Source organism: Streptomyces sp. NBC_00878, from assembly GCF_026341515.1.
Classification (GTDB): Bacteria; Actinomycetota; Actinomycetes; order Streptomycetales; family Streptomycetaceae; genus Streptomyces.
Genome location: NZ_JAPEOK010000001.1, coordinates 9,973,972 through 10,031,078 on the forward strand (window position 1 = coordinate 9,973,972; position 57,107 = coordinate 10,031,078).

General features: G+C 70.7%; 50 protein-coding genes and 2 pseudogenes (2 of these 52 only partly in view). 27 read left to right on the top strand and 25 right to left on the bottom strand.

The window, feature by feature from the left end; translation table 11 throughout:
- The 3 genes from OHA11_RS43485 to OHA11_RS43495 form a co-directional block, all read left to right on the top strand.
- Positions 1-1,586 carry the 3' portion of an NADP-dependent isocitrate dehydrogenase gene (locus OHA11_RS43485; RefSeq protein ID WP_266506456.1) on the top strand. The gene continues 634 nt to the left of window position 1, outside the view, so 1,586 of the gene's 2,220 nt are visible here — the last part of the coding sequence; the start codon falls outside the window, past its left edge; the stop codon is at positions 1,584-1,586.
- A 143-nt stretch (positions 1,587-1,729) separates the two neighbouring features.
- Positions 1,730-3,226: a cytosine permease gene (locus tag OHA11_RS43490; protein WP_266506458.1), complete on the top strand. Its 1,497-nt coding sequence runs from the start codon at positions 1,730-1,732 to the stop codon at positions 3,224-3,226.
- Positions 3,223-3,795: a cysteine hydrolase family protein gene (locus OHA11_RS43495; RefSeq protein WP_266506460.1), complete on the top strand. Its 573-nt coding sequence runs from the start codon at positions 3,223-3,225 to the stop codon at positions 3,793-3,795. The genes OHA11_RS43490 and OHA11_RS43495 overlap by 4 nt, the downstream gene beginning before the upstream one ends.
- A 98-nt stretch (positions 3,796-3,893) precedes the next feature.
- Here the strand turns inward: OHA11_RS43495 and OHA11_RS43500 are convergent, their stop codons facing one another.
- A complete protein-coding gene (locus OHA11_RS43500; RefSeq protein WP_266506461.1) occupies positions 3,894-5,159 on the bottom strand; it encodes an alpha-L-fucosidase in 1,266 nt (421 codons plus the stop codon).
- Between the two features lie 327 nt (positions 5,160-5,486).
- Between OHA11_RS43500 and OHA11_RS43505 the strand changes: the two genes are divergently transcribed.
- A complete protein-coding gene (locus OHA11_RS43505) occupies positions 5,487-6,728 on the top strand; it encodes an acyl-CoA dehydrogenase family protein (protein WP_266506462.1) in 1,242 nt (413 codons plus the stop codon).
- 120 nt (positions 6,729-6,848) lie between these two features.
- A complete protein-coding gene (locus OHA11_RS43510) occupies positions 6,849-7,256 on the top strand; it encodes an SseB family protein (protein WP_266506463.1) in 408 nt (135 codons plus the stop codon).
- Between the two features lie 115 nt (positions 7,257-7,371).
- Here the strand turns inward: OHA11_RS43510 and OHA11_RS43515 are convergent, their stop codons facing one another.
- The 9 genes from OHA11_RS43515 to OHA11_RS43555 form a co-directional block, all read right to left on the bottom strand.
- On the bottom strand, positions 7,372-8,760 hold the full coding sequence (locus OHA11_RS43515; RefSeq protein WP_266506464.1) for an FAD-binding oxidoreductase: 1,389 nt from the start codon (positions 8,758-8,760) through the stop codon (positions 7,372-7,374).
- Positions 8,757-9,917, bottom strand: coding sequence for an acyl-CoA dehydrogenase family protein (locus tag OHA11_RS43520; protein WP_266506466.1), 1,161 nt, complete (start codon positions 9,915-9,917; stop codon positions 8,757-8,759). Before OHA11_RS43520 ends, OHA11_RS43515 begins: the two co-directional genes overlap by 4 nt.
- On the bottom strand, positions 9,914-10,924 hold the full coding sequence (locus OHA11_RS43525; RefSeq protein WP_266506468.1) for an ABC transporter substrate-binding protein: 1,011 nt from the start codon (positions 10,922-10,924) through the stop codon (positions 9,914-9,916). The genes OHA11_RS43520 and OHA11_RS43525 overlap by 4 nt, the downstream gene beginning before the upstream one ends.
- Before the next feature lie 106 nt (positions 10,925-11,030).
- Entirely contained in the window at positions 11,031-12,131 is a 1,101-nt protein-coding gene (locus OHA11_RS43530; protein WP_266506470.1) for an LLM class flavin-dependent oxidoreductase, read from the bottom strand.
- A 64-nt stretch (positions 12,132-12,195) separates the two neighbouring features.
- Positions 12,196-13,176: an ABC transporter substrate-binding protein gene (locus OHA11_RS43535; RefSeq protein WP_266506472.1), complete on the bottom strand. Its 981-nt coding sequence runs from the start codon at positions 13,174-13,176 to the stop codon at positions 12,196-12,198.
- Positions 13,173-13,934 carry an ABC transporter ATP-binding protein gene (locus tag OHA11_RS43540; RefSeq protein ID WP_266507849.1) on the bottom strand — a complete coding sequence of 254 codons (762 nt, stop codon included), beginning with the start codon at positions 13,932-13,934 and terminating at the stop codon, positions 13,173-13,175. The genes OHA11_RS43535 and OHA11_RS43540 overlap by 4 nt, the downstream gene beginning before the upstream one ends.
- A gap of 62 nt (positions 13,935-13,996) precedes the next feature.
- Positions 13,997-14,881: an ABC transporter permease gene (locus OHA11_RS43545; RefSeq protein ID WP_266506474.1), complete on the bottom strand. Its 885-nt coding sequence runs from the start codon at positions 14,879-14,881 to the stop codon at positions 13,997-13,999.
- Positions 14,882-14,934: 53 nt separating this feature from the next.
- The gene (locus OHA11_RS43550; protein ID WP_266506476.1) at positions 14,935-15,780 is read right to left on the bottom strand and encodes a sulfurtransferase; all 846 of its coding nucleotides are present in this window, start codon (positions 15,778-15,780) and stop codon (positions 14,935-14,937) included.
- Positions 15,777-16,499, bottom strand: a complete 723-nt coding sequence (locus OHA11_RS43555) for a lysophospholipase (protein ID WP_266506477.1) — start codon at positions 16,497-16,499, stop codon at positions 15,777-15,779. The genes OHA11_RS43550 and OHA11_RS43555 overlap by 4 nt, the downstream gene beginning before the upstream one ends.
- A gap of 341 nt (positions 16,500-16,840) precedes the next feature.
- Between OHA11_RS43555 and OHA11_RS43560 the strand changes: the two genes are divergently transcribed.
- Positions 16,841-17,698: a LysR family transcriptional regulator gene (locus tag OHA11_RS43560; protein WP_266506478.1), complete on the top strand. Its 858-nt coding sequence runs from the start codon at positions 16,841-16,843 to the stop codon at positions 17,696-17,698.
- 36 nt (positions 17,699-17,734) lie between these two features.
- Here the strand turns inward: OHA11_RS43560 and OHA11_RS43565 are convergent, their stop codons facing one another.
- The 3 genes from OHA11_RS43565 to OHA11_RS43575 form a co-directional block, all read right to left on the bottom strand.
- Positions 17,735-18,181, bottom strand: a complete 447-nt coding sequence (locus OHA11_RS43565) for a MarR family winged helix-turn-helix transcriptional regulator (RefSeq protein WP_266506480.1) — start codon at positions 18,179-18,181, stop codon at positions 17,735-17,737.
- A 75-nt stretch (positions 18,182-18,256) separates the two neighbouring features.
- Positions 18,257-18,607, bottom strand: coding sequence for a VOC family protein (locus OHA11_RS43570; RefSeq protein WP_266506482.1), 351 nt, complete (start codon positions 18,605-18,607; stop codon positions 18,257-18,259).
- 154 nt (positions 18,608-18,761) lie between these two features.
- Positions 18,762-19,346, bottom strand: a complete 585-nt coding sequence (locus OHA11_RS43575) for a TMEM165/GDT1 family protein (protein ID WP_266506484.1) — start codon at positions 19,344-19,346, stop codon at positions 18,762-18,764.
- A gap of 358 nt (positions 19,347-19,704) precedes the next feature.
- On the opposite strand from OHA11_RS43575, the gene OHA11_RS43580 reads away from it, so the two are divergent.
- Positions 19,705-20,097 carry an SseB family protein gene (locus OHA11_RS43580; protein WP_266506486.1) on the top strand — a complete coding sequence of 131 codons (393 nt, stop codon included), beginning with the start codon at positions 19,705-19,707 and terminating at the stop codon, positions 20,095-20,097.
- A 219-nt stretch (positions 20,098-20,316) separates the two neighbouring features.
- Here the strand turns inward: OHA11_RS43580 and OHA11_RS43585 are convergent, their stop codons facing one another.
- Genes OHA11_RS43585 through OHA11_RS43600 form a run of 4 tightly spaced genes read right to left on the bottom strand, consistent with a single transcriptional unit; the run spans position 20,317 to position 24,540 of the window.
- On the bottom strand, positions 20,317-21,348 hold the full coding sequence (locus OHA11_RS43585; protein ID WP_266506488.1) for a LacI family DNA-binding transcriptional regulator: 1,032 nt from the start codon (positions 21,346-21,348) through the stop codon (positions 20,317-20,319).
- Positions 21,345-22,250, bottom strand: a complete 906-nt coding sequence (locus OHA11_RS43590; protein ID WP_266506493.1) for a carbohydrate ABC transporter permease — start codon at positions 22,248-22,250, stop codon at positions 21,345-21,347. Before OHA11_RS43590 ends, OHA11_RS43585 begins: the two co-directional genes overlap by 4 nt.
- Positions 22,247-23,221 (bottom strand): carbohydrate ABC transporter permease, encoded by a 975-nt coding sequence (locus OHA11_RS43595; RefSeq protein WP_266506495.1) that lies wholly within the window; start codon positions 23,219-23,221, stop codon positions 22,247-22,249. Before OHA11_RS43595 ends, OHA11_RS43590 begins: the two co-directional genes overlap by 4 nt.
- Positions 23,218-24,540: an ABC transporter substrate-binding protein gene (locus tag OHA11_RS43600; protein ID WP_266506496.1), complete on the bottom strand. Its 1,323-nt coding sequence runs from the start codon at positions 24,538-24,540 to the stop codon at positions 23,218-23,220. The genes OHA11_RS43595 and OHA11_RS43600 overlap by 4 nt, the downstream gene beginning before the upstream one ends.
- Before the next feature lie 310 nt (positions 24,541-24,850).
- Here OHA11_RS43600 and OHA11_RS43605 point away from each other — a divergent pair, with 310 nt between their 5' ends.
- Both OHA11_RS43605 and OHA11_RS43610 read left to right on the top strand, forming a co-directional pair.
- Positions 24,851-26,872, top strand: a complete 2,022-nt coding sequence (locus OHA11_RS43605) for a beta-galactosidase (protein ID WP_266506497.1) — start codon at positions 24,851-24,853, stop codon at positions 26,870-26,872.
- A gap of 77 nt (positions 26,873-26,949) precedes the next feature.
- The gene (locus tag OHA11_RS43610) at positions 26,950-28,518 is read left to right on the top strand and encodes an arabinogalactan endo-1,4-beta-galactosidase (protein ID WP_266506498.1); all 1,569 of its coding nucleotides are present in this window, start codon (positions 26,950-26,952) and stop codon (positions 28,516-28,518) included.
- A gap of 71 nt (positions 28,519-28,589) precedes the next feature.
- Here the strand turns inward: OHA11_RS43610 and OHA11_RS43615 are convergent, their stop codons facing one another.
- The gene (locus OHA11_RS43615) at positions 28,590-30,101 is read right to left on the bottom strand and encodes an AMP-binding protein (RefSeq protein ID WP_266506499.1); all 1,512 of its coding nucleotides are present in this window, start codon (positions 30,099-30,101) and stop codon (positions 28,590-28,592) included.
- 153 nt (positions 30,102-30,254) lie between these two features.
- Between OHA11_RS43615 and OHA11_RS43620 the strand changes: the two genes are divergently transcribed.
- The 11 genes from OHA11_RS43620 (at position 30,255) to OHA11_RS43670 (ending at position 41,174) form a co-directional block, all read left to right on the top strand.
- Positions 30,255-30,650, top strand: coding sequence for a nuclear transport factor 2 family protein (locus OHA11_RS43620; RefSeq protein ID WP_266506501.1), 396 nt, complete (start codon positions 30,255-30,257; stop codon positions 30,648-30,650).
- A 49-nt stretch (positions 30,651-30,699) separates the two neighbouring features.
- Complete coding sequence (gene crcB, locus OHA11_RS43625) at positions 30,700-31,176, top strand: fluoride efflux transporter CrcB (RefSeq protein WP_266506503.1); 477 nt, start codon at positions 30,700-30,702, stop codon at positions 31,174-31,176.
- A 22-nt stretch (positions 31,177-31,198) separates the two neighbouring features.
- The gene (locus tag OHA11_RS43630) at positions 31,199-31,588 is read left to right on the top strand and encodes a DUF190 domain-containing protein (RefSeq protein WP_266506504.1); all 390 of its coding nucleotides are present in this window, start codon (positions 31,199-31,201) and stop codon (positions 31,586-31,588) included.
- On the top strand, positions 31,585-31,959 hold the full coding sequence (crcB, locus tag OHA11_RS43635) for a fluoride efflux transporter CrcB (RefSeq protein ID WP_266506505.1): 375 nt from the start codon (positions 31,585-31,587) through the stop codon (positions 31,957-31,959). Before OHA11_RS43630 ends, crcB (OHA11_RS43635) begins: the two co-directional genes overlap by 4 nt.
- Before the next feature lie 129 nt (positions 31,960-32,088).
- Positions 32,089-32,832 (top strand): FadR/GntR family transcriptional regulator, encoded by a 744-nt coding sequence (locus OHA11_RS43640; RefSeq protein ID WP_266506507.1) that lies wholly within the window; start codon positions 32,089-32,091, stop codon positions 32,830-32,832.
- Positions 32,829-34,280 carry an amino acid permease gene (locus OHA11_RS43645; protein WP_266506509.1) on the top strand — a complete coding sequence of 484 codons (1,452 nt, stop codon included), beginning with the start codon at positions 32,829-32,831 and terminating at the stop codon, positions 34,278-34,280. The genes OHA11_RS43640 and OHA11_RS43645 overlap by 4 nt, the downstream gene beginning before the upstream one ends.
- The gene (locus tag OHA11_RS43650) at positions 34,280-35,314 is read left to right on the top strand and encodes an asparaginase (RefSeq protein WP_266507851.1); all 1,035 of its coding nucleotides are present in this window, start codon (positions 34,280-34,282) and stop codon (positions 35,312-35,314) included. Before OHA11_RS43645 ends, OHA11_RS43650 begins: the two co-directional genes overlap by 1 nt.
- A 96-nt stretch (positions 35,315-35,410) precedes the next feature.
- Positions 35,411-36,808: an aspartate ammonia-lyase gene (gene aspA / locus OHA11_RS43655; protein WP_266506511.1), complete on the top strand. Its 1,398-nt coding sequence runs from the start codon at positions 35,411-35,413 to the stop codon at positions 36,806-36,808.
- 494 nt (positions 36,809-37,302) lie between these two features.
- Positions 37,303-38,235 (top strand): glutaminase, encoded by a 933-nt coding sequence (locus OHA11_RS43660; RefSeq protein ID WP_266506513.1) that lies wholly within the window; start codon positions 37,303-37,305, stop codon positions 38,233-38,235.
- A 132-nt stretch (positions 38,236-38,367) separates the two neighbouring features.
- Positions 38,368-39,774 carry a polyprenol phosphomannose-dependent alpha 1,6 mannosyltransferase MptB gene (mptB, locus tag OHA11_RS43665; RefSeq protein ID WP_266506514.1) on the top strand — a complete coding sequence of 469 codons (1,407 nt, stop codon included), beginning with the start codon at positions 38,368-38,370 and terminating at the stop codon, positions 39,772-39,774.
- Positions 39,771-41,174, top strand: a complete 1,404-nt coding sequence (locus OHA11_RS43670) for a glycosyltransferase 87 family protein (RefSeq protein ID WP_266506516.1) — start codon at positions 39,771-39,773, stop codon at positions 41,172-41,174. The genes mptB and OHA11_RS43670 overlap by 4 nt, the downstream gene beginning before the upstream one ends.
- Positions 41,175-41,185: 11 nt before the next feature.
- Here the strand turns inward: OHA11_RS43670 and OHA11_RS43675 are convergent.
- Positions 41,186-42,076: pseudogene (locus OHA11_RS43675) on the bottom strand (D-alanyl-D-alanine carboxypeptidase family protein); the annotation flags it as partial.
- 125 nt (positions 42,077-42,201) lie between these two features.
- Entirely contained in the window at positions 42,202-43,344 is a 1,143-nt protein-coding gene (gene rho / locus OHA11_RS43680; RefSeq protein WP_266506518.1) for a transcription termination factor Rho, read from the bottom strand.
- Positions 43,345-43,719: 375 nt separating this feature from the next.
- Here rho and OHA11_RS43685 point away from each other — a divergent pair, with 375 nt between their 5' ends.
- Positions 43,720-44,907, top strand: a complete 1,188-nt coding sequence (locus OHA11_RS43685) for a flavin-dependent monooxygenase (protein WP_266506520.1) — start codon at positions 43,720-43,722, stop codon at positions 44,905-44,907.
- 32 nt (positions 44,908-44,939) lie between these two features.
- Here the strand turns inward: OHA11_RS43685 and OHA11_RS43690 are convergent, their stop codons facing one another.
- Positions 44,940-46,544, bottom strand: coding sequence for an alpha-amylase family glycosyl hydrolase (locus OHA11_RS43690; RefSeq protein WP_266506522.1), 1,605 nt, complete (start codon positions 46,542-46,544; stop codon positions 44,940-44,942).
- 219 nt (positions 46,545-46,763) lie between these two features.
- On the opposite strand from OHA11_RS43690, the gene OHA11_RS43695 reads away from it, so the two are divergent.
- Positions 46,764-47,507 (top strand): class I SAM-dependent methyltransferase, encoded by a 744-nt coding sequence (locus OHA11_RS43695; protein ID WP_266506524.1) that lies wholly within the window; start codon positions 46,764-46,766, stop codon positions 47,505-47,507.
- A gap of 104 nt (positions 47,508-47,611) precedes the next feature.
- On the opposite strand, the gene OHA11_RS43700 is transcribed toward OHA11_RS43695, so the two are convergent.
- Together OHA11_RS43700 and OHA11_RS43705 are read right to left on the bottom strand one after the other, a co-directional pair.
- Positions 47,612-48,175 (bottom strand): hypothetical protein, encoded by a 564-nt coding sequence (locus OHA11_RS43700; protein ID WP_266506526.1) that lies wholly within the window; start codon positions 48,173-48,175, stop codon positions 47,612-47,614.
- Between the two features lie 164 nt (positions 48,176-48,339).
- Complete coding sequence (locus tag OHA11_RS43705) at positions 48,340-50,382, bottom strand: amino acid permease (protein WP_266506528.1); 2,043 nt, start codon at positions 50,380-50,382, stop codon at positions 48,340-48,342.
- Between the two features lie 258 nt (positions 50,383-50,640).
- Between OHA11_RS43705 and OHA11_RS43710 the strand changes: the two genes are divergently transcribed.
- Positions 50,641-51,054 (top strand): VOC family protein, encoded by a 414-nt coding sequence (locus tag OHA11_RS43710; protein WP_266506532.1) that lies wholly within the window; start codon positions 50,641-50,643, stop codon positions 51,052-51,054.
- Between the two features lie 175 nt (positions 51,055-51,229).
- Here OHA11_RS43710 and OHA11_RS43715 read toward each other — a convergent pair whose 3' ends face one another.
- Entirely contained in the window at positions 51,230-51,490 is a 261-nt protein-coding gene (locus tag OHA11_RS43715) for a hypothetical protein (RefSeq protein ID WP_266507909.1), read from the bottom strand.
- Here OHA11_RS43715 and OHA11_RS43720 point away from each other — a divergent pair.
- The 3 genes and pseudogenes from OHA11_RS43720 to OHA11_RS43730 all read left to right on the top strand — a co-directional run.
- Positions 51,465-51,807, top strand: a pseudogene (locus OHA11_RS43720) (diaminopimelate decarboxylase); the annotation flags it as partial. The gene OHA11_RS43715 and the pseudogene OHA11_RS43720 sit on opposite strands and share 26 nt — an antisense overlap.
- Positions 51,808-51,952: 145 nt before the next feature.
- The gene (gene corA, locus OHA11_RS43725) at positions 51,953-53,035 is read left to right on the top strand and encodes a magnesium/cobalt transporter CorA (RefSeq protein ID WP_266506534.1); all 1,083 of its coding nucleotides are present in this window, start codon (positions 51,953-51,955) and stop codon (positions 53,033-53,035) included.
- A 102-nt stretch (positions 53,036-53,137) separates the two neighbouring features.
- Positions 53,138-53,977, top strand: a complete 840-nt coding sequence (locus OHA11_RS43730) for a thioesterase family protein (RefSeq protein WP_266506536.1) — start codon at positions 53,138-53,140, stop codon at positions 53,975-53,977.
- A 231-nt stretch (positions 53,978-54,208) separates the two neighbouring features.
- Here OHA11_RS43730 and OHA11_RS43735 read toward each other — a convergent pair whose 3' ends face one another.
- Positions 54,209-56,281 carry an AAA family ATPase gene (locus OHA11_RS43735; protein WP_266506541.1) on the bottom strand — a complete coding sequence of 691 codons (2,073 nt, stop codon included), beginning with the start codon at positions 56,279-56,281 and terminating at the stop codon, positions 54,209-54,211.
- A gap of 202 nt (positions 56,282-56,483) precedes the next feature.
- Between OHA11_RS43735 and OHA11_RS43740 the strand changes: the two genes are divergently transcribed.
- On the top strand, positions 56,484-57,107 hold the 5' portion of the coding sequence (locus tag OHA11_RS43740; protein ID WP_266506542.1) for an MEDS domain-containing protein. The gene runs 252 nt beyond the window's last position; only the first 624 of its 876 coding nucleotides appear in the window; the start codon lies at positions 56,484-56,486; the stop codon falls past the right edge of the window.

The following is a 57,107-nucleotide window of genomic DNA, read 5'->3' on the forward strand; positions in this document are numbered from 1 at the left end:
AGGCCGTACCCGTCCTCGCGGGCGAGGTCGTCGACGCGTCCGTTATGCACGTCGCCGCCCTGCGCGAGTTCCTCACGGCGCAGATCGCCCGCGCCAAGGCCGAGGACGTGCTGTTCTCCGTGCACCTCAAGGCCACGATGATGAAGGTCTCCGACCCGATCGTCTTCGGCCACGTCGTGCGCGCCTTCTTCCCGAAGACGTTCGCGAAGTACGGCGAGACGCTGGCCGCCGCCGGTCTGACCCCGAACGACGGCCTGGGCGGCATCCACAAGGGCCTGGAGTCCCTGCCCGAGGGCGCCGAGATCAAGGCGTCCTTCGACGCCGAGCTCGCCGACGGCCCCGCGCTCGCCATGGTCGACTCCGACAAGGGCATCACCAACCTGCACGTCCCGTCCGACGTCATCGTCGACGCCTCCATGCCGGCCATGATCCGCACCTCCGGCCACATGTGGGGCCCGGACGGCCAGGAGGCCGACACCCTCGCGGTCCTCCCGGACAGCAGCTACTCCGGCGTCTACCAGGTCGTCCTCGACGACTGCCGCGCCAACGGCGCCTTCGACCCGTCGACGATGGGCTCGGTCCCGAACGTCGGTCTGATGGCGCAGAAGGCCGAGGAGTACGGCAGCCACGACAAGACCTTCGAGGTCCCGGCCACCGGCACGGTCCGCCTCGTCGACCAGGCCGGCAACGTCGTCCTCCAGCAGGCGGTCTCCGCCGGCGACATCTTCCGCGCCTGCCAGACCAAGGACGACCCGATCAAGGACTGGGTCAAGCTCGCCGTCACCCGCGCCCGCGCGACCGGCGACCCGGCCGTGTTCTGGCTGGACGAGGACCGCGCCCACGACGCCGTGCTCATCGAGAAGGTCCAGCGGTACCTGCCGGAGCACGACACCGAGGGCCTGGACATCCGCATCCTGGCCCCGGTCGAGGCGACCAAGCTCTCCGTGGAGCGCATCCGCCGCGGCGAGGACACCATCTCGGTCACCGGCAACGTCCTGCGCGACTACCTGACCGACCTGTTCCCGATCCTGGAGCTGGGCACCAGCGCCAAGATGCTCTCGGTCGTCCCGCTGATGAACGGCGGCGGCCTCTTCGAGACGGGCGCCGGCGGCTCCGCGCCGAAGCACGTGCAGCAGCTGGTCAAGGAGAACTACCTGCGCTGGGACAGCCTGGGCGAGTTCCTCGCGCTGGCCTCCAGCTTCGAGCACCTCGCGCAGACCACGGACAACGCGCGCGCCCAGGTCCTCGCGGACACCCTCGACCGCGCGACCGCCACGTTCCTGGAGAACGACAAGTCGCCGAGCCGTCGCCTCGGTGGCATCGACAACCGCGGCAGCCACTTCTACCTCGCCCTCTACTGGGCGCAGGAGCTGGCCAAGCAGACCGACGACGCGGCGCTCGCCAAGGCGTTCGCCCCGCTCGCCGAGACGCTGACCGCGCAGGAGCAGACGATCGTCGACGAGCTGATCGCGGTGCAGGGTTCGCCGACCGACATCGGTGGCTACTACCAGCCCGACCCGGTCAAGGCGGCGGCCGTGATGCGGCCGTCCGCGACGCTGAACGCGGCGCTGGCCACGCTCGGCTGAGTCCGAGCGGTCCACTGGGTTCGCGGTGTCGTCTGCGGGTCCGTCGTGGCTGGTCGCGCCCACGCTGCGGAGCCGCATATCGACACTGCCCCGCGCCCCTTTGGGGCGCGGGTGTCCAGCCCCTCCAGACAGGCAGGTCGACGATGACGGACTCTCCCGACAGAGGAGCAGGCAGTCGGCAGCTCCAGGTGGAGGTGCACGGGCTCGATGTGATCGGTGATGCCGAGCGCAAGGGGACACCCCGCACGCTCTTCTGGCCCTGGTTCGGCGCCAACGTGTCGATCCTCGGCCTGAGTTACGGGTCCTTCGCGCTCGGGTTCGGGATCTCGTTCTGGCAGGCGCTGGCCGCCGGGGTGATCGGGATCGTCTTCTCCTTCCTGCTCTGCGGGTTCGTCGCGGTGGCGGGAAAGCGCGGCTCCGCGCCGACGATGGTGCTCAGCCGGGCGGCCTACGGCGTCCGGGGCAACCGGCTGCCGTCGGTCGTCTCCTGGATGCTCACCGTCGGCTGGGAGACCGTGCTCACGGCCCTGGCGACCATGGCCACCGCGACCGTTCTCGACCGGCTCGGCTGGGGCGGCGGCACCGCGACCAAGGCCGTCGCCCTGATCGTCGTCGGGGCGCTCGTCGTGGTCGGCGGCGTGATGGGCTTCGACCTCATCATGCGGCTGCAGACGGTGATCACCGTCGTCACCGGTGTCCTGACCGTCGTCTACATCGGGCTCGTCGCCGACCACATCCACTGGTCGGCCGTCAGCGCCCTACCGGCCGGCTCCGCCCAGGAGTTCATCGGCGCCCTCGTCTTCATGATGACCGGCTTCGGACTCGGCTGGGTCAACGCCGCCGCGGACTACTCGCGTTACCTGCCACGCGACACCTCCGGCCGGGGAGTGATCGGCTGGACCACCTTCGGTGCCTCGGCGGCGCCCCTGCTCCTGCTGGTCTTCGGCCTGCTGTTGGCCGGATCGTCCACCACGCTCAACACGGCCATCGCGGCCGACCCGATCGGTGCGCTGACCACGATCCTGCCCACCTGGTTCCTGATCCCCTTCGCCGCCGTGGCCGTACTCGGCCTGGTCGGCGGCGCGGTCCTCGACATCTACTCCTCCGGCCTCGCCCTGCTCGCGGCGGGCCTGCGGGTGCCGCGCTATCTGGCCGCCCTGATGGACGGCGTCCTGATGATCGCGGGCTCGATCTACATCGTCTTCCTCACGGACGACTTCCTGGGCCAGTTCATCGGCTTCCTCACCACACTCGGCGTGCCCGTCGCCGCCTGGTGCGGCGTGCTGCTCGCCGACCTGGCGCTGCGCCACCGCGACTACGACGAGGCGGACCTGTTCCGCGTCCGCGGCCGCTACGGCGACGTCGAATCGCTCCCGCTGCTGCTCACCCTCGCCGCCACTGCGATCGGCTGGGGCCTCGTCACCAACACGGCCGCCGACTGGCTGGAGTGGCAGGGCTATCTGCTCGGCCCGCTGGGCCTCGGCGGCAAGGACGGCTCCTGGGCCTACGCCAACCTCGGCGTCCTCGCCGCGCTCGCCCTCGGCTTCCTCGGCACCCTCGCACTCGGCCGCGGCCGGGTCCGTACGCAGGAGGCGCGGCCCCCGAGCCGACCGCTGGACGAGGAGGTGTTGGGCGCATGAGCCGGCCAGGACCACACGGCCTGCTGGCCGTCATCGACATGCAGCGCGTCTTCGCCGAGCCGGACAGCCCCTGGGCCGCGCCCCGCTTCACCGAGGCCGCGGACGGGGTACGCCGCCTGCTGCCGGCCTTCGCGGAACACGTCACCTTCACCCGGTTCCTGGCACCCGAGAAGCCCGTCGGCGCCTGGCGGGCCTACTACGAGCAGTGGCCCTTCGCGCTCCGGCCGCCGCACGACCGGCTCTGGGAACTGGTGGACGAACTCGCCCCCCACGCCCGGCACTTGGTGGACGCCCCGACCTTCGGCAAGTGGACTCCGGAGCTGGCCGAGCGCGTGGGTCCCGAGGGCCGTCTCGTGCTCGCCGGAGTCAGTACGGACTGCTGTGTGCTGTCCACCGCACTGGCCGCCGCCGACGCCGGAGCCGAGGTACGGGTGGTGGCCGACGCCTGCGCGGGCGCGGACGAGGCCTCGCACGCCAAGGCCCTGCAGGTCATGGACCTGTACCGGCCCCTGATCCGGGTCGTCACCGTGGCCGAGGTGCTGGCCGGGGTGTCGGCCGGGAACGCGTGAACAGCCTTCGTGGCCAGAGGCGACTCGCCCCCGAGTAGTCGTCATAGGCGTCCCGCCCCCGAGTTGTCGTCAGAGGCGCCTCGGCCCCCGAGCAGTCGTCAGAGGCGCCCCACCCCCGTGTAGAGGTCCAGCTCCCCTTCGAGTTCGACGGCGATCACCGTCGCCCGGTCGTCCAGGTCGGCCGCCGTGGGCGCGTCGATCCACGTCACGCCGGGAACGGCGTCGAGGCCGCCGGTGACGTGGTGGCCCAGTTCGGCGCCCGAGCCGAGGACCGAGGCCCGCCGGACCGGGTTGCGCAGGCCGCGGATCGAGACGGAGTCGCGCGGGGTGTCGAAGCACACCAGGTAGAGGGTGCGCCGGTCGGCGGAGAGCGTGCTGGGGCCGTAGTGGTGCCCCGGGGGCAGCCCGGCGACCGTGCCGTACACGGCGTCGGAGTGCCGCGCGATCCACGCGCCGAGGCCCTCCAGGCGTTCGACCTGCTCCTCTGGGATCGTGCCGTCCTCACGAGGCCCGGCGGCCAGCAGCAGATTGCCGCCCATGCCGATCGTCTCGGTGAAGTACCGCACCAGCTGGCGCACCGACTTGAAGCCGCGGTCCCGCGGTCGGAAGCTCCACGAGTCGTTGATCGTGAGGCACAGCTCCCACGGGCCGTCCGGGGCCCGCAGCGGGGCGCCCTGCTCCGGCGTGGCGTAGTCGCCGTAACTGAGCATGCGGCCGTTGAGGATGGTGTCCGGCTTGCCGGAGAGGATCAGCTCGGCGAGCTCGCCCATCCGCCACTGGTCCTCGGTGCGCTCCCACTCCCCGTCGAACCAGAGGATGTCGGGCCGGAAACGCTCGACGAGCTCGCGGACCTGGCCGTCGCGGTACGTGAGATAACGCGCCCAGGTCTGCGGGTCCTCCTCGCCGGGCTCGGCGTGCGAGTAGCCGTTGGGCGGCACGATGTACGGCCCGGGGTGCCGCTCACTCGCGTAGTCCGGGTGGTTCCAGTCGGAGTGCGAGTAGTAGAGGCCGACCTTGAGATCCCGTGCGCGCAGCGCGTCGACGAAGCCGGTGACGAGGTCACGGCCCGCCGGGGTGTCCCGTACCACGTCGAGGTTCCGGTGGTCGGTGTCCCAGAGGGCGACGCCGTCGTGGTGCCGGGCGGTGAGCACCGCGTACCGTGCGCCCACGCGGGCGAACAACTCGGCCCAGGCATCCGGGTCGTAGTGCGACGCGGTGAAGCCGTCGAGCTGTTTCGTGTACTGCTCGTGCGTCATCTCGCCCGTGTAGAAGGACCAGGACTCGGCGGCGCCGCCCACGGCGTAGATGCCGTAGTGGATGAAGATGCCCAGCTTGGCATCGGGAAACCAGGGTTGCATCGGCATGGCTCCACGCTAGGCGCGCGCCCGGTTCGACGCGTGGGCGACGGTCACCACTACTGGTCCGTTTTCACCATGGTCTTCGTACGCGCAAGTCGGTCACCGTGAATCGGACACTGCGATTCGGTTACTGCGCATCGCACGCGGTGGGTTGCTCGCGGTGGGTGGGGGCGTACGGCAGCGCGTCACGAGAAGGAGCGCCTCTTCGGCGCTTCCGGATCACCCTCGTACGGGCCTGTTTGGCGCTTTCCGGTGGGTACAGGTGGAGTCGGTCGCGTGTTCAATCGCGTGTACCGCGTCACGTACGGATGGCCCCACACGTCAGGAGGCACCGTGATCGCCGCTCCCGAACCCGGACTGACCGAACGCGAACTGATCGGCCGAGCCGTCGCCCTGCGGCCCGCGCTGCTCGAACGCCAACCGGAGACCGAGCGGTTGACGCGCTACCCGAAGGACACGCACGACGACTTTCTGCGCGCCGGTTTCTACCGGATCCTGCAGCCGCGCCGCTACGGCGGATACGAGTTCGGCCTGCCGACCTTCTACCGCGTGGTCACCGAGATCGCCCGCGGCTGTCCCTCCACGGGCTGGGCGCTCTCCCTGACCGCCGCCCATGTGCTCCAGGTCGCGGCACAGTTCGAGGAGCGGGCGCAGGACGAGATCTTCGGCGACGACGGCGAGTTCCGCGCCTCGTCCACCCTCAGCCCGGTCGGCGTGGCCAAGCCGGACGGCGACGGACATGTGGTCCTCGACGGAACCTGGCCGTACGCCTCCGGCTCGCCGTACTCCACGCACTGCGTCGGCCAGACCCTGCGCGCCCCTCAGAAGCCGGGCGACCCGCCCGGACCGCGGGTGTTGTTCGTCGCGCCGCGCTCCGTGTGGACCCTGCTCGACGACTGGCACGGCGTCCTCGGGCTGCGCGGCAGCGGCTCCAACAGCATCCGCATGGATCAGGCCCGCATCCCCGTGTACCTCACCCGGGAGGTGAGCCTGCTCGACCTGCCGGTGGAGGGCGGCACACCCGGGTCGAAGCTGCACGGCAACGCGCTGTACGCGGGCCGCGCCCCGAGCTTCTACCACGGCGAACTCGCCGCCATCATGATCGGCACCGCCTACGCGGCCACCGACGAGTACGCCCGGATCGTCGCCCAGCGGCCGCTGACCCTGGAACCCGACCGCACGCGGGCCGAACTGCACGACTACCAGCGCCACTTGGGCGAGGCACTCGGCGCGATCCACACCGCCGAGGCGGCCCTCCAGCGCAACGCCGAGGACTACATGGAGACCTGCCGTCGCAATGTCTCGGGCGAGGCGTCCTTCACCATGGCCGACGACAACCGCCTCGCGCTCGTCTTCCTCACCGCCGGCCGCATGGCCTGGGACGTCACGCAGAGCATCCTGTTCCGCACGGCGGGTACCCGCCACGCCCGCGACGGCGAGCGGATGCAGCGGTACTTCCGGGACGCCGCCACGTACTGGACGCACATCGGGCCGAGCATGGCCGAGCCGTTCGCGCGGCGCGTCGGCTGCGACCGGCTCGGGCTGCCCTCGCATGACATTCCGCTCATTCCGTGAGCGTTCCGTGACATCCGTGTGAGGCATGCATGGCACATCCCAGGACGGGTACGCGATCAGCCGCGCCCGGATCGGAACCCGGCCCGGGCGATTGTTTTCGTTACTACGTCGGGATGTGCCATGGATATTTCCTCGAACGACAACGCCACGGCGGCGGCCGAGCGTGCGCTGAGCGCGCTGGCCGAGAACGCCGAGGACGGCGCCGCCCTGGACACCCTGGCCGGCAGTGACGTGCTGGTCCCGGTGCCGGACGACGCCGACGACGAGGCCGCAGGTGATCCCACCGTTGTGGCGCTGCCCGTGATCGAGCAGCCGGACGGGGAGCCGCTGGTGCCCGTGTTCACCTCGGAGCTGCGGATGGCGGAACTGCTGCCTTCCGTGTCGCGCTACCGCCTCGTGCCCCTGGGCATGCTCGCCGCGCAGTGGCCGAGCAGTGACGTCTCGCTGAGCATCGACGCGAGTGCGCCGCATGGGCTGACGCTCAGCTCCCAGGGCGTACGCACCCTGCTGGTGCGGCCGCACGCCTGAGGCTGACGAGGGTCGGGTGCGGGTGATTGGGGGCGGCTGGTCGCGCAGTTCCCCGCGCCCCTGACGGGGCGCACCCTCGCCCAGCGACACAGGGAAACCGCGCGATCTCCGACAGTCAGAGGCTCTTGCCGGGGTTGAGGATCCCCCTCGGATCGAACGCCTCCTTGAGCCTGCGCTGCAGCGCGTGCGCCTCGGGTCCCAGTTCCTCCGCGACCCACTGCCGCTTCAGGACGCCCACCCCGTGCTCTCCCGTGAGCGTGCCGCCCAGGCGCAGCGCCAGAGCGAAGATCTCGCCCGCCGCCTCCCACGCGGCGTCCGGGAGCCGGTCCAGGGCCGGGTCCACGACGATGATCGGATGCAGATTCCCGTCGGCCGCGTGCGCGAGGGTGAAGATCGGCACATCATGGCGTGCGGAGATGGCACGGACCTCGCGAGCCGCCTCCGCGAGCCGCGAGCGCGGTACCGCGATGTCCTCGATCAGCGGCCGGCCCACCCGTTCGAGGGCGGGCAGGACCAGCCGCCGCGCTGCCAGCAGCGACTCGGCCTCGGCGGGATCGTCGGTCACCTCGACCGTCGTCGCCAGCGGGGTGAGCAGCCGCGCGACCGTCTCCGCCTCCACGGCCGCGCCCGCGCCGTCGCACTGCACGACCAGCAACGCCGCGCCCCGCTCACGCAGTTCGGGGTCGACGGCATGCAGCACAGGCCCGTCGACCAGCTCCGCGAGCGCCGGTTCGACCCCGGCCCGGCTGATTGCGTACGACGCCTCGGCGGCGGCCTCGAAGGACGGGAAGTACGCGGCGAGCGTGGCCGTCGCCACCGGGACGGGCCGCAGCCGCAGCGTCGCCGAGGTGATCACCGCGAGGGTGCCCTCGGAGCCGGTGAGCAGGGCGGTGAGGTCGTAGCCGGTGACGCCCTTCACCGTACGGCGGCCGGTCCTGATCACCGTGCCGTCCGCGAGCACCGCCTCCAGACCGAGCACGCTGTCCCGCGTCACGCCGTACTTGGCGCAGCGCAGGCCGCCCGCGTTGGTCGCGATGTTCCCGCCGATCGTGGACAGCGCGGCGCTCGCCGGATCGGGCGCGTACCGCAGCCCGTGGGCGTCGGCCGCGCGGTCCACCTCCGCGGTGATCACGCCCGGTTCGACCACCGCGAGCTGGTCGTCCGCCGACAGTTCCAGGATGCGGTTCATCCCGGACAGGTCGAGGACCAGCACACCCTCGCCCGCGGTCGCGCCGCCCGACAGACCGGTGCCCGCGCCCCGCGGTACGACCGGCACTCCCAGGGCATGCGCGTGCCGAAGGGTGACCGTCACGTCCTCGGTGCGCCGGGCGTGGACGACCGCCAGGGGACTGCCGTCGGAGCGGGCACCGGAACGGTCGGTGGCGTGCGCGGCCAGCGTGCGCGGATCGGTGGCCAGCCGGTCGGGGGCCAGGTCACGGGCCAGCAGCCCGAGCAGTTCGGCGGCCTTCGTGGATTCGAGAGCGGTCGTCGCGGGAGCGGTCACAGGTCGAGTGCCTTCGTTCCGATGGCGAACAGGGAGACGTCCTCCTGGGGCGCGTGCACGGGCGCGCACTGGATGTCACGGAAGTGCCGCTCCAGAGGATTGCCGCGGGCCAGTCCAGGATTGCCGAGCAGCCGCACGGCGAGTTCCACGGCCCGGACCGCGTGCCGGTCGGCCAGCACGCGCGCGCCGAGGGCCTGCTCCGGCGGGTAGGCGGAGTCGCCGGCGTCGACCCGCGCCGCTCCGTCGAAGAGCAGCTGTTCGGCGGTGGCGAGGAGCACCTCGATCTCCCCGGCCGTCCGGCGGAAGCGGTCGGTACGGGCCACCGGGTGACCGAGATTGGCGGGCACGCGCGCGTGCGCGAAGGTGTGGAAGAACGCCTGCGCCGCACGCGCGACCCCCACGTACAGGGCGGCGAGCGGGAGATGGAGCGAGGCTCCGGCCCGGTTGTCCTGCTCGCTCGCGGGACCGTACGGGCCGAGCCCGATGACGTGCTCGCATGGGACCTCCACGTCCCGGAACGTCACGTCGTGGCTGCCGCTCGCCCGTAGCCCCAGCTGGTCCCACCGGTCGGTGATCTCGATGCCCGGGGAGCCGCCGGGCACCAGGAACGTGCCCACGCGCGGCTCCGCCTCATCCGTGGTCGCCCACACCAGGAACCAGGCCAGCCCCTCCGCCCCCGTCACGAACCGCTTGCGTCCGCTGACCGACCAGCCGTCCGCCGTGCGCCGGGCGACCGTCGCGGGCAGTCCGCCCCGCGCGGGAGAACCCAGATCGGGCTCCACGCGCGCGTGGTTGACGAGAACCGGCCGCTCCTCGGACTCCTTGAGCACGCGCGCGTACAGCTCCTCGGGCCACGTCGGTCGTACGGCCTCGCGGGCGTGGGTGTTGAGGGTCATCGCCGTGATCAGGGCGACGGACGGATCGCCCCGGCCGAGGGTGTGCAGGATGCGCGCGGTCTCCTCGACCCGGGCGCCCCGGCCGCCGTACCGCTCCCCGACGGTCGCGGTGAGCAGCCCGGCCTCGTGCACCACCTGGACGGACTCGGCGGGAAAGGCACCCGACCGGTCGTATCCCACGGCGAGTTCGGCGAGGCGCGCGATCATGTCCGGGTTCGCGTCCGGGCTCATGTCCGGGTTCGCGCGGGAGTTCACGGTCACAGGGCCTTCTCCAGATCGGTGTCGAGTGCGCGGCTCCAGAAGGACTTCACGTCCAGCTTCTCCTTCAGGGCGCCCAGTTCGGTGAACGCGTCGGCGACCTTCTGCTGCGAGGCGATGGTGTCGTCGCCGACCGTCCTGGCCTGGGTCGGGCGCTGCGCCTGCGCGTCACGGAAGTCCTTCTCCGCCTGGGCCACGGGCTGGTGCGTCGCCTTGGCGACGACCTTCGCGAACTCCTGCTCGCGGCCGTCACGGATGTACGCGTACGCCTCGGTGATCCGGGCGATCAGATCGGCCGCGGCGGCCCGCCGGGCAGGGCTCTTCAGCACGCTGTCGCGGGCCGACCAGAGGAAGTTGCCGGACAGGACGTCCTTGCCCGAGCCGACCGTGACGGCGCCCTGCTGGTGCGCGGTGATGACGGACGTGCCGTAGGACGCGAAGGCGTCGATGCCGCCGCCGTTCAGGGCGGCGAGCCCGTCGTTGGGCAGGAGAGGCTTGGCGTCGATGTCCGTCCACTTCAGACCCGCCCGCTTGAGCAGCTCGTACAGGAAGTAGTGGGCGGTGGTGTTCTGCACGTAGCCGACCTTCTTGCCCTTCAGACCCGCGATGTCCTTCACCTCCGAGCCCTTCGGGACGACGACTTCCTGATTGAGGGTGCTGCCGCGCTGTACGGCGACGACCTTGAAGTTGGGCTTGCCGTCGGCGGCCGCGAAGATCGGCGGGATCTCGCTGGAGGAGGCCAGGTCGAGGGCTCCGGCGCGGACGGCCTGGAGCTGCTGGTCACCGCCCTGGAACAGACTCCACTTCACCTTGTAAGGAGTGTCGTCGAGGCGGGCGAACTTGAGTACGGCCTCCTCGTTCTTCCAGCCGGTGGCGCCGACGGCCAGCGTCACCGAGGAGAGGTCGGAGGAGGACGAGGACTCGGCCCCCGCGTCGCCTCCGCAGGCCGTGGCGAACGGCAGCAGCAGGGCGAGCGCGGCGGTGGACGTGAGCAGGGTGCGACGGAACACGGAGTCTCCATGAGAGGAATCGATTCAGACGGCGATGTACGGAGGACGGGGGACGGCGGAGGGGGAGGACGAGAGGGGGGCAAGAAGGGGACGTCGGGCCGCGAAGTCAGGCGGCCCGGTCCGCCGCGGCGCGGTGGGCGAGCTCCTGCCGGACCAGCGGCAGGATGTGACGGCCGTAGTCGATGGCGTCGTTGAGCGGGTCGTAGCCACGGATCGACAGCAGGTCGCAGCCGATGTCCACGTAGTCGAGCAGCGCCTTCGCGACCGTCTCCGGGGAGCCGACCAGCGCGGTCGAGGCCCCCGCCGCGTTGGTGGCGACCGCCGGGGCCGTCCACAGGCAGCGGTCGTGCACCTCGCCCCGCTCGGCGATGTCCAGCAGCCGCTGCGAACCGACGTTGGCGGGGCGGCCGCTCGTCTTGTAGTGGCGCAGCAGCTCGGTGTTCTTCGCCTGGTCCTTCAGCACGCCCAGGGTCTGGTGCGCCTTCTCCCAGGCCAGCTCGTCGGTGGGCGCGATGATCGGGCGGAACGACACCCAGATACGGGGACGGGGGCGCCCGGCGGCGTCCGCGACCGCGTTGACGGCGGCGATCTGCTCGGCCGTCTCCTTCAGCGGCTCGCCCCACAGCCCGAAGATGTCACCCTGCTGCCCGCCGACGCGGTACGCGTCCTGGGAGGATCCGCCGACCGAGATCGGGACCAGGCCGTTCACCGGCTTCACATCCGAGTAGTAGCCCTCGAACGTGAAGTACGTGCCCTCGTGGGACACAGGCCCGTCGGCCTGCCACACCTTCCGCAGGATCTGGATGTACTCGTCGGAGCGCTCGTACCGCTCCTTCTTGTCGAGGTAGTCGCCCTCGCGGTGCTGCTCCTCGTCGCTGCCCCCGGAGATGATGTGCAGCGTCAGCCGGCCGTCGCTGATCCGGTCGAGGGTCGCGAGCGCACGGGCCGCGTGCGTCGGGAAGATGACGCCCGGCCGGTGCGCGAGGATCGGGCGGATGCGCTCGGTGTGGGTGGCGACGAACTGGGCCACCTGGAAGGCGTCCGGTGAAGCCGAGTGATAGGCGACCAGCGTGTGGTCGAAGCCTCCGTCGTCCAACGCCCGGGCGTACCTGCGCAGATGGTCGACATCGAGACCGGTACGGCTCGCGGCGGCAGGACCGGACGCCCCGGCGTCGGTGTGCACGGCGCTGATGAACTCGACAGGCATGGCGAACTCCTTTGCTCGGAAAGCCGCTTGAGGGCTCTCGGCGGCTATTCAGTGCTCTCGGCGGCTACTTGAGGACGGAGGCGTCGGCGGACTTCGCTACGTCGACGTTCGGGTCGAGGACACCGATCCCGTGCATCAGGTCGGCGACGTCCTGGACGGTCCCGTTCACCTCGGGCGTGACGGGCAGCACCTTGCTGTACGCGGCCGAGGCCAGGGTCTTCGCGATCGCGGGGTCGGCGCCGTTGCGCTCGACGATGGCGTCGGCGTACGCGTCCTGGTGGGTGCTGGTCCACTTCAGGGCCGTACCGAGCCGCTTCAGGAAGTCGCCGAGCGCGGCCTTCTTCGCCTTGTCCGCGAGGGCCTTCTCGGAGGCGCCGATGAATCCGTAGCCGCTGATCCGACCGTCGGCGCCGTCCACGAGGAGCCTGCCGCCCTGCTGGAGGCCGACCGCCTGGTAGACCCCGAAGGTCGCCCAGACCTCGATCTTCCCGGAGGAGAAGGCGGCCTGCGCGTCGGTCGGCAGCAGGTACTGCACCTTCACGTCGGAGTACTTGAGGCCGTTCTGCTGAAGCACGTTGGCGAGCAGGTACTCGGCGATGCTGCCCTTCGCGGAGGACACCACGACCTTCTTGCCCTTGAGGTCCTTCACGCTCTTCACGTCCGAGTCCTCGCGGACCACGATCCCGGTGTGGTGCCCGTCGTTCTTGAGGGCGGCGACGTTCTTGAACTTCACTCCGCCGCTGAGCGCCTGGAGCGCGGGCAGGTCCGCGGAGTACGTGGTGTCGGCGGCGCCCGCCTGCACGGCCTGGTAGAGCGGGGCCGCGCCCTCGAACTCCGCCCACTTCACCTTGTAGCCGGCCCCCTTGAGAGCACCGGATCCCGCGAAGATCGTCTGGAGGGTCTTGGCCTGGTCGCCGATGGTGAGCGTGACGTCCGAGGAGCCGCCGGCCGTGTCCGCGGCGGAATCCCCTCCGCATCCCGTCACCGTCAGCAGGGCGCTCAGACCGAGAGCGGCGGCGAGCGTACGGAAGGTGGTGCGCTTCACGAGGTGTTCCCTTCGGGGGTACGGGAGTTGGGGGTACGGGAGTTGGGGACGTCGGAGGTGCCGGTGTGGGTGACGCCGAGCCAGCCGAGCAGGCGGGCGCGGAGCGTGACGAACTCGGGGGCGGTCAGATCGCGGGGGCGGGGCAGCTCGACGGTGACCTCGTGGGCGATGCGCCCCTCGTCCATCACCAGGACGCGGTCGGCGAGCAGCAGTGCCTCCTCCACGTCATGCGTGACCAGGAGGATCGCGCAGCCGTGCCGCTCCCACAGCTCGGCGACGAGCTGCTGCACCTTGCCGCGGGTCAGCGCGTCGAGGGCGCCGAACGGCTCGTCCAGGAGCAGGAGTTCGGGCTCGCGGACGAGGGCACGGGCCAGCGAGACGCGCTGGGCCTGACCACCGGAGAGCGTCTTGGGCCAGACGGTGGCCCGCTCGGCGATCCCGACCTCGTCCAGCGCCTTGTCGGCCAGCGCCCGGTCGGGCCGGCCGGGCAGCCCGAGGACGACATTGCGCCACACCTTCAGCCAGGGCAGCAGCCGCGGCGACTGGAACGCGGCGCTGCGCCGGGCGGGCACGGTCACCTCGCCGCCGATCTCGTCGTCGAGCCCGGCCAGGATGCGCAACAGGGTCGACTTGCCACAGCCGCTGTGGCCGAGCAGGGCCACGAACTCGCCCTCACGGATGTCGAGATCGAGCTCGTGCAGCACGGTGTTGCCGTCGAACGCGCGGGACAGCCCCCGGATCTCGACGCTGTTCCCCACGGTCGTAGCGGTCGCCGGCGCGGGCTCGGACTTCACGGTGTTCACGGTGTTCGCGGTCATGGTCACGCCTCGCCGTCGAAGGAGGCACGCCAGCCCAACAGGCGGCGCGAGAGGACCCGTACGGCGAAGTCGCAGGCGAGGCCGAGCAGCGCGTACACGGCGAGGCACAGCACGATGACGTCCGTACGGAAGTACTGCTGGGCGTTGCTCATCAGATAGCCGAGCCCGGCGTCGGCGTTGATCTGCTCGGCGAAGACGAGGGCCAGCCAGGCGGTGGAGAGGGCGTACCGGAGTCCCACGAGGGCCCCGGGCAGCGCGCTCGGCAGGATGACGTACCGGATCAGACCGAGCCTGCCGAGCCCCATCATCCGTGCGGCCTCGACGAGCCCGGCGTCGGTGGAACGGATGCCGCCGTAGATGTTGAAGTACAGCGGGTAGGTCACGCCGAGGGCCACCAGCGCGATCTTCGGCGTCTCCTCGATGCCGAACCAGACGATGAACAGCGGGATCAGACCGACCCACGGAATCGCCCGGAACATGCCCATGGAGGAGTCGATGACGTCCTCCCCGAGCCGGAACAGCCCGGCGAGCAGGGACAGCGACAGCGCGACCGTGCCTCCGATGAGGAAGCCCGTCGCCGCGCGGCGCCCCGACGCGGCGATGGCGCTGGGCAGTTCGCCGTTCTTGGTCAGCTCGACGGCCTGGTCCACGACGTCCACGGGCGAGGCGAGCACGGACTCCGGGAGCACACCGGTGACGGAGCCCAGGAGCCACAGGAGCACCAGCCCGACCGGTCCGGCGGCCCGGCGTACGGAACGGGGGACGGACAGGCGGCGGCGGGGGAGGTGCGCCGTACCGCGGATGGTGACGCGGGCCGGTGAGGGCTCGGCGGGCGGTTCGGGCTTCTTCAGTACCGGGGCTGTCACCCCGATCTGTTGCGTCGGCATGGCGGTTTTCCTCTCGGGACGGCAGAAGGCGGTTCGGGACTGCTCGGTGCGCATCAGGACGGCAGGGAACCGGTCGCCGCGGGGCGGTCGGGATCGGCGGACCAGGCCGACCAGGAGCCGGGGAAGAGCGTCGCGTCGAAACCGGCGATCGCGAGGGCCGCGATCTGATGGGCCGCGGTGACACCGGACCCGCAGTACACGCCGATCTCCGCCGCGTCTCCGGCACCCCGGTCCTCGAACCGCTTGCGCAGCACCTCCGGCGGCAGGAACGTCCCGTCGGCCGCGAGGTTCTCGCCGGTCGGGGCGGAGACCGCGCCCGGGATGTGGCCCGCGCGAGGGTCGACCGGCTCCTGCTCACCGCGATAGCGCTCTCCGGCGCGGGCGTCCAACAGCAGCCCCGCGACGGCCAGTCGGGCCGCCCCGTCCGCGTCCGTCGCCGGCAGCCCGCCCGGCCGGAGGACGACGTCCCCCGGCTCCGGTGCGCCCGGACCCGACTCCAGAGGCAGCCCCGCCGCCCGCCACGCGCCCAACGCCCCGTCCAGCAGGGTCACTTCCGGCACTCCGGCCCAGCGCAGCAGCCACCAGGCACGCGCCGCCGCCGTGTTGCCCAGGTCGTCGTGGACGACGACCGGACGCCCGCCCCCGAGACCCCAACTCCGCGCCGCGGCCTGCAGATCCACGAGGTCCGGCAGCGGATGACGGCCGCCCTCCGGGCTCGGCGGACCGGCCAGCTCGCGGTCCAGGTCGACGTACACGGCCCCCGGGATGTGGCCGGCCGTGTAGTGGTCCCGGCCGTGCGGGTCACCCAGCGCCCAGCGCACGTCGAGCACGACGGGCGGCTGCCCGGAGGCGAGCAGCTCGCGCAGTTCCGCGACCGTCGTCGTCACCCGGGCGCTCATGCGAGACCCTCCGCGATCGCGGGGAGCTCGGGGGAGAGGCGCAGCCGTTCGAGGAAGAGGACGACCGTGGCGGCGGCGGTGCGGTGCAGCGCGTCGTTGAGCACGTCGTGCCGGCCGCCCTTGAAGGTCACGGTCCGCACGTCGGCGTGCCCCTCGTACGCGCTGAGCGCATCGGCGAGTGGGCTCACCGTGTCGTCGGCGCCGTGCAGGGCCAGCACCGGGACCCGCACGAGATCCAGGCGCGGCTCCGGCAGGTCCGGGGTCGTGTCCAGTGCCCCGCGCCGGAAGCCCGGGTCGTTGGTGAGGCGTGCCTGGTGCGTGGGGCAGGCGGTGCGTGCCTCGACCTCGGCTTCCCAACTCCCGGACGCCCAGGGGGCGGTGGGCAGACCGGCCAGGATCAGCGCGTCGATCCCCGGGGTCTGCTCGGCGGCGAGCCGAGCGGCGTACAGGGCACCCGTGTCCGAGCCGACCAGCACCTTCGGGCCGGGCAGTGACTCGTCGGCGAGGAGCTTGGCCGCGGCGTCGAGCACGGACGGATCGGCGACCGGGTCACCGAGGGCGCGTACGCGGTAGGCGTCGAAGGCGAGCCGGCGGCCGAACCGCTCGTACACGCCCCCGTGCTCGCCCCGGCCGGCCAGCACGATCAGCGTGCCGCGGGCGGCGAGACCTTCGGGCTCGTCCCAGGAGGTGGACGGCGGGGTGGACAGCGAGGAGGGCATGAGGAAGCAACTCCCTTGTTCAGGGCAGGGGAAAGGAAGAGCGGGGCAGCGGAGGAGCGCGGGGGAGGAGCGGCGGCCCGTCCACACGCGTCAGGACAGCCGAGACACGATCAGTGGAGGGCGAGCGGGAACGCCGGTGACCGGCGGGGAATCAACGACAGCGCGCGCTGCACGCCACGCCGAAGTCGATGACTCGGCGCTGCGTCAGAAGGGCAGCGGAAGCGGTCGTGGGAACCATGCGTTCATCATGACCGGCCAGGACGGATTCCGTCCAACGACGATTCCGCATCGAAATCGATCAGCGATCGCGATCGGTGCGGGAAACGGGCTACGGTCGCCGTATGCCCCAACCTGTCCTGGACATCGTGGCGCTGCGCAGCCTGACCGCGATAGCCGACTGCGGCGGTTTTCACCGCGCGGCCCACTCCCTCGCCCTCAGCCAGTCCGCGGTCAGCCAGCATGTGCGCAGGCTGGAGAAGACGCTGGGGCGTCCGGTCGTTGAACGCGAGGGCCGGGGCACCCGCTTCACCCCGGAGGGCCGTCTCCTCGTGGAGCAGGCCCGCCGCATACTCGCCGTCCACGACGAAGCCGTACGGGTACTGCTCGACACCGAGGGCGACACCGTCACCATCGGGTCCACCGAGCACGCCGCCGACCAGTTCCTGCCCCGGCTGACCGCGGCCGTCCAGGAGGTGCGGCCCGGCTGCCGGGTGCGCTTCCGGATCGACCGCTCGGCACGGCTCGTCGAGGCCGTGGAGCGAGGCAGCGTGGATGTCGCGGTGTACGTGACGGAGGCGGCCGCCACCGAGGGGACCCCGGTCGGCGGCCTTCCGCTGACCTGGCACGCCACTCCCGGCTGGGCGCCGCCGCCCGCGCCCGCTCCGGTCCCGCTGGTCGCCATCGAGGACCCGTGCGCGATCCGCCGCCGGGCCATCGCGACCCTCGCCGCACACGGAGTAGCGGCCACGGTGGTGGGCGACGCCGGCTATCTCGCGGGGGTTCTCGACGTGGCGCGCACGGGTGTGGGCGTGGCTCTGCTCGCCGCGGTCGGGCCCGCTCCGGACGGGCTGAGCCCGTATGACGGACTGCCGTCGGTCACACCGATACCGATGAGCGCGCTGGCCCGGCCGGGCGCCGACCCGGCGACGGCCGCGGCGGCGTTCGAGGCCGTACGGAATCTGCTGCGCCCGGCGGAGTGAGCCCCCGCAGGGGGAATCAGCTCCTGGCGGAGTGACTCAGCCCTCGGCCAGCATGCGGGCCAGGACGGCGCGCTGCAGCGGACGTACCTCGGTGTGCAGGTCGCGGCCCTTGCGGGTGAGGGCGACCCAGACCCCGCGGCGATCCTCCTGGCAGACGCTCCGCTCCACCAGGCCCTCCTTCTCCAGACGGCCGATGAGACGGGAGAGGGCGCTCTGGCTCAGATGGACCCGGTCGGCGATGTTCTGCACCCGGCACGACTCGACCGAGCCGGAGCCCGTGCTCGCCTTCGCGTCCGCGCCCGCATTCGAGTTCCGGCTCGCGGCCGCCGTGCTCGACACGAGGACGTCGAGCACCTCGAAGTCACTCGCGCCCAGTCCGTGCGGATGGAGCTCGCGGTCGATCTCGCACATGGTGCGCGCGTGCACCGACAGGATGTCCCGCCACTGGTCCTCGAGCCGGGGAGTGGCCTTCTCTGCTGCCATATCCGCACGGTAACAGGAAAAGCGGCGTTTATTGAGCGTGCAACTAGTGCGGTTGCATGCAGTTGCTCACCCTGTTCAGGGTGCCTCCTGGATGAGGCCGACGCTGTTGCCGTCCGCGTCCTTCACGGACGCGATCAGTGTGCCGCCCCCGACGTCCTGGACGTCCTGGACCACCTCGGCGCCGGCGCCGACGAGACCGGCCAGGCTTGCCTCGATGTCGGCGACATGCCAGTAGGGGACGGGTCCGGTCAGGCCCTTGGCGTGGCCGTTGGGGTCGAGCCCCACCTCCGGCCCGCCCGGTGCCCGGAAGCCCACGTAGTACGCCTGGTCCACGTAGGGCTCCACACCCAGGAGCGTGCCGAACAGTGCCTTGGCCCGGTCGAGGTCCTTGACGGGGTAGGTGATCGTTTTGAGGCCTTCGGACATGACGGGCTCCTTCGCTGTCGTGGTTCCACCGGTGGTCGCCACTGGTGGTCATCACCGGTTTCGGACCGGTTTTTTCGCCGGTGGAACCACGTTATGGCCGCATGGCGCGAGCCTGCTTCTCCGATCCTGACCGGTCGCCCCGCAGAGCTGCCCGTCAGCCGGCGAAGATCTCCACCACCGACCAGACGGCGAGCCCGAGCATGCACAGCCCGCCGATCCGCTGCACGGTCTTCAGCGGTACGCGCTTGGCGATGAACCGTCCGGCCAGCAGCGCGAGCGCGGAGACCGACATGAGGGCGGCCGCGGAACCGACGGCCACGGACGCGACGCCGTTGGTGGCCGCGAGATTGGCCGTCGTGATCTGCGTCAGATCACCCCACTCGCTGATGAAGACGGCCATGAAGGCGGTCGTGTAGACGGGCCAGAAGCCGGTGACTGTCCTGCCTCCGGCGTCTTCCCCGTCGTCGTCCCCTGCGCCGCGCAGCAGCATGAAGGCGCCGAACGCGAACAGCGCGGCCGAGACCGTCTTGACGGTCCAGTCGGGCAGCAGGCCGATGAGGCTTCCGGCGCCGACGGCGATCGCGACATGCACGACGAACGCGGTGGAGGTACCGAACCACACGTACAGCGGGCGCATACGGGTGCCCATGGCCAGCGACGCGAACATCGTCTTGTCGGGCAGCTCGGCGAGGAAGATCAGCCCGAAGGCGGTGAGGATCGCCAGAGGGTCGAGATGCATACCGGGTGGCTCTCTGTGAGGACCGGGCCCCCGGATCTTCGCGAAGCGCCCTCGGCTGGGGCGACGGGAGAACCGATCGGCCCGGCATGACGGGGTGCCCGCAAGGATTCGCGGGCACATCAATGCCTGGCCGAAGGTCTCGTCCACCCGTGTGATCACGCGGGCCCGGCCACCGGGAACCCGAGGGCTCCAGTGTGTCGACGACCGGTTCGCAGGACTACTCCCCTTCGCAGTCACTCAGTGTACAGGACACCCATACGGATCTCGCATGAGCGTGCGGGCCGGGGGTATGCGAAGAGCACTCGACGCGGACGGGCAAGGGATGGTCCAGCCCGCGACTACACGAGCGGAACCCCTCATGAACGGCTCACTTCACGAAGCGACAACCTCGGACGACACGTCCGATGTGATCCTGCGCGCTCTGAGCGTCCTGGCCCACAACGGCCTGGACGGCGACGCGCGGACGCGGCTGGCGGGGACCAAGGTGCTGGTGCCGGCCTCCGACACGCAGACGCGGAAACTGACCCTGCCGGTCACAGGCCGGGCCGTCCTCGTCTTCACGTCCGAGGAGCGGATGGCGCAGGCCATGCCGGACGTCCAGTGCTACCACCTCGTACCTCTGGGCATGATTCCCGCCCACTGGCCCGGGCGCGGCCTGGCGCTCACCATCGACCCGGGTTCACCCGAGGCCGTGACGCTGTCGGCGGAGGGCGTGCACCTGCTGCTGGGCCCACCCCTCAAGGCCGCGTGAAGCGCCTCGGACTAGGGCCTGTCTGACAATTCCCGCCTGCCTCGCGACGCCATGCACGCTCCCCCACTGCCTTAAGGGCGTGGGAGGTGCCCCCACTCGCCGCACCGGGCGCAGACCCACGTACGTCCAGTACGAGGATCTACGCCCGGCACGCCGAGAGCACGCACCTGACGCCGCGAGGCCGCCCTCCGGGCGACGACGGGAATTGTCAGACAGGCCCTAGGTGGACTGACGCTTCACCAGTTCCGTCGGCAGGATCACCGCCGCCGGGTCCTCCCCGCCGATCTGGGCGAGCAGCACCCGCACCATCTCGGAGCTGATGCGGTCGTAGGGCTGGCGGATCGTGGTGAGCTCGGGGGTCGACGCGAGCGCCGCGGCGGAGTCGTCGAAGCCGCCCACCGCGACGTCCTCGGGGACGCACCGGCCCGCCCGGTGCAGCGTGCTCAGCACACCCTGTGCCATCAGGTCGGAGGCGACGAACACGGCGTCCATGTCGGGGGCCCGTTCGAGGAGCAGCTCGGCCCCCGCCTCACCGCTGGCTCGGCTGTAGTCGCCGGAGACGACGAGCCGCTCGTCGAATTCGATGCCCGTCTCGGCGAGCACCTCCCGGTAGCCCGCGAGCCGCTCGACACCGCCTGGCGTGTCCAAGGGGCCGGTCACCACGCCGATACGGCGACGGCCGAGAGACACCAGGTGGCGCACCATGTCACGGGCGCCGTCCCGGTCGTCCGCGGCCACGTAGCTCACCTTGGAACCGACGCCGATGGGCTTGCCGCACATGACCAACGGCACGCCCGCCTCCCGCAGTTGCTCGGCGACCGGATCGCCGGAGTGGCTGGAGACCAGCAGCACCCCGTCGACATGACCCGCCGTGATGTACCGCGTGAGGCGGCGCCGCTCGCCCTCGGTGCCCGCCAGCATCAGGAGCAGCGGGATGTCGTGCGCCGCCAGCGCCTGCGTACAACCGCGCAGCAGGACATTGAAGTTGGGGTCCTCGAAGAACCTCTCCTGCGGCTCCGTGAGCAGGAAGCCGATCGAGTCCGAGCGTCCGGTGATCAGTGAGCGGGCGTGCCGGTTCACGACGTAACCCGTCCTGCGGATGGCGGCGTTGACCGCCTCCTGGGCGGCGGGGCTCACGTAGTGCCCGCCGTTGAGCACGCGCGAGACAGTGCCTCGGGAGACTCCCGCCTCGCGCGCGACATCGTGAATCGTGGGCGGTTTGCGCCGGCCCCCCGAGTGGCTCATGGTCACGACTTTACGGCTCCCGACAGCAGATCGAGGCTCCAGAACCGCTGGATGACCAGGAACAGCGCGATGAGCGGAACGACCGCGAGCAGCGCGCCGGTGATCACCAGTGTGTAGAGGGCCGGGGAGTTGGCGCCTTGTTCGAGGAGGGTGAACAGACCGAGGGTGATCGGGAACTTCTCGTCGTCGCTGAGCATGATGTACGGCAGCAGGAAGTTGTTCCACACCGCCACGAACTGGAAGAGGAACACCGTCACCAGTCCGGGCACCATCATCGGCAGCGCGATCCGGGTGAAGATCCGCAGCTCGCTCGCCCCGTCCATCCGCCCCGCCTCGACGACATCGCCCGGCACGGCGGCCGCGGCGTAGATCCGCGCGAGATACACGCCGTACGGCGACAGGATCAGCGGCAGCAGGACGGACGCGTACGAATCCGTGAGGTCGGCCTTGGCCATCAGCAGATACTGCGGGATCGCGAGGATCACCGGCGGCATCAGCACGCCCGCCATCAGGATGTTGAAGATGGTCTCGCGACCGCGGAAGCGGTAGATCGCGAGGGCGTAGCCGCTGAACGCGGAGACTGTGGTCGACAGGAGGGCGCCGAGGCCCGCGTAGAGGGCGGAGTTGCCCATCCACTTCCAGTACACGCCGTCGCGGTAGGCGTTCAGGTCCGTGACGTTGTCGGCGAAGCCCGTGCCGGGCAGGAACGTGAACGTCGAGAACAGCTCGCTGCCCGACTTGGTCGCCGCGATCACCACCCACGCCACCGGCAGCAGACAGTAGATCGCGCCGATCAGGAGCGTCACCGTCGGGACGAAGGCGATCCGGCGGCGCGGCGGCGGCCCCTGGGCGGTGCCGGGCGTGGTCCCCGCGACCCGGGACGCTTTGCGGACGGCAAGAGAACTCATTGTGCTGCCTCCTGCTTGTTACGGGAGTTCGCGGCCCGCAGGAAGCCGAACGACAGGACCAGCGTGACGAAGGCGATGATCACCGCGGTCGCCGCCGCCGAGTAGATGTCACCCTTGCCGAAGGCGTCCTGGTACACCTTCATCAGCGGACTCCAGGTCGTGGACACGGAGTTGGTGAGCGGCTTGAGGGTGGTCGGTTCGCTGAACACCTGGAGCGTCGCGATGATCGAGAAGAAGAAGGTGAGCACCAGCGAGGGTGCCACCATCGGGATCTTGATCCTGACCGCGATCTGCAGCGGGGTGGCGCCGTCCAGCTTCGCCGCCTCGTACACCTCGGCCGGGATGGCCTGCAGCGCGGTGTAGATGACGATCATGTTGAAGCCGGTGCCGCCCCACACCGCGATGTTGGACAGCGCGAGATACAGCGGCCCGCCGTCCAGCAGATCCGGCTGAGGCATGCCCAGCCGGTCGAGGACGAAGTAGAAGGGGCTGACGTCCGGCAGGTACAGAAAGCCCCACAGCATGGCCGCGACGACACCGGGAATGGCGTACGGGAGGAAGATCGCGAGCCGGGTGACCGGCGCGAGGCGGACCCGGTCCGTGTCGAGCATCAGCGCGAAGAGCAGCGCGAGTCCGAGCATCACCGGCACCACGATGGCGCCGTAGCCGAGCACGCGCAGCGCTCCGTCGAGCAGTTCGGAGTCGGTGAGGGAGTCGGTGTAGTTCTCCAGGCCCGCCCAGACCTCCTTGCGGGCGCCCGCGCCCAGGCCCAGCCCCTTGACCTGGACCTTGTGCAGACTGAGCCACACCGCGTAGCCGATGGGCAGCGCGAAGAAGAGGGCGAACAGGATCGCCGCGGGGAGGAGGAAAAAATAGGGGGCGCTTCGCGCTCGTTTGAGGGTGGTGGTGGGAGACGGGTGGGCATACGGGGCCCCCTTGACCCCGTACGACTTCCGGCGTGCGCTTGTCACTCCGCTACCTCGAAGCCCTGCTTCTTGAGGTCGGCGACGGTGTCGTCCTGCATCGTCTTCAGGGCGGCACCGAAGTCCGACTTGTTCTTGGCGGCGGAGCCGAACGCGTCCTTGAACGTGGTGTACGCGACGTTCACGTTCGGGCCCCACGCGGAGGGCGCGGTGGTCTTCGCGATGTCGGCGGCCTGGGTGTAGAAGTCCTTCTGGTTCGAGAAGAAGGCCGGCGGCTCGGTGAACGCGTCACTGGTCTGCGCGGTCGTTGCGGCCGGGTAGATGCCGCTCTCCTTGGCGAGCGCGGTCAGCGCGGCGGGGTCCGTGTTCAGCCAGGCGGCGAACTTCGCGGCGGCCGACTTGTGCTTGGAGTCCGTGGTGACGGCCGTGGAGGAACCGCCCCAGCTCCCCGTGACGTTGTCGCTCTGCGACCACTGCGGCAGCGGAGCCATCGCCCACTTGCCCTTGGTGTCGGGCGCGGCGGTGGTCAGCGTGCCCGGCGCCCAGACCGCGCTGACCCAGGCGATCTGCTTGCCCGTGTTGAGCGCCTTGTTCCAGGCCGGGGTGTACATCGGCTGGTTGTCGATCGCGCCCTCCTCGACGAGACCGCCCCAGAAGTCGGCGACCTTCCGCGTGGCCGCGTCGTCGATGCCGACCTTCCACTTCTGGCCCTCTGTCGTCCACCACTTGGCGCCCGCCTGCTGGGCCAGACCGGCGAAGAGACCGGAGTCGTTGGCGGAGAAAGTGGTGAGATCCGTGTCCGGCGACTTCTTCTTCAGCGCACGGGCGGTCTCGGCGAACTGGTCCCAGGTCCCCGGGACTTCGAGCCCGTACTTCTTGAACAGGTCCTGGCGGTAGTAGAACATCATCGGCCCGGAGTCCTGCGGGATCGCGTACACCGCGTCCGAGCCCAGCGTCGTCTGCTGCCAGACGCCGTCGGCGAACTTGTCCTTCACGCCGTTCGCCTCGTCGGCTATGTCGGCGAGTGCGTCATTGCTGACCAGCGTCGGCAGGGCCTGGTACTCGGCCTGGACCAGGTCGGGGGCCTTCTTGGCCTTGTGCGCGGTGAGGATCTTGGTGACCAGCGTGTCGCCGGACGCCTGCTTCTTGACCGTGACCGTGATCTGGTCCTTCTTGCCCGGGCCCTTGTTCCACAGGTCGGCGACCTTGTCCATGCCCGGCGCCCAGGACCAGTACGTCAGCGAGACCGGCCCCGAGTCGGCCTCGCTGTCGTCGTCGTCCGAGGAGCCGCAGGCGGCAAGGGCGGTGGCGCCGAGCGAGACGGCGACCGAGATGGTCACGAGGCGGCGCAGCTTCGTGTGTGGCATGGATCTATCTCCCTGACCGTGGTCTCCGCCTGCTGCGGAGGCCTGCTCCTTTTTCTTGCGCGGCTCGCCTCCGGGGCGCTTCAGCCGGTGTCGAGGGCACGACCGTGCTCAGCCCTTCGGGCCTCCGCGCGCTCGCACCCTCGACACCGGCGCGCCCCTCCGGCTCGCCCGTGCTGCTTCTGTGAGCGTTCACAGTAGAGAAACATTCAGGACACTTGTCAATGGTTGTTGCTGTGCGGTTATGTTGGCTCCACGCAGCTGGCGCTGTCTGTGCACGTTCCCAAATGATCGATCGACCGGGAGACAATCCATGCCGGAGACCACCCCCAAGGGCCTCACCGGGCTCGCCTTCGGTGGGGACTACAACCCCGAGCAGTGGCCGGAAACCGTCTGGTCCGAGGACGTCCGGCTGATGCGCGAGGCCGGCGTCACGATGGTCAGCGTCGGAATCTTCTCCTGGGCGCTGCTGGAGCCCTCGCCGGGTGCCTACGACTTCGGCTGGCTCGACCGGCTGCTGAACCTGCTGCACGAGAACCGGATACGCGCCGACCTCGGTACGCCCACGGTGGCACCGCCCGCCTGGTTCTACCGCGAGCACCCCGAAGCCCTGCCCGTGACCGCCGACGGCACCCGCTACGAGTTCGGCTCACGCGGCGCCATCTGCCACAGCAACACGCACTACCGGTCGGCCGCCGCGAACATCACCACCCGGCTCGCCACCCGGTACGCCGACCACCCGGCGCTGGCGCTGTGGCACGTCCACAACGAGTACGGGGTCCCCGTCTCGGCCTGCTACTGCGAGAGCTGCGCCGCGCACTTCCGCCGCTGGCTCGCCCGGACGTACGGGACGGTCGACGAGGTCAACGAGGCCTGGGGCACGGCCTTCTGGGGCCAGCGGTACGCGGACCTCGACCAGATCAACCCGCCCCGGGCGACCCCGACGGTCGGCAACCCGGCCCAGGCGCTCGCCTACAAGCGGTTCGCCGACGCCACCATGCGCGAGAACTTCGTCGCCGAGCGGGACATCCTGCACCGCCTCTCGCCCGGCATCCCGGTCACCACCAACTTCATGACCGCCCTCAGCCAGTGCGACTCCGTCGACTACTGGGCCTGGGGCCGCGAGGTCGACCTCGTCAGCAACGACCACTACCTGATCACCGACGGCCGCCGTACGCAGGTGAACCTCGCGATGGCCGCCGACCTCACCCGCTCCGTCGCGGGCGGCGCCCCCTGGCTGCTGCTCGAACACTCCACGTCGGGCGTCAACTGGCAGGCCCGCAACCCTGCCAAGGCGCCGGGGCAGATGACCCGCAACTCCCTCGCCCATGTGGCCCGCGGCTCCGACGGCGCGATGTTCTTCCAGTGGCGGCAGTCACGGCGCGGCGCGGAGAAGTTCCACTCGGCCATGCTGCCGCACGCGGGCACGGACTCGCGGGTGTGGCGCGAGGTGGTCGAACTCGGCGCGTCCGTCGAGGCGTTGAGTACGATCCGCGGCACCCGCACCCAGGCCGACGCCGCCGTCCTGTGGGACTGGCACTCCTGGTGGGCGCAGAACCTCCAGTGGCGCCCCAGCGAGGACCACGACCCGCGCGAGCGCGCCGACGCCTTCTACGAAGCCCTTTACGACCGTCACCTCACGGTCGACTTCGCCCACCCGGAAGCCGACTTGTCGGCCTATCCCCTTGTCGTCGTGCCCGCCCTCTACCTGATGACCGAGGCCGCCGGACAGAACCTCAAGGAGTACGTCGAGAACGGCGGCACCCTCGTCGTCTCCTACTTCTCCGGCATCGTCGACGAACACGACGCCGTGCACGACGGCCCGTACCCGGGCCCGCTGCGGGACGTACTCGGCCTGACGGTCGAGGAGTTCTCACCGCTGCTCGCCGGTGACCGGGTCCGCATCACGGGACCCGACGGCTCCGAACTCACCGGTGACGTCTGGACCGAGTTCGTGGTGCCGCGCGGCGCCGAGACGGTGTGGACGTACGCCGACGGGCTCACCGAGGGGCATCCGGCCGTCACCCGTCACCGGCTCGGTGAGGGGGCGGCGTGGTACGTGTCCACGCGGCTCGGTGCACCGGGGCTCGACGCGCTCGTCGGCTGGGCCGCCGACGATGCGCGGATCGCGCCGCGTGCCGATCTGCCGCGGGATGTCGAAGTGGTGCGGCGGGTGGGGGAGTCGGGGACGTTCCTCTTCGCGATCAACCACTCCGGTGTCGATACGAAGGTGCCGCTGGATTCGCCTGGTACGGAGCTGCTCTCCGGCGAGCGTGCGGCGGGGCGCCTTGCGGTGCCCGCCGGGGGCGTCCGGGTCGTGCGCCTCGACGATTGATCGGCCCATTGGTTTCGCCCCCCAGCCCCCTCCCGGGGCACATCCACATCATCACGTCGAAGGGACGACGGACGACGATGTTCCATCCCAGACGCACACTCAAGGCAATGCTGCTACCGCTGGCAGCGGCCCTCGCCCTCACCGCCCTACCCCCGCAGAGCGCCCACGCGGCAAGCACCCTCACCAACCCCGGCTTCGAGTCGAACGGCACCGGCACCACAACCCCGACCGGCTGGTCGACCTACTCCGCGGGAGGCCAGACCGCGGCCTCCTTCGCGGAGGCAGGCGGCCACGGCGGCAGCTACCGCCTGACCCACTACTCGGCCTCGGCCTACAAGGTGGAGACGTACCAGTACCTCTCCGGCCTCACCAACGGCAACTACAAGCTCACCGCCTGGGTGCGCTCGGGCGGCGGCCAGAACTCCGCCTACCTCGCACTGAAGAACTGCGGTGGCTCGGAGCAGCGCACCGACATCCCGGTCTCGTCCAGTGGCTGGATACGGATCGTCACCCCCGTCGCCGTGACGAACAACCAGTGCACGATCAGCATCAACTCCGATGCGAAGGCGGGCAACTGGATCAACGTCGACGACCTGACGTTCACCTCCGGCACGGCGGGCCTGCCCATCAAGGGCTCCGACGTGTCGTCGCTCGCCAAGAGCGAGGCCAAGGGCGGCGTATACAAGAGCAGCTCAGGCGCGACCGGTGACGCGCTCGCCATCCTCAAGTCCGCCGGGCAGAACTACGCCCGCCTCAAGGTGTGGGTGAACCCCGCCGACGGCTACAACAACAAGGCCCATGTCCTGGCGACGGCCAAGCGCGTCAAGGCGCAGGGCATGAAGCTCCTCGTCGACTTCCACTACTCGGACACCTGGGCCGACCCGGGCGCCCAGTCCAAGCCTGCCGCCTGGGCCGGACACTCGTACAGCCAGCTCAGGACCGACGTCTACAACCACACGTACGACGTGCTGAACGCGCTGAAGGCGCAGGGCACCACGGCGGACATGGTGCAGGTCGGCAACGAGATCAACGGCGGCATGCTCTGGAACGAGGGTTCCACCTCGAACTGGTCGCAGCTCGCCGGGCTGCTCAACTCCGGCTACGACGCGGTCAAGGCGGTCAACTCCGGCACGACCGTGGCCCTGCACCTCGCCAAGGGCGGCGATCTGGCGGGCACCCGCTGGTGGTTCGACAGCGCGGTCTCGAACGGCGTGAAGTTCGACGTCATCGGGCTGTCCTACTACGGCTACTGGCACGGCACGCTCGCCGACTTCCAGACGACCCTGGACGACGCGGCGGCCCGCTACGGCAAGCCGGTGTACCTCGCCGAGACGGCGTACCCCTTCCGGCTGGACAGCAAGGACTCGCTCGAGAACATCATCGATCTCAGCAGCGAGCTGGTGTCCGGCTACCCGGCCTCGACCACCGGCCAGACGCAGTGGATGAAGGACGTGGCGAGCATCGTGGAGGCCGTCCCGAACGGCCGCGGCCTCGGCATCTTCTACTGGGAGTCCACCTGGACCGCGGTGACCGGCAACGGCTGGGACCCGACGGACCCCTCCTCCGGCAACGGCTGGGAGAACCAGGCCCTGTTCGGCTACGACGACAGGGCGCTGCCGGCGATGGCGTGGTTCAGCCACCGGTGACGGTCTGAAGACGTGGTGAGGGGGTGACGGACGCGCGGGCCCGCGCGTCCGTCACCCCCTCACTCCTTGCCTCACTCCCGCCAGAACGGCTCCCGCAGTTTGAACTTCTGCAGCTTCCCCGTCGCCGTGCGCGGCAGCGACTCCACGAAGTCGACCCGCTTGGGCGTCTTGAAACCGGCCAGCCGCTTACGGCAGTGCGCGATCAACTCCTCGGCGGTGACGCCCGATCCGTCCGTCACGACGAGCGCGGTCACCAGCTCGCCCCACTTGGCGTCCGGAATCCCGATGACCGCGACCTCGCGCACGGCCGGATGCGAGGTGATCACGTCCTCCACCTCGATCGACGAGACATTCTCGCCGCCCGAGATGATGACGTCCTTCTTGCGGTCGGAGATCACCAAGTACCCCTCGTCGTCGAGGTATCCGCCGTCCCCGGTGTGGAACCAGCCGCCCGCCTGCGCCTTCGCGGTCTCCTCGGGCTGGTCCCAGTAACCGTCCAGGTTGTGGTTCGACGCGGTCAGCACCTCACCGTCGACGTCCACATCGAGGCGTACGCCGAGAGCGGGCACGCCTGCCCGCCCGAGCCGGCGGGCGCGGTCGGTGGGCTCCAGGTCGTCCCACTCCGCACGACCGCGGTTGACCGTGACGAGGGGCGAGGTCTCGGTGAGCCCGTAGATCTGGATGAACTCCCAGTTCAGCTCGCCCATCACGCGCTCGATCGTGCGGGTCGGCGGCGGCGCGCCCGCGCAGACGATACGGACCCGGTCGCGGCCGGGGATCTCGCCGTCCCAGTCGGCCGCCGCGTCGAGCACGGCGTTCAGAACGGCGGGCGCCGCGCACATCAGGGTGACGCCGTGCCGCTCGACGCGGCGCAGGATCTCGGCGCCGTCGATCTGGCGGAGCACGATGTGACGGCCGCCGACCCCGGTGACGCCGTACGGCATGCCCCAGCCGTTGGCGTGGAACATCGGGAGGGTGTGGAGGTAGACGTCACGGTCGCTGAGCGTGGTGTGCAGTCCGAACACGGCCGCGTTCAGCCACAGATTGCGGTGCGTGAGCTGAACTCCCTTGGGGCGGGCGGTCGTTCCGGACGTGTAGTTGACGCTGGCCGTCGCGCTCTCGTCGGGCGCGGCCCACTCCCGCGGTTCCGTCTCGTGCAGGAAGAGATCCTCGTCGTCGCCGAGGACGAACTTGTGCTTGACGTCGAGCGTGTCGAGTACGTCCGCGCAGGACGCGTCCGCGTAGACGACCGAGGCACCGGAGTGCCGGACGATGTAGTCGATCTCCGGCTGGGTCAGGCGGAAGTTGACCGGCACGAGGACGCGCCCCCAGCCGGAGACGCCGAAGAACGAGGTGAGCAGCCGCGCCGAGTTCTGCGAGACCACCGCGACCCTGCCGCCCACGGGCACGTCCAGCTGGTCGAGCTTGGCGGCCTGCGCACGGGCGAGCGCCGCCAGCTCCCGGTAGGTGGGCTCGCCGAGACTCGGCCCCGGCTGCTCCGGTTCGTCGACGACGGCGACGCGGTCGGGATACACCTGGGCCGCGCGATCGAGGAAGTCACGGATGGTCAACGGGTAGTACACAACAGCACCTCCGGGTCGGTGATTCCTACGTACCTACCCTGCCGTTCGTACCTGCCTCACCGTTGCGCAACCGTTGCGGAATGACACGCTTGACGAGTACTGTCCAAAGCGTCTAATCAATTAGTTGCCTATTGATTGTCTGAGAGGTGGCAGATGAATCCCTTCCGCAAGGCGGTCGAGGACGGTGACCACGCGGCCGTCGTAGACCTGCTGGCCGAGGACGTCGTGTTCACCAGCCCCGTGGTGTTCAAGCCGTACGCCGGGAAGGCGATCACCTCGGCGATCCTGGGCGCCGTAGCGAGCGTGTTCGAAGACTTCCGGTACGTGCGCGAGATTGCCGACCCGGACGGCCGTGACGTCGCGCTGGTCTTCGAGGCGCGGGTCGGGGACCGTACGCTCCAGGGCGTCGACCTTCTGCGCTTCGACGCGGACGGCCGCGTCGCCGACCTCACGGTCATGGTCCGCCCGCTGTCGGCGGCCCAGGCGCTCCAGGCCGCGATGGCGGCCCGGTTCGAGGCCGTCGAGAGGGAGGCGTCGGGCGCGTCCTGACCTCCTGAGGTTAGCCTGATCTCCTGCCGCGACCAGGAGGCATACGCCCATGACCGCCCCCCATTCCGAGACGGTGGACGAACCGGCGGAACTCCGCGTGCCCGCCCGGCGGCCCTCTGTCTGGCGGGGGCAGGGGCCGGTCGTGGCGGTGGTCTCGGTGGGTGGCGCGCTCGGGGCCTCGGCGCGCTACGGGGCATCGCTCCTCTGGCCCACGTACACGGGCGGCTTCCCCTGGACCACGTTCTCGGTCAACGTCGCCGGGTGCTTCGTGATCGGCGTCTTCATGGTGATGATCACCGACGTGTGGGCGGCCCACCCCCTCTTGCGCCCCTTCTTCGGTACGGGAGTGCTCGGCGGCTTCACCACCTTCTCGACCTACGCCGTCGACATCCAGCGACTGGTCGACACGGGCCACCCCCGCACCGGCCTCGCCTATCTCGCCGCGAGCCTGGTGGCGGCGCTCGCGGCGGTCTGGCTCGCGGTGACGGCTGTACGCCGGGTCCTGGCGTGGCGGCGGCGCCGATGAGCGCTACGGGCATGGAGGCGGCATGACGAGGCTGACGGGCAAGGCTCTGCGGGTGACCGTCTTCATCGGCGAGAACGACACCTGGCACCGCAAGCCGCTGTACTCACAGATCGTCCACCGGGCACGCGCGGCGGGACTCGCCGGCGCGAGCGTGTTCCGGGGCATCGAAGGGTTCGGCGCGTCCTCGCTGATCCACACCTCGCGGCTGCTGTCGCTGAGCGAGGACCTGCCGGTGGCCGTCGTCATCGTGGACACGGAGGAGCGCGTACGCGCCTTCCTGCCGGAGCTCGACGAGCTGGTGGGGGAGGGGCTGGTGATCCTCGACAGCTGCGAGGTGATCCGGTACGTCGGCCGCGAGGATGCCGCCGACGCGCCCGGCGACACGGGCGGGAAGGGTAAGAAGTCGTTGTGAACTGGGTGTTGGTGATCGTCGGCGGCATGGTCGGCGCGCCGCTGCGCTATCTCACCGACCGTGCGGTGCAGTCCCGGCACGACTCGGTCTTCCCCTGGGGCACCTTCACGGTGAACGTCGTCGGCTGTCTGATTCTGGGCACCCTCACCGGCGTGGCGGCGGGCGGAGCGGCATCCTCGCACCTCCAGCTGCTGTTCGGCACCGGCCTGTGCGGGGCGCTCACCACGTACTCGACGTTCTCGTACGAGACCCTGCGGCTGGCCGAGGGAGGGGCTCGCTTCTACGCCGCCGCCAACGTGATCGCGAGCGTGGTCGCGGGGCTGGGTGCGGCTTTTGTGGGAGTCGCGATGGCCGAGGCCCTCTGGGTGTAGTCCCTGCTGTTCGGGCTGCTGGGCGTCGGCGTCCTCTGATCGCTCGGGGGGACGGGGGTCCGTGGGGGCCGTCTCACGCACGGTGCGCACTCTTGACAGTCACCTCCCGTTCCCCCCAGGATCACCCCCGTGAACCTGTCAGACAGCCAGACAGCTGGCTCGGTGCCGAGGCGTGTCAGCGCCATGGAAGCGGTGCTCGGGCACCTTCGTGGTGCCATTGAGCGCGGTGAGTACGCCGTGGGGGACAAGCTGCCCTCCGAGGCGGAGCTGTGCCGGCGACTGGAGGTCAGCCGGCCCGTGCTGCGCGAGGCGCTCAGGGCCCTGCAGACGATGGGGCTGACCGCGTCCCGGACCGGCAAGGGCACGTTCGTCCTGTCCAACGGACCCGTCGAGGACCCCACCTTCGGCGACTACGCGGCCAGCGACCTGCTGGAGGTCCGGCGGCACGTCGAGATCCCCGTGGCCGGCTACGCGGCGGCGCGCCGGACGCCCGAGGACCTCGACCACCTCGCCCACCTGCTGGAGCGGATGGAACGAGAGACCGACACCACCGCGTGGGTGGCCATGGACACGCTCTTCCACCTCGCCGTGGCACAGGCCGCCCAGAACCCGGTCTTCCGCCGCGTGATCGAGGAGATCCGGGACGCGCTGGCCCGCCAGTCCGCGTTCCTCAACGAGCTCGGCGGCCGCCGCGAACAGTCCAACCGCGAGCACCGCGCCATCGTCGAGGCCCTGATCGACGGCAGCGCACACGACGCGGTCGAGGCGATGGCACATCACCTCGACCGTGTCGAGACGACCCTCACCGCGATCGTGCGCTCCGAGCACACGGACGACGCGGACACCCCCACGGAAGGCGGACCCAAGGCGTGAGCGAGCAGTCCCTCGACAAAGAGACAGGGCCCACACGGAAACCGGCCGTGCACGTCGACGCCGGTGACGCGGGGTACAGCAAGTCCCTGAAGTCCCGGCATGTCAACATGATCGCCATCGGCGGAGCGATCGGCACCGGTCTCTTCCTCGGCGCCGGAGGCCGCCTCGCCGAAGCCGGTCCCTCGCTCTTCATCGCGTACGCCGTCTGCGGTGTCTTCGCCTTCCTGGTCGTCCGCGCCCTCGGCGAACTCGTCCTCTACCGGCCCTCGTCCGGCGCCTTCGTCTCGTACGCCCGGGAGTTCCTGGGCGAGAAGGGCGCGTACACCGCGGGCTGGATGTACTTCCTCAACTGGGCGACCACCGGCATCGCCGACATCACCGCGGTCGCCACCTACACCCACTACTGGGGCATGTTCTCCGACATCCCCCAGTGGGTGATCGCCCTCATCGCGCTCGCGGTCGTGCTGACCGTGAACCTCATCTCGGTGAAGATCTTCGGCGAGATGGAGTTCTGGTTCGCGATCATCAAGGTGAGCGCGCTCGTCGTCTTCATGCTGATCGGCATCTTCCTGCTGGTCACCCAGCAGACCGTGGACGGGACCACCCCCGGCCCCTCGCTGATCACCGACAACGGCGGCCTCTTCCCGAGCGGCCTCCTGCCGATGCTGCTGATCGTCCAGGGCGTCGTCTTCGCCTACGCCTCCGTCGAGCTGGTGGGCGTCGCGGCGGGTGAGACCGAGAACCCCGAGAAGATCATGCCGAAGGCCATCAACTCGATCATGTGGCGCGTCGGCCTCTTCTACGTCGGCTCGGTCCTGCTGCTCTCGATGCTGCTGCCCTGGAACAAGTACACCGCCGGGGAGAGCCCGTTCGTCACCGTGCTCTCCAACATCGGCATCCCGGCGGCGGGTGGCGTCATGAACCTGGTTGTGATGACCGCAGCCATGTCCAGTCTCAACTCCGGGCTCTACTCGACCGGCCGCATCCTGCGCTCCATGTCGATGTCCGGCTCGGCGCCGAAGTTCACCTCCGTGATGAGCCGCAGCCAGGTCCCGTACGGCGGAATCCTGCTGACCAGTGGTATCTGTGTACTTGGCGTCGGACTCAACTTCGTCGTCCCCACCGACGCGTTCGAGATCGTGCTGAACTTCGCCGCGATCGGCATCCTCGCCACCTGGGGCATGATCATGATCTGTCATCTGCAGTTCTGGCGGAAGACCGAGGACGGCGAGCTGGACCGCCCGAGCTACCGTCTCCCGGGCTCGCCCTGGACCGAGCTCGTGACCCTCTTCTTCCTCGCCTCCGTCCTGGTCCTGATGTACGCCGACGGGGGAGCGGGCCGTACGACGGTCCTGTGTCTGCCGCTGATCGTGGGGGCACTGGTCGCCGGGTGGTACGGCGTACGCCGCCGGGTCGAGTCAGTGCGGAAGTCCGGGGCGGACGCGTGATACCGGGCGCCCTGGCCGGGTACGGGTGTTCACTCGCCGAGGCGCCCGCGATCCGGGAACCACTGCACGCACCCGTCGCGCACCTCGTACGCGGCGGAGTCATCGAAGGCATCCACTACGGGTCGGTGGTCGTACTGGCCGCCGACGGGAGCGTGGAACTGCAGCTCGGGGACATCGAGGCGGCCTTCTATCCCCGCTCGGCCCTCAAGCCGGTGCAGGCCGTGGCGATGCTGCGGGCCGGGCTGCCGCTCGACGGCGACCTGCTCTCACTGGCCGCCGCCAGCCACTCCGGCGAGGAACGTCATCTCGCCGGCACTCGGCGGATCCTGGAGCTCGCCGGGCTCACCGAGGACGATCTGCGCAATGTCACGGACCTGCCCTTCGCCCCGGCCGTCCGCGAGGACTGGATCCGCGCAGGACGACTGCCGTCGAGGCTCGCGCAGAACTGCTCGGGCAAGCACGCCGCGATGCTCTACACCGCACGCCTGAACGGCTGGTCGCTCGACGACTACCTCGACCCCGCCCATCCGCTCCAGCAGGCGATCGCGGAGATCGTCGAGGACCTCACCGGGCAGGCCATCGCCCAGGTCACCGTCGACGGCTGCGGCGCCCCGCTGTTCTCCGTCTCGCTGCACGGGCTCGCCCGCGCCGCCGCCCGGATCACGACGGCACCGCCCGGCACCCCCGAGGCACGGGTCGCCGACGCGATGCGCGAACACGCGGAGATGGCGTCCGGCACCGGCCGCGACGTCGCCGCGCTGATGCGGGCGGTACCGGGCCTGCTCACCAAGGACGGCTTCGAGGGCGTACAGGTCGCCGCGCTGCCGGACGGCCGGGCCGTCGCCGTGAAGATCGCGGACGGCGCCGACCGGGCCCGCATACCGGTCACCGCGGCGGCGCTCGCCCGCTGCGGCGTCGACCCGACCGCGCTCGTCGAGTTCGCCGGGGCACCGCTCCTCGGGGGCGGCTCGGTGGTCGGGAGCATCCGGCCGGCGCGGGCACTCGATCCGCTCGCGGGACCTTCGGCGTCCTGAGGTCCTGAGAGACGTCCAGCGGACACGAGTACGTGCACTCACAGGGCCTGTTGTACGGCCCGAACCACCCTCTCCAGAAGGAAGACCCGCACCGACATGACCGTCCGCAGTGAGCACGACCTGCTCGGCCACCGTGACGTCCCCGCCGAGGCGTACTGGGGGGTCCACTCCCTGCGTGCCAAGGAGAACTTCCCCATCACGGGGATGCCGATCTCCGCGTACCCGCACCTGATCGAGGCGCTCGCCGCCGTCAAGGAGGCCGCCGCCCGGGCCAACGAGGAGCTCGGTCTGCTGGAGCCCCGGAAGGCGGCCGCGATCGTGGCGGCCTGCCGCGAGATCCGGGAGGGGAGGCTGCACGACCAGTTCGTCGTGGACGTCATCCAGGGCGGGGCCGGCACCTCGACCAACATGAACGCCAACGAGGTGGTCGCCAACCGGGCGTTGGAGCTGCTCGGCCACGCCAAGGGCGACTACGCGTTCCTGCATCCGAACGAGGACGTCAACCTCGGGCAGTCGACCAACGACGTCTACCCGACGGCCGTCAAGGTCGCCACGGTGTTCGCCGTGCGCGAGCTGCTGAAGGCGATGGCCGTGCTCCAGAATGCCTTCGCGGCCAAGGCGGTCGAGTTCCGCGACGTCCTGAAGATGGGGCGTACGCAGTTGCAGGACGCGGTGCCGATGACGCTCGGGCAGGAGTTCTCCGCGTACGCGGTGATGCTGGACGAGGACCGCAGCCGGCTCGCCGAGGCCGTCGAGCTGATCCACGAGATCAACCTGGGTGCGACGGCGATCGGTACGGGGCTCAACGCGCCCGCCGGATACGCCGAGGCGGCGCGCCGGCACCTCGCGGACATCACCGGACTGCCGCTCGTGACGGCGGCGAACCTGGTCGAGGCGACCCAGGACTGCGGGGCGTTCGTCCAGATGTCCGGGGTGCTGAAGCGGATCGCGGTGAAACTCTCCAAGAGCTGCAACGACCTGCGGCTGCTGTCGTCCGGGCCGCGGGCCGGGTTGAACGAGATCAACCTGCCGCCTGTGCAGGCCGGTTCGAGCATCATGCCGGGCAAGGTGAATCCGGTGATCCCCGAGGTCGTCAACCAGGTCGCCTTCGAGGTGATCGGCAACGACGTGACGATCACCATGGCGGCGGAGGCCGGGCAGTTGCAGCTCAACGCGTTCGAGCCGATCATTCTGCACTCGCTGTCCGAGAGCCTCACGCATCTGCGGGCGGCTTGTATGACGCTGGCCGAGCGGTGCGTTGCCGGGATCACGGCGAACACGGATGCGTTGCGGGTGACCGTGGAGAACTCGATCGGGCTGGTGACCGCGCTGAATCCCCACATCGGGTACTCCGCCGCGACGGACATCGCGAAGGAGGCCCTCGCGACGGGGCGCGGCGTCGCCGAACTGGTCCTGGAAAAGGGCCTCCTGCCCGCGGACCGCCTGGCGTCGCTGCTCCGCCCGGAGGTTCTGGCGGGGCCGCAGACCGGCTGAGGTGCTGGCGGTTCGTTGGCGGGTGCGGGCCGGTGGGGGCTGGTCGCGCAGTTCCCCGCGCCCCTAAAAGATTGCGCAGTTCCCCGCGCCCCTAGAGACTCCCCGCGCCCCTGTCGAGGCGTCGCCTCTCTGGCAAGTGGTCCCACCGGGCGGCAGTCGCCCTCCGGCCGAAGGGGACGTGTCGGGGTTTCCGATCGCAGCACGACCTCCCGAGGGCAACCTGATGGCCCGGGACGACACAGCTGCGATCGGATGCCCCGTCGCGGCCCCGACTCGACAACAAACGGCAGGCGCGTCTTTCAGGGGCGCGAGGCTGTATCGATATGCGGCTCCGCCGCGTGGGCGCGACCAGCCCCCACCCACCCGCACCCGCGGAGCGAACCGGAGCCACCCCACACCGCACCCGCGGAGCGAACCGGAGCCACCCCACACCGCACCCGCGGAGCGAACCGGAGCCACCCCACACCGCACCCGCGGAGCGAACCGGAGCCACAATGGTGATCATGAGTTCGCCCCTGACCTTCCAGCCGGTTCTGAACCGCATCGCCGCCGAGATCGCGGACGCCCCCGACCGCGGCCGCCCCGCCGACTACATCCCGGCGCTCGCGGCCTGCGACCCGCACCGCTTCGGCATGGCGGTAGCGGAGCTGGACGGCACGGTGTACGGCGCCGGCGACTGGCGGCAGCCGTTCTCGACGCAGTCCCTCACCAAGGTCTTCACCCTCGCCCTGGACCTGGCCCGCGAGGGCGACGAACTCTGGGAACACGTCGGCCGCGAACCCTCCGGCAACCCCTTCAACTCCCTCGTGCAGCTGGAGTACGAGAACGGTATCCCCCGCAACCCGTTCATCAACGCGGGCGCCCTTGTCGTCACCGACCGCCTCCACACCCAGACCGGCGACGCGGCAGGCACCCTCCTCGACTTCCTGCGCGCGGAGAGCGGCAACGAACAACTCGCCATCAACGAGGACGTAGCCGCCTCCGAGGCCACCCGTGGCGACCGCAACGCCGCGCTGGGCCACTTCATGGCGTCGTACGGAAACATCGACAACCCGGTCCCCGTCCTCCTCGACGAGTACTTCCACCAGTGCTCCATCGAGGCGTCCTGCGCCGACCTGGCCCTCGCCACCGGCTTCCTCGCCCGCCACGGCATCCGCGCCGACGGCACACGCCTGCTGACCCAGAGCCAGGCCAAACAGGTCAACGCGATCATGCTCACCTGTGGCACGTACGACGCGGCCGGCGACTTCGCCTACCGCGTGGGCCTGCCCGGCAAGAGCGGCGTGGGCGGCGGCATCATCGCCGTCGTCCCAGGTCGCTGCACGCTCTGCGTATGGAGTCCCGGCCTCGACGAACGAGGCAACTCGGTGGCGGGAGTCGCGGCCCTGGCCCGCTTCACGACCCTCACCGGCGTGTCCGTGTTCTAGCCGGTTTTCCGAGAACGTCCCAACGGCTCCGACGCAGCAGCCGCCATCCGGTAAGACGGCGGACATGCTGTGGCTGCCGCCCCGAGGGAGGCACGTCGCTTTCCGGCCACCCCGCGTTGACACGCTGACTGAGTGTTGGCCAAGGGTTTCTCCGTCGATCTGCGTCGCTGTCAGCTGCTGGGGCTCACGGGCTCGGTCGTACTCGCGCTGGGAGGCGAGACGGCCGGAGCCCTGCCCGTACGGGAGTTGCCGGCCCTCACGTCCGGGCGGGCGGCGCTCGGTCTTGTCGGCGCGTACTTCGGAGTGGTGCTGCTCATCGCCGCCTGGGGGCTGTTGGGGCGGGTGATACGAGGGCCCGAGCCGCCGAGTCCGCGCGCCCTGCTGGTCGTGCTCGCCGTGTGGGCCACGCCGTTGCTCCTCGCGCCGCCCCTGTTCAGCCGGGACGTCTACAGCTATCTCGCGCAGGGCGCGATGGTCGACGCGCACATCGACGTGTACACGCACGGCCCCGCCATGCTCGGCGGACCGCTCGCGGACGAGGTCGCGCCCGTGTGGCAGCGGACCGCGACCCCGTACGGACCCGTCTTCCTCGCCGTCTCCTCCGCGCTGTCCGGGCTGACCCGGGGCGAGGTGCCCGCCGGGCTGCTCGGCATGCGGGTCGTCGCGCTGCTCGGTGTGGCGCTGATGGCGGCCGCGCTGCCGAGGCTGGCCAGGCACAGCGGCGCCGATCCGGCCGCCGCCCTCTGGCTCGGCGCGCTCAACCCGCTCGTGCTGCTGCACCTCGTCGCCGGAGCGCACAACGACGCCATCATGCTCGGCCTGTTGGGAGTCGGTCTGGTGGCCGCGCTCGGGCGCTGGCCCGTCCTGGGCGCCGTGCTCGTCACGTTCGCCGCTCTCGTCAAGGTCCCCGCCGTACTCGGCCTCGCCGCCGTCGTGGCCCTCCAGGTGCGGGCCGGCCGTGGCCTCGTGAGGTCCGTCGCCACGACCGCGGCCGCCGTACTCGCCACCACCGTCGCGGCGACGGCCGCCGCCGGTACGGGCTACGGCTGGATCGGCGCCCTCAAGACACCCGTGTCGCCGGAGAACCTCTCGCCCACCAGCGTCCTCGGCCGTGCCACCGGTGCCCTTCTCCAGGACCTGGGCAGCGATCTGGCCCCCTTCGCCCTGCCCGCCTGGCACGCCCTCGGTCTCGCGGCCACCGGCGTCACCCTGCTGGTCATATGGCTGCGGACCCCCCGGCTCAGCCCCGTCTACGCGCTGGGCCTCAGCCTGGCGGCGGTGGCGGTGCTCGGTCCGGCCATCCGCCCCTGGTACGCGCTGTGGGGGCTGTTCCTCATAGCCGCGGCCGCGCCCAGCGCCTCCGTACGCCACCGGGTCGCCGCCGTGACGGGGGCCCTCGCGCTCGCGGTCCTGCCCAGCGGCAGTCCACCCGATGCCGAACAGCTCGCCCTGGCGGTGTCCGGCGGGATGCTCGCGCTGGTCGTGCTCTGGCAGGCCCACCAGACAACGACCGCACCCGTCCTGGGGCGGACCGCATGAGGCCGCCCGGCACCGATCGCGGACGCCTGCTGTTCGTACTCGCCCTCGTCACCGCCGTGACCGTCTTCACCGCGACCGTGCCGCTCCTGCGGGACTGGTTCGACCTGCGCGTCTACCACGGCGCCGTCGACGCCTGGATCCACCACGGCGGCAGCGTCTACGACTACCGGGTGCCCGGGACGACGTACGGCTTCACGTATCCGCCGTTCGCGGCGGTCGGCATGCTGCCGATGGCGGTGCTCGGACTGCACGCCGCGATCGCCGTGGGGCTGCTGCTCAACCTGACCGCGACGGCCTTCGTCCTGCACGTCCTGGCCGGGGACAGACTGCGCAGGTACGGCTGGTTCGGGCTCGCCGTGACCGTCTGTGCGCTCGCCCTTCTGGAACCGGTCCGCGACACCTTCAGCTTCGGCCAGGTCAACCTCGTGCTGCTGGCCCTCGTACTCGGCGACGCGTGGCTGCTGTCGACGGGCCGTGCGCGCTGGGCCGGCGTCGGCATCGGGCTCGCCGCCGCGATCAAGCTGACCCCCGCGATCTTCATCGTCCTGCTGCTGCTCGCCAGACGCCCGCGAGCCGCCGCGACCGCGACGGCCGTCGCCGGGGCCGCCACCGCACTCGCGGCCTGGGTCATGCCCGACGCCTCCCGCTTCTACTGGACCGAGGCGGTCTGGGACACCACCCGCATCGGCCGCCTCGACTACGTCTCCAACCAGTCGCTGCAAGGCGTACTGGCCCGGCTCGCCGAACCGGCCGAACCGAGCCGCGCCGTCTGGGCGCTGGCGGCGCTGGTCGTCTTCGGCGTGTGGGTGTGGCGCGTGCGCGGGGCGCTGGCCACGGGCGACGTGCTCGGTGCCTTCGCCCTCACCGGACTCGCCGCCTGCCTCCTGAGCCCCATCACCTGGGTGCATCACCTCGTCTGGCTGCTGCCGTCGCTCGCGCTCCTGGTCGAGGCGGGGCTCCGGCGCAGGCGGCTGCTGTGGATCGCGGGCGGCCTGTACGTACTGCTGTGCAGCAGTGTGGTGTGGCTGTGGTTCGACGACGCGTCCGGCATCGACGGCTTCGTCGGCAGCAACACCTACGTGTGGATCACCCTCGGGCTGCTCCTCGGGCTGCCCGTCGGTCAGGCCCGGGTGAACCGCCCGCGACGGAAGCGGAGCACCAGCGACACGGCACCCGCACCCAGCCCGGCCGCGCCCGCCAGCGCCCCCGCCGCCGACAGCCAGCCGTCGGCCGAGCCGTCGTCGGCCGTCATGGCCGCGGGCAGCGTGGTCGGATCCGGCCGCGACACGGGGCGCGGCGGCAGCAGCGACCCCACCGGTTCGACCCGCCCGGCGGCCCCGAAACCCCAGTCGAGCAGCGAGCGCGCCTCCTCGTACACGGTGACCCCGCCGCCCGCCTGAGGGTCCATCACCGTGACGACGAGGGTGCGCCCGCCCCGGCGCGCGGCGGCGACGAGCGTGTTGCCCGCCTGGGAGGTGTAGCCGTTCTTGATGCCGACGAGCCCCCGATAGGGCTCGACCCCGTCGGCGCCGGACAGGAGCCGGTTGGTGTTCTGGATCTCGTACGACCAGCGGCCGGCCGGGAACGTCGCGCGGACGGTGCGGGCGTACCGCGCGAAGTCCGCGTTGCGCAGCCCGGCCCGCCCGAAGACGGCCAGGTCGAACGCGGACGACACCTGACCGGGCATGTCGTACCCGTCGGGCGAGACGACCCGCGTGTCGCGGGCGCCCAGGGACCGGGCCTTGTCCTGCATCTGGGCGGCCGTGCTGCGCCAGCCGCCGTTCATCTCGGCCAGTACGTGCACGGCGTCGTTCCCGGAGTTGAGGAAGACGCCCCGCCACAGATCGGAGGCGCGGTAGGTACGCCCGGCGGCGACTCCGACCCGACTGCTGCCGTCGCCGACGCCCGCCAGGTCCTTCTCCGTGACGGTGTGCCGGACCGCCGCGGGCAGTACCGGCAGCACGGTCACCGCGAAGAGGGTCTTCAACGTGCTGGCGGGCGGCAGCCTGAGATGCGCGTTGCGTGCCGCGAGTACCTCGCCGGTCTCGGCGTCGGCCACCAGCCACGACCGTGCGGAGACGTCCTGCGGCAGCTTGGGCGCCCCGGCCCGGGGCCGTACCTGTGTACCGGGCCGGTCGAGTGCCGAAGGCCGTGCGGTGGCGGGGCTCGACGCGGAGACGTGGGGAGTGGCCGGGACGGCTCCGTCGTGGGCGGCGGCCGGCTTCGGCGCGAAGGCCAGCGCGCCCACCACGCAGGCGGCGGAGCAGCTGACGGCCACACGGGAAGGGAATCCGATTGTCATACCACAAACCTAGGAACGCCCAGGTCAGATCCCCGGCTGCCCGGGCCGGGCGGCGGCATCGAGCACCCGGATGCCGCAGTGGCCCTGGACCTGCCCGGTCCGAGAGGGTCCCGGGAGGTCCACGTCTACTGGCCCGCGGGCACGGTCGGCTGGACCTGCCTCAGGAACGTCGCGTTGTCCGGGGTCCGGCGCAGCTTGTCCAGGAGGGTCTCCAGTCCGGCCTGCGCGTCCCCGCGGGAGAGCAGTGCGCGCCGCAGGCCTCGTACGGCTGTCAACTCGGCGGCCGGGACGAGGAGTTCCTCGCGGCGTGTGCCGGACGGGGTGATGTCGACGGCGGGGTAGATCCGGCGGGACGCGAGCGTGCGGTCCAGGCGGAGCTCCATGTTGCCGGTGCTCTTGAGCTCCTCGAAGTAGTAGTCGTCGGCGCGGGAGCCGGTCTCCACGAGGGCCGTGGCGATGATCGTGAGCGAACCGCGCTCCTCGGTGAGGCGCGCGGCTCCGAAGAACCGCTTGGGCCCCTGCAGTGCGGCCGCGTCGACACCGCCGCTGAGCGTGCGGCCACCGGCGCCGGCTGCGTTGTTGTGCGCCCGGCACAGCCGGGTGAGCGAGTCGAGGAGGATCACGACGTCCTGGCCGGCCTCGACCAGCCGCTTGGCGCGCTCCACGGCCAGCTCGGCGAGCGCGATGTGCTGCTTGGGAGCCTGGTCGAAGGTGGAGGCGAACACCTCGCCCCGTACGGAACGGCGCATGTCGGTGACCTCCTCGGGCCGCTCGTCGAGGAGCACCACCATCAGATGGGCCTCGGGGTGGTTGCCGGCGACGGCGGCGGCCAGCTGCTGGAGCAGCACCGTCTTGCCGGTCTTGGGCGGGGCGACGATCAGGCCGCGCTGGCCCTTGCCGATCGGCGCGACCAGGTCGATCAGACGGGAGGTCGCACCGCCCGCCGGGTGTTCGAGCCGCAGCCGCTCACGCGGGTGCAGCGGGGTCAGGTCATGGAAGTGCGGGCGGCCACGCAGTTCAGCTGCCGGTAGGCCGTTGACCCGCTGGACCTCGGTGAGGGCTCGCTGCTTGCCGCGTACGCCTTCGACGAGGTCGCCCTTGCGCAGTCCGTGTCGGCGGATCAGCGCGGCGGAGACCAGAAGGTCTGCGGGCCCGGGAAGCAGGCTCTCGGCGCGCAGGTGGCCCTGCCCGTTCGAGGTGATGTCGAGTACGCCGGTGGCCTGCTCCTGTGTGACGGGAGTGGGCGGGCGTTCAAGTGTGGTGGTCATGGTGGGTGTCCTTTCGCGGACGGTTCATGGGGTCATGAGGGAGGGGGAGGGGAGAGGCCGGATCAGGGGCGGTTTGGACACACCCCGGCACGGCGGAAGACATCACCTCTCGTACCGTGCTGCGCCGCGAACGGCATACGACGGATGGGAAGGCCCGCGGCCGTACCCGTACGAAGAGAGGTGGTGCGGAGAAGCTGTTTCGCCGGTCGGAACGGACGGGCGGTTCAGCTGGATGAGAGAGATTCAGCACCGGCGCCCGAGAGAGGGGCGTACACATGTGCTGGTGGCACTGTAGCACTACTCCCTCCGGCGGCGCTCGACCGTCCGCATTCTGAGGCGTTGACACGGGAGATGCCTCGCGCCACGGTGTTCGGCATGGTCGATGCCGGGATCGTCGAACGCGTAAGGGCACTACGGCCGTTGATCCGGCGGAACGCGCTTCGGGCCGAGCGGGAACGGCGCGTGCCCGACGAGGTCGTCGCCGCGCTGACCGGCACCGGCATCCACCGGATGAACGTCCCGCGGCGCTACGGCGGTTACCAGACTCCGCTGCGCACGCAGGTCGACGCCTTCGCGGAGATCGCCGTCGAGTGCGCCTCCACGGCGTGGATGACACTGAGTCAGGCGGGGGTCTCGTACATCGCGGCGCTCTTTCCCGACGAGGCGCAGGACGACTTCTTCACCGGCCCGAGCGGCCCGGACGCGAGGTTCGGCGGCACGCTCGTCCCCGGCGCCACGGCGGTGCCGTACGACGGGGGCTATCGGGTGACCGGCGCCTCGGCTTTCGCGAGCGGCTGTCATCACGCGGAGTGGCATCTGCTGACAGCAGCGGTAACGCTCGCCGACGGGTCGTCCCCCGAAGGGGCGCCCGAGATGGTGTGGGCAGCGATACCGATGTCCGAGCTGGAGATCCTGGACGACTGGCATGTCACAGGTCTCGCCGGTACTGGCAGTAACACCGTCGTGGCCCGGGACATTCCCGTTCCCGCACATCGAGTGCTTCCGGTCGGTCCGATGCTCGCCGGCCGGACCCCGTCGAAGGCCAACGCGGACGACCCCTTCTACCGCATGCCCGTACTGCTGCTCTTCTGCGCCTGGGCGGCCCCGGCGGCACTGGGCCTGGCGCGGGCGGCGATGGCGGAGTTCGGCGAGCGCATCCACCGGCGCGGCATCACGTACACCTTCTACGAGCGGCAGAACGAGGCCACCGTCACCCATCTCCAGGCGGCCGAGGCGCAGATGAGGATCTCCAGCGCCGAGCTGGTGGCCGCCCGGCTGACCGCCGAGATCGAGACCAAGGCCCGCGACGGCTCCCCGTACAGCCTGCCCGAGCGGGCCAGGATCCGGGCCGAGAGCGGCTATCTGACCCGTCTCTGCAAAGAAGCCGTCGATCTGCTCGCCTCCGCCGCCGGTGCCTCCTCGCTCCAGCAGGAGGTGCCCATGCAGCGCATCGCCCGCGACATCCACGCCCTGTCCCTGCACTCCTTCGTCAACCCGGCCACCAACTTGGAGATCTACGGCCGTGTCCTGTCGGGAGTCGACCCCGGCACCCCGTTCCTGTGACGGTCGCCGAGAGGCTTACCGCCCCGCCCCGGCTACCCGCTCACGTCGAAGATCCCGTACCCGAAGCCCTGTGCCGTGACCGTGTCGCCGTCAGTTCGGACGTCTGACGCTTCCAGGGCTTGGCCGGGCAGGATGCCGTCGAGGCGGTAACTCGCCTGTTCCCGCTGGGGGTTGACGACCACGAGATACCGTCCGCCGCGTACGTACACGAACGGGTATCCGGCGTGCAGAACCTCCACCCCGCCGCCCTGGCCGAGTTCCGGGGTCGTCGTCCGGAGGGCGATGAGACGGCGTACGAGATGGAGGAGGGACGTGTCGTCGGCGCGCTGGGCGGCGACCGTGGGGCGGTCGGGGGCGGGGTCGACCGGGAGGTAGGGGTGGCTGGACGTGGAGAAGCCCGCGTTCGGGCTGTCGTCCCACTGCATGGGCGTGCGGGAACCCGCGCGGTTGTAGCGCGGGCCGAGCACGCTGCCCTCGGTGTCGGGGAGGTCCGGGATGTAGCGCATGCCGATCTCGTCGCCGTAGTAGATGGCGGGGAGGGTGGGCCAGGTGAGCTGGAACGCGAAGGCGGCGGGGAGCTGTTCGGCCGTACGCGGGCCGCAGTTGAGGCGGGAGAAGTCGTGGTTGGCGGTGGGCAGGGAGATGAAGCCGCCGCCCAGGACGGACGAGGCCCGCTGCCAGGCCTCGACGAAGGGGCGGGGCGAGCCCTTGCCGCTCGGGTCGAAGAAGCAGTCGAGCGGGTCCCAGTCGTCATGGACGGTGCCGGTGCCGTTGCTCCACAGCGAGCGCAGCGCCAGGCCGTCGGCCGGGCCGCCGAAGTGGAGGAAGAAGTCCGCGTGGAACCCCGCCGGGACCGAGACCTCGGGGTCGCCCCACTCCGAGAGCAGCACCGCGTCCGGGTGCGTACGGTCCAGCCAGTGGCGCAGCTCCGTCCAGATCCTGCTGGTCTCGGCCTTGTCCGGGTCGTCCTTGACGAGCGACGAGGCCATGTCGACGCGGAAGCCGGCGAGGCCGAGGCTCAGCCAGTGGTTCATGATCGTGCGCAGCGCCTCGCGGTTGGCGCGCGGGCCTTCCGCGTCCACCGGCTGACGCCACGGCTCGGCCGGACTCTCGTGCGCGTAGCCGAAGTTGAGGGCGGGCTGGAAGTCGAAGAAGTTCGGCAGGTACGCGCCCGGCCGGCTGCCCGGCGAGGCCACGAAGCCCTCCGGCACGCCCCCTGGCCGGCCCTCCGCCCGGCCCTCCGGCGCCCAGATGTAGCGGTGGTCGTCCGGGTCATTCGCCGAGGCCCTGAACCACGGGTGCTCGTCGGAGGTGTGCCCGGCGACCAGGTCGAGGAGTACGCGGATGCCGCGGCGGCCCGCCTGGTCGACGAGCTTCGCCAGATCGTCGCTGGATCCGTAGCGCGGCGCCACGTTCAGGTAGTCCGCGACGTCGTACCCGGCGTCCCCGAACGGCGAGACGAAGCACGGGTTCAGCCAGACCGTGTTCACCCCGAGCCAGGCCAGATGGTCGAGCCGCTCGGCGATGCCGTCGAAGTCACCGATCCCGTCGCCGTTCGAGTCCGCGAACGACTGCGGATAGATCTGATAGAACACGGCGTCGGCCAGCCAGGCGGGTGCGGGACGAAAGGAGGTCATAGGGCAAGTACAGCCTTTCCCTGGACGGAATGTCGACACTGTCGAGGGTGACAGCGCGAGCGAGGGCCGGGGAAGGCCGCGCCATGGCCAGAGCCTGGGGGCGCCCCATAGGGGCGCGGGGCTGTGTCATTGTGCGGCTCCGCCGCGTGGGCGCGACCAGCCACAACGGAACCGCAGATGAACCACTGCACCCCAGCGGAGCGCCTACGCTGAACAGCCATGTTCACCCCGCAAGGCCCCACGTTCCGCGAGCTCGCCGCACAGGCACTGTCCTCCGTCGAGCACGGCTACGACCTGCTCGCGCCGAAGTTCGACCACACCCCCTTCCGTACGCCGGACCCGGTACTGCGGTCCGTCGCGCGGGCGCTCGGGCGGATCGGTCCGTTCGAGAGCGGACTCGACCTGTGCTGCGGCACCGGCGCGGGCATGGACGTGCTGCGGACGGTGTGCGAGGAACGGGTCACCGGGGTCGACATCAGCGCGGGCATGCTCGCCGTGGCCAGGGAACGGGCGGCGCGTCCCGGCGGACCGCCGACCGCGTGGGTGCGCGGGGACGCGCGCGCCCTGCCGTTCGGGCCCGTCTTCGATCTGGTGGTGAGCTTCGGGGCGTTCGGGCACTTCCTGCCCAGGGAGTTGCCCGGGCTGTTCACGCAGGTCCACTCGGTGCTCCGGCCCGGCGGACGGTTCGCCTTCCCGATCGTGGCCCCGGCCCGCCCCGGTTCACGCGGCTACTGGGCCCTGCTCGGCTTCGACGCGGCGATGCGCGCACGGAACGCGGTGTGGCGTCCGCCATTCGTCATGTACTACCGGGAGTTCCGCCTCGGCGACGTACGACGGGAGCTGGCCCGCGCGGGCTTCTCGGTGGAGCTGTACGCCCTCCCCGAGTTCGGGCGCAGGAGTGACGGCAGCCCCCGCTGCCGGATGGTGGTGGCGACGAAGCGGGGGAGGGAACGGGCACGGTAGCCCCTGCCGGACACCTGGGACACCTGGGATACCTGGGACACCTGGGACACCTGGGACACTTGCGTTACCCGGGACACGTGGGTTACCCGGGACGCTTGGGGCAGCTACTCGAGACCGGAGATCCGGAACACCGTCCGTGCCGTCTCCCGGTCGAGCCGTTCCGACAGGCGCCGCAGTTCCGCCGTACCGCAGACGAGTGAGCCGTCCGCCGCCGAGGCCCGCGCGCCCTCGTCCAGGAGTCGCCACAGCGCGGGATTGACGACCAGGACCCGGGGATCGAACTCGACGCGCCCGCCGAAGTCGTCGCGCAGGACGAGGCGTTGGGCCACGCCGTCCGAGCGGGACACCGCCACGAGACGGTCCGTGCACACGGACCGCTGTCCGAGCAAGCCCTGGCACACGAGCGTGCCCGCGCACGCGGACACGCGGGTGGGCAGCAGCACGGTGAACAGGACGAAGGCCAGCGCCGCCCACAGCAGGAGCCGAAGCGACGTGAGGCGGCCCGATCCCACGTCGAACACCAGCAACAGCCCCAGCATCAGCACGGCACAGCCCACCGCCGAGCGCGCTTCACCCGCCCAGGCGCGGTCGTGCACCCATGTGCCGTCGTCGTACGCCGGCACGTCGGGGGAACGGCCTGACGCGGGCCCCTCGATACGTCGAGACATGGCGGCGACGGTAGGCACGCACGCCACACGGCGGGAGCGACTTGATGCATCGCTGACTTTCCGGCGGACGAAATTGACGCGTGTCATGCGGCGGCCGTCCGGATTGCAACCATCCGTCGTGGGCCGTGCGCGGTAGGTCGCTGGTCGCGGGAGGGGGATGCCGCTCAGTGTCGGCTCAGGTGGCCGTCCTCGCGCGCCCCCGTGGTGTGGGCGGGCTCGCCCCGGCGGACCGAGCCCGGTGCCCGAGGAGCGGGGCGGTCGGCGTGAGCCGAGGAGCTCAGCTGCCAGGGAACGCTGATGACCATCACACCGGGCGTGAACAGCAGACGGCTCTTCAGCCAGAGGGCGGACTGGTTGTGCAGCAGGTTCTCCCACCAGTGACCGACGACGTACTCGGGGATGAACACCGCCACGACGTCCCGCGGGCTCTCCCGGCGCAGCGAACGCACGTACTCGACCACCGGGCGAGTCACCTCGCGATAGGGCGAGTCGATGACCTTGAGGGGCACCTCGATGCCGTACTCCTCCCAGCGCTCCCGCAGTGCGAGGGCCTCGTCGCGGTCCACCGACACCGTCAGCGCCTCCAGCCGGTCGGGCCGGAAGGCACGCGCGTACGACAGTGCCCGCAGCGTCGGCTTGTGCACTGTCGAGACCAGCACGATGCCCAACACCCTTGAGGGCGGGGCGAGTTCCTCGTGCGGGTCGGTCACGGCAAGTTCCGCGGCGGTGGCGTCGTAGTGCCGGCGGATGCCCCGCATCATCACCCACAGCACGATCGCGGCGAGCACCGCCAGCCACGCTCCCTCCAGGAACTTCGTGGCGAGCACGATCACCAGAACCAGGCCGGTCACCACCGCGCCCAGCGAGTTGACCAGGCGCGCGGAGTGGTGGCGGCGCCGCAGTGCGGGGTCGGTCGTGGCGCGCAGCTCGCGATTCCAGTGCCGGACCATGCCCGTCTGCGACAGGGTGAACGAGGTGAACACGCCCAGGATGTAGAGGTGGATGAGGCTCGTGACGTTCGCCTGGAAGCCCCACAGCAACAGACCGGCGACGACGGCGAGGGCCACGATGCCGTTGGAGAAGGCGAGCCGGTCGCCGCGGTTGTGGAGTTGGCGCGGCAGATAGCGGTGCTGGGCGAGGATCGAGGAGAGCAGTGGGAAGCCGTTGAACGCGGTGTTCGCGGCGAGGATCAGCACCAGCGCGGTGGCCGCCTGGATGAAGTAGAAGCCGACGCTGTTCTCGCCGCCGAACACGGCGGCCGCGATCTGTGCGATGACCGTGCGCTGCGTATAGCTCTCGCAGTTGCCGTCCAGGCCGGTGAGACGGCAGGAGTCGTCGGTGATCCGCACCTTGGAGACGATCGCGAGCGTCGTGACACCGACGAACATGACGATCGCGATGGCGCCCATGGCCACCATCGTGGCCGCCGCGTTCTGCGACTTGGGTTTGCGGAACGCCGGTACGCCGTTGGAGATCGCCTCCACACCCGTCAGCGCCGTACAGCCGGACGAGAAGGCCCGCAGCACCAGCATCAGCAGTGCGAACCCGGCGAGATGCGCGTCCGCGGGCACCGGCGTCACGCCGTACCTCGCGCTCTCGGCGACCGGCGCGTCGCCGAGCAGATAGCGGATCAGACCGGTCCCGACCATGATCAGTACACCGCCGATGAACAGGTAGGTCGGCGCCGCGAAGGCATTCCCGGACTCGCGGGTTCCGCGCAGGTTCATGGCGGTCAGGATCGCCACGAAGGCCAGCGCCAACGGGACGCGGTAATCGGCCAGTTCAGGGATCGCCGAGATGATGTTGTCGACGCCCGAGGCGACCGACACGGCCACTGTCATCACATAGTCGACGAGCAGCGAGGCGGCGACCACGAGACCGGCCGACGGGCCGAGATTCGTGGAGACCACCTCGTACGAGCCGCCGCCGCTCGGGTAGGCGTGCACCACCTGGCGGTACGAGAGCACCACGATCGTCATCAGCGACACGACCGCTGCCGCGATCCACGGCGTGAAGTGCAGATACGCCAGCCCGCCGAGGGTGAGCACGAGCAGGATCTCCTGCGTCGCGTACGCCACCGACGACAGTGGGTCGGAGGCGAAGATCGGCAGGGCGAGCCGTTTGGGCAGCAGGGTCTCCTGGAGCTCTTCACTGCGCTTGGCCCGGCCGATCACCAGGCGTTTCAGTAGACCGGTCACGTTGAACACGGCGTGAGCGTAGGCGCGCGGACGGCCGGAACCGGGGGAACCCTGCCCGCCAGGGTGTCAAGAGAGCTTCAGGGTTTCGCCGGAGACGTGCAAATGGCGTAAGCGGCGTGGCAGGCGTCAGCCACCCGCCCGCGGACCGGCACGGCCCTCACGGTTCACCTGCGCTTCGTGCGCCCCCATCAGTCACGACGGGCCGTTGTCAGTGGCCCGCGCTAGTCTGCGCAAATCTGATCGTTTGGTCCAACTTGGGAGGTTTTCATGGTCTCGCGCCTCAATCCGTACATCAGCTTCGACGGCGACGCCCGGCAGGCGATGGAGTTCTACAAGGAGGTCTTCGGCGGCACGCTGGCGCTCAACACTTTCGGGGAGTCCGGTGCGTCGGGCACCCCCGAAGCCGACAAGATCATGCACGGCATGCTGGAGACCCCGAGCGGTTTCACCCTGATGGGCGCCGACACCCCGCCGGGCATGGACTACACGCCGGGCGGCAACTTCTCGGTGAGCCTCAGCGGTGACGACGACACCGAACTGCGCGGCTACTGGGAGAAGCTGTCCGCCGGCGGCACGGTGATCGTTCCGCTCGACAAGCAGATGTGGGGCGACGTCTTCGGCATGTGTTCGGACCGGTTCGGCATCTCCTGGATGGTCAACATCAGCGAGGCACAGGGCTGAGCGAGCCCACCCGGAAGAACCGGCCCGCTCGCACATCCCAGGTCCCGCCGACCCGAGCCGACCCAATGGCCGACTCGACGGCCGAGTCGACGGTCGGCGGGACCTGAACCGGTGCCCGCCTGAACCGGTGCCCGCCTGAACCGGTGCCCGCCGGGAGCGGCCGGGCCAGACCACGTCAAGCGAGTGTCGACTCCTCGCCGCCGAAGGGCCGCGCCCTGCCGTCCGCCGAGCGGCGCCTGCCGGCTGCCTTCGCCGCCCCCGCGCCGCGCATGTCGGCGCCGCCGTCGAGCGAGCCGGGCTCACCGAGACCCGCCGCCGATACCACCGCCGGGGTCGAGCCGGTCAGGGCCGCCGACCGGACGCGTACCGCGCTGCCGCCGACCGGACGCGTACCGCGCTGCCGCGGGCCGGCCGTGGACGGCGGGATGAGCGACAACCCGCGCCCCGCGCTGTACGGAGTGCGGTACGCGCCCCGGCTGATCGGACGCCACTCCACCGCGGAGCGGGCCCGGTGACCGTGGTCGGCCGGTACTACGAGGCGGGCGACATCCTCGCCTCGGACGTCCAGTTGCCCGGCGACGTACACCCGGTGACCCGCTGGCCGTACCGGTGGCGGGCGCCTGTCACCTCTCCATGGCCTCGGGCTACGACCTGGTCGGACGCCCGCCCGTGGTGGTCGTTGACCGCGGCTACGCCCGGCTCCTAGTACGCCGGGAGTCTCTGGAGGACATCCGCAGCCGGGACGTCGGCCTGTCGGCGAGAACTCACCTCGGGCGAGTGAATGCCCGGCCTCGACCGGAGGTGCTCACCCCGGCCGGCGGCCCGGGTACCCATACGCGGAGCGAACGGAATTCGGTGACACACTGACCCGGTCACCGAAGGAGCCCAGCCCGTGCCCATGATCCGCAACCTGAGCAGAGCGGTGCGCCGCGCCTACCGCCGCACCGTGGACCTCAGCCATCCTGCCCGTTCCCCGCTCGGCAGCGCGGTGGAGAACTGCGTGGTCTACCGCGACGGCGAACGGCAGCCGGGCGACTGGGCGCCCGACGAGGCGGTCCGTCGGGCCCGCAAGGGCCGGGGCGGCTTCGTCTGGATCGGACTGCACGAGCCTACGGAGGAGGAGTTCGCGGGTCTCGCCGAGCTTTTCGGCCTCCATCCGCTGGCCGTCGAGGACGCCGTGCACGCCCATCAGCGGCCGAAGGTGGAGCGGTACGACGACACGCTGTTCGCCGTCTTCAAGACGGTGCGGTACGTCGAGCACGAGCAGCTCACCGCGACGAGTGAGGTGGTGGACACCGGCGAGCTGATGGTGTTCATCGGCCGGGACTTCGTGATCACCATCCGGCACGGCAGTCATGGCTCCCTGGGCCCGCTCCGCGAAGCGCTGGAGAGCCTGCCGGACCAGCTCGCGAAGGGTCCGTCGGCGGTTCTGCACGCCATCGTCGACCACGTGGTCGACGACTACCTGGAGGTCACGGACGCCTTCCAGAACGACATCGAGGATGTCGAGACCGGCGTCTTCGACGAGCGCACCGCGCGCGGCGACGCCGGCCAGATCTACCAGCTCAAGCGGGAACTCCTGGAACTCAAGCGGGCCGTGGTCCCGTTGGCCCGCCCCCTGCAGATCCTCGCCCAAGAGCCGCCGGCGGTCGTCTCCCCGGAGATCCACCCGTACTTCCGCGACGTCGCCGACCATCTCGCCCGTGCCACCGAGCAGATCAAAGCCTTCGACATGCTGCTCGACTCGATCCTCCAGGCCCACCTCGCGCAGGTCACGGTCGCCCAGAACGAGGACATGCGCAAGATCACGGCCTGGGCCGCCATCGTCGCCGTCCCCACCATGATCTGCGGTGTCTACGGCATGAACTTCGACCACATGCCCGAACTGCGCTGGACGTACGGCTATCCCCTGATCCTGGGCGTCATCGTGACCCTCTGCTTCGTCATCCACCGGGGCTTCCGGCGCAACGGTTGGCTCTGAGCCCCGTCGACAGCTGGCGGGTTTGGTTTTCCTACTTACTCGGCTATGGTGAGTCTGTTTTTCAAACTCACTGGGTTTTGCGGGCCGTATGAGGGGACGCGCATGAGGGGTGCACCATCGGCGGTGGATGCCGTGGCCGACACTGGCATCGGCACCGAGACCGACACCGAGAACGTCGACATCGTCGAGGTCGACGAGTCCTGGTGGTCGTGGAGCGGGGCGCACGGCGGATACGTGGCCGCCCTGACCCTTGCGGCGATGCGCGATCCCGATCCCCGGAGGGCTCACCCGATCCGCGCCCTGACCGCGCACTTCCTCGCTCCCGCGGCGGCCGGTCCCCTCCACCTCTCGGTCGTTCGGCCGTCCGTCCGCCGACGTGCCTCGACCTGCGCCGTCACCGGCCGCCAGGACGGGGGAGCGGTCCTCATCGGCTCGGCGGTGTTCGGCGCGGGCCGACCGGGAACCTCGTACGACGGACGGCCCCCGACGGCCGTCGCCGGACCGGAGGACTGCGACCCTCTCCACCTGTCGGGGGTGGCGCCGTTCGCGCGGAACTTCGAGATACGGGCCACGGGCGACACCCGCCCGCTGGCCGGCGGCGACAGGGCCGAACTCGTCGCCTGGGTGCGGTTCGCCGACGGACGGCCCCTGGACGCCGAGGCGGTCGTGATCCTCACCGACGTACTGCCGCCCGCCCTGTACGCCCGCTGGCGCGCCCCGCGGCCCGTACCCACCGCCGAGCTGACCGTCCACTTCACCGACGTGCTGGACACCGGCCCGGTAGAAGGCTGGGCCCTGGTCCGGATACGTACGGACCAGGCGGGTGGAGGCTGGGCCATCGACGAAAGCGAGGTACGCACCGCCGACGGCCGGCTGCTGGCCGTGGCCCGCCAGTCCCGCGTGATCCAGGACGCGGCACGGGACGCACCGGCGCCCGCGTAGACGTCCGGGCTCCACCCCGAACCAGCGCCCGCATGGGCGGCCGGGCTCCACGCAGAACCAGCGCCCGCCGCAAGGCCGGAAGCGAGCGCGCTCGGCAACGCCCCGGCGGGACCCGCCGACCAGGTACTTGGCGTCGGAGCCCGGGCGGCTGGAATCAGGGGCTGGACTCGGACCAGTCCCGCCCCCGGCCCCGCCCCCAGCACGCCCCGGTCCGTTCCGGCCCCGTCGCTCTCAAACGTCCTGTTCGTCGAGTGTGTCGTCCAATGCGAGGTGGATCGCTGCATCCGGGCTCAACTCCCGTCCCTCGCGCACCGCTTCGGTGAATGCGGCGTCCCCGAGGGTCCTACGGAGGCGGCGTGCGTACTCCCTGCCGAAGACGGTCGTCCCGGTGTCGCCGAGTTGGGGGAGGCCGGCCGCGTGCCACAGGCGGGTGCCCACGCCCAGGAGGCGGGCGGCGCGTTCGGGCTCGCCGCGGGAGGCCTCCGCGGCGACCAGGAGCTCGGCGACGGCCGCCGCGCCGAGCCGGTCGTGGACGCGCCACTTGGCGGCCAGCGCCTCGCGCGCGGAACGCAGCGCGTCGTCCGGCCGTCCGAGCCCGATCCCGGCGAGGGCGACGAAGAAGTCGCCCCACGCCCGCATCCACAGCTCACCACGCTTCGCACAGTCGGCGCGCAGCCGCTCCGCCACCGCCGCGCACCGCTCGAACGCGCCCTGGCCGGCCAGGAGATACGCCTGCAGCGCCAGCGTGAGGAGCTGGAAGAACTCCGCCCCGCCCCCACCGCCCGGCCCCTGCGCGCTGCTGCCGTACAGCAGCGCGGACCGCGCCGACTCGCCGCGCACCGCGAGACTCGCACCGGTCAACGGAAGTGCGGGGACCGGCAGTTGACGTTCCTCGGCGAGCCACACGTACGCCGCGCTCACCGACTCGGCGGCGTCCAGGTCGTCCGGCACGATCGTGACGAGGTGGTGCGCCCAGGTCGCCAGGGTGTGCTCGGGGCCGCCGTCGTGGGAGCGGCGCAGCGCCCGCTCCAGATGGCCGCGCCCCTCCTCGGCGAAGCCGCAGGCGAACCAGAAGTACCAGAGGGTGCCAGCGAGTTCGAGTGCCGCCTCGGGTTCCGGCGCCGCCAGGCATTCCTCCAGCGCCGCCCGCAGATTGGCGTGCTCCACGCTGAGCCGCTCGGCCCACATGCGCTGACCCGGGCCCAGCCACTCGGCCTCGCCCTGGCGGGCGATCCAGCGGAAGTAGTCACGGTGGCGGTCGCGTACGGCGTCCTGCTCGCCGAGGCCGTCGAGCCACTCGGCGCCGAAGGTGCGGACCGTGTCGAGCATGCGATAGCGCCCGGCCACCCCGTCGCCCTCGCGCGTCACGATCGACTTCTCGGTGAGCGAGGCGAGCAGCGCCAGGATCTCCTCGGCGTCCAACGGGCCGCCGTGGCACACGAATTCGGCCGCCTCCACGTCCCAGCCGCCCGCGAACACCGACAGGCGGGCCCACAGCAGCCGCTCCAGCGGAGTGCACAGCTCGTGGCTCCAGCCGATCGCCGTACGCAGCGTCTGGTGCCGGGCGAGCCGTGGCCGGGCGGGCGAGACGAGCAGGTCGAACCGGGAGGCGAGGCCCTCCAGCAGCCGGTCGAGGGGAAAGCCGCGCAGCCGCACCGCGGCCAGTTCCAGGGCCAGCGGGATCCCGTCGAGGCGGGCGCAGACCGCCGCCACGTCCGCCCGGTTGGCGTCGGTCAGCGCGAACGACGGCACGGCGGCCGCGGCACGGGCCGCGAACAGCGCGACCGCGTCGTCGCGTTCGCCGAGTGGCAGCGGTGCCACGGACAGCAGATGCTCGCCGGGCACCCCGAGCGGCTGCCGACTGGTGGCGAGAACCCGTAACTCCGGTACGTGAGCGAGGAGTTCATGCACGACACGGGCACCCTCGTCCAGTACGTGCTCGCAGGTGTCCAGAACCAGCAGCAGCGGCCCGTCGTCGAGATGCTCGGAGACCGCCACCAGGAGGGGCCGCAGTGTCTGCTCGGTCAGCCGGGTCGCCTGGGCCACGGCGTTGGTGAGGAGGTCGGGGTTCTTGAGGTCGGAGAGTTCCACCAGCCAGACGCCGCCCGGAAAGCCGGCCCGCGCCGCGTGCGCGGCCCGCAGCGCCAGCCGTGACTTGCCGACCCCGCCGGGTCCCGTGAGGGTGACGAGCCGTGCGGTGCCCAACAGGGCGGAGATTTCAGCGAGTTCGGACCTGCGGCCGACGAAGGCGTTGGACTCGGCGGGGAGGTTGCCGGTCCTGCCGTTGCGCACCGAGGCCACCATCGCTCCTCCTCACCCAGACCGATGGCGGTCACCCTAACGCCCGGGAACGCCCGTGTCCGACCTCCGTCCGGGTGACTGGTAGGTGACCGGTATTCGGGCCCTCGTCCGGGCGCCGAGGCCGTATCGGGCGTGCCGAGACCGTATCGGGCGTAGCGTGGATGCGTCCCGGCACGCCGAGTGGCGACCTTGGGAGGTGCGGGGGATGGAGCCCGTGCCCGCGGTCAGAGCAGTGGGAGCGATGCGCGCCGGCGACCATCTGCTCCTCGGCTACGACGCGGACGAGGAGCGCGAGACCGTGGTCGCCGCGTTCCTCCTGGACGGGCTGGCCAGCGGGCACCGAGGGCTGGTGATGGGTCCGGCCGATCTGCCGGCCGACCTCGCCCTCACCTTCCTGGAGGCCCGCGGTTGCGCGGTCGACGACGAACTCGCCGCCGGGCGGCTGACGGTGGACCCCCACCTCGCGACCCCCGAAGGGCTCTGGGACCTCGACGAGGTGATCCGTCGCGAGACGCGCCGCGCGGTCGGCGACGGCTACCTAGGCCTGCGCGTCAGCATGGAGATCATGCGCGGTCAGGCGGGCAGGGGCCTCAAGACCCTGCACGACAGCGAACTCCTCCTCGAACCCGTCTTCGCGTCCCTCCCGGTCCTCGGCATCTGCCAGTACGACCGCCGCGTCTTCGACGAGGGCGAGCTGGCACCGCTCGACGGCCTGCACCACGGCCGGGTCGCCGCCGACCTCGTCTGGCACGACGAACTGCTCTCCATCGCCCGGACCTTCGCTCCGCCCGGCCTCGCCCTCGCCGGAGAGGTCGACGACACGAACGTG

Bases quoted from the DNA above. Each gene is read 5' to 3' on its own strand.
- OHA11_RS43490 (WP_266506458.1), top strand. From the start codon at position 1,730: ATGACGGACTCTCCCGACAGAGGAGCAGGCAGTCGGCAGCTCCAGGTG.
- OHA11_RS43495 (WP_266506460.1), top strand. From the start codon at position 3,223: ATGAGCCGGCCAGGACCACACGGCCTGCTGGCCGTCATCGACATGCAG.
- OHA11_RS43500 (WP_266506461.1), bottom strand. From the start codon at position 5,159: ATGCCGATGCAACCCTGGTTTCCCGATGCCAAGCTGGGCATCTTCATC.
- OHA11_RS43510 (WP_266506463.1), top strand. From the start codon at position 6,849: ATGGATATTTCCTCGAACGACAACGCCACGGCGGCGGCCGAGCGTGCG.
- OHA11_RS43530 (WP_266506470.1), bottom strand. From the start codon at position 12,131: ATGCCTGTCGAGTTCATCAGCGCCGTGCACACCGACGCCGGGGCGTCC.
- OHA11_RS43545 (WP_266506474.1), bottom strand. From the start codon at position 14,881: ATGCCGACGCAACAGATCGGGGTGACAGCCCCGGTACTGAAGAAGCCC.
- OHA11_RS43550 (WP_266506476.1), bottom strand. From the start codon at position 15,780: ATGAGCGCCCGGGTGACGACGACGGTCGCGGAACTGCGCGAGCTGCTC.
- OHA11_RS43555 (WP_266506477.1), bottom strand. From the start codon at position 16,499: ATGCCCTCCTCGCTGTCCACCCCGCCGTCCACCTCCTGGGACGAGCCC.
- OHA11_RS43560 (WP_266506478.1), top strand. From the start codon at position 16,841: ATGCCCCAACCTGTCCTGGACATCGTGGCGCTGCGCAGCCTGACCGCG.
- OHA11_RS43565 (WP_266506480.1), bottom strand. From the start codon at position 18,181: ATGGCAGCAGAGAAGGCCACTCCCCGGCTCGAGGACCAGTGGCGGGAC.
- OHA11_RS43570 (WP_266506482.1), bottom strand. From the start codon at position 18,607: ATGTCCGAAGGCCTCAAAACGATCACCTACCCCGTCAAGGACCTCGAC.
- OHA11_RS43575 (WP_266506484.1), bottom strand. From the start codon at position 19,346: ATGCATCTCGACCCTCTGGCGATCCTCACCGCCTTCGGGCTGATCTTC.
- OHA11_RS43580 (WP_266506486.1), top strand. From the start codon at position 19,705: ATGAACGGCTCACTTCACGAAGCGACAACCTCGGACGACACGTCCGAT.
- OHA11_RS43590 (WP_266506493.1), bottom strand. From the start codon at position 22,250: ATGAGTTCTCTTGCCGTCCGCAAAGCGTCCCGGGTCGCGGGGACCACG.
- OHA11_RS43600 (WP_266506496.1), bottom strand. From the start codon at position 24,540: ATGCCACACACGAAGCTGCGCCGCCTCGTGACCATCTCGGTCGCCGTC.
- OHA11_RS43605 (WP_266506497.1), top strand. From the start codon at position 24,851: ATGCCGGAGACCACCCCCAAGGGCCTCACCGGGCTCGCCTTCGGTGGG.
- OHA11_RS43610 (WP_266506498.1), top strand. From the start codon at position 26,950: ATGTTCCATCCCAGACGCACACTCAAGGCAATGCTGCTACCGCTGGCA.
- OHA11_RS43620 (WP_266506501.1), top strand. From the start codon at position 30,255: ATGAATCCCTTCCGCAAGGCGGTCGAGGACGGTGACCACGCGGCCGTC.
- crcB (WP_266506503.1), top strand. From the start codon at position 30,700: ATGACCGCCCCCCATTCCGAGACGGTGGACGAACCGGCGGAACTCCGC.
- OHA11_RS43630 (WP_266506504.1), top strand. From the start codon at position 31,199: ATGACGAGGCTGACGGGCAAGGCTCTGCGGGTGACCGTCTTCATCGGC.
- aspA (WP_266506511.1), top strand. From the start codon at position 35,411: ATGACCGTCCGCAGTGAGCACGACCTGCTCGGCCACCGTGACGTCCCC.
- OHA11_RS43660 (WP_266506513.1), top strand. From the start codon at position 37,303: ATGGTGATCATGAGTTCGCCCCTGACCTTCCAGCCGGTTCTGAACCGC.
- OHA11_RS43670 (WP_266506516.1), top strand. From the start codon at position 39,771: ATGAGGCCGCCCGGCACCGATCGCGGACGCCTGCTGTTCGTACTCGCC.
- rho (WP_266506518.1), bottom strand. From the start codon at position 43,344: ATGACCACCACACTTGAACGCCCGCCCACTCCCGTCACACAGGAGCAG.
- OHA11_RS43685 (WP_266506520.1), top strand. From the start codon at position 43,720: ATGGTCGATGCCGGGATCGTCGAACGCGTAAGGGCACTACGGCCGTTG.
- OHA11_RS43690 (WP_266506522.1), bottom strand. From the start codon at position 46,544: ATGACCTCCTTTCGTCCCGCACCCGCCTGGCTGGCCGACGCCGTGTTC.
- OHA11_RS43695 (WP_266506524.1), top strand. From the start codon at position 46,764: ATGTTCACCCCGCAAGGCCCCACGTTCCGCGAGCTCGCCGCACAGGCA.
- OHA11_RS43700 (WP_266506526.1), bottom strand. From the start codon at position 48,175: ATGTCTCGACGTATCGAGGGGCCCGCGTCAGGCCGTTCCCCCGACGTG.
- OHA11_RS43710 (WP_266506532.1), top strand. From the start codon at position 50,641: ATGGTCTCGCGCCTCAATCCGTACATCAGCTTCGACGGCGACGCCCGG.
- corA (WP_266506534.1), top strand. From the start codon at position 51,953: ATGATCCGCAACCTGAGCAGAGCGGTGCGCCGCGCCTACCGCCGCACC.
- OHA11_RS43730 (WP_266506536.1), top strand. From the start codon at position 53,138: ATGAGGGGTGCACCATCGGCGGTGGATGCCGTGGCCGACACTGGCATC.
- OHA11_RS43735 (WP_266506541.1), bottom strand. From the start codon at position 56,281: ATGGTGGCCTCGGTGCGCAACGGCAGGACCGGCAACCTCCCCGCCGAG.